Origin of the sequence: Weissella paramesenteroides (assembly GCF_036327715.1) — a bacterium.
Lineage (GTDB): Bacteria > Bacillota > Bacilli > Lactobacillales > Lactobacillaceae > Weissella > Weissella paramesenteroides.
Genome location: NZ_CP130559.1, coordinates 115,344 through 173,014 on the forward strand (window position 1 = coordinate 115,344; position 57,671 = coordinate 173,014).

The 57,671-nt window shown below is 39.6% G+C and carries 42 protein-coding genes, 13 tRNA genes, 4 rRNA genes, 1 pseudogene, 1 riboswitch and 2 other annotated features (2 of these 63 cut by a window edge); of the genes and pseudogenes, 55 read left to right on the plus strand and 5 right to left on the minus strand.

Going from position 1 to position 57,671, the window contains the following annotated elements:
• From QRX23_RS00555 to QRX23_RS00675, 25 genes are all read left to right on the plus strand, one after another.
• A protein-coding gene (locus QRX23_RS00555) for a TerC/Alx family metal homeostasis membrane protein (RefSeq protein ID WP_330155571.1) crosses the window boundary here: on the plus strand, window positions 1-153 show its 3' portion. Its footprint begins 807 nt before the window's first position; 153 of the gene's 960 nt are visible here — the last part of the coding sequence; its start codon lies off the left edge, out of view; it ends in the stop codon at window positions 151-153.
• 158 nt (window positions 154-311) lie between these two features.
• Complete coding sequence (locus tag QRX23_RS00560) at window positions 312-1,892, plus strand: amidase family protein (protein WP_330155572.1); 1,581 nt, start codon at window positions 312-314, stop codon at window positions 1,890-1,892.
• A gap of 150 nt (window positions 1,893-2,042) precedes the next feature.
• Window positions 2,043-2,609 carry an aminoacyl-tRNA hydrolase gene (pth, locus tag QRX23_RS00565; protein WP_002829147.1) on the plus strand — a complete coding sequence of 189 codons (567 nt, stop codon included), beginning with the start codon at window positions 2,043-2,045 and terminating at the stop codon, window positions 2,607-2,609.
• 17 nt (window positions 2,610-2,626) lie between these two features.
• A complete protein-coding gene (mfd, locus tag QRX23_RS00570; protein WP_330155573.1) occupies window positions 2,627-6,127 on the plus strand; it encodes a transcription-repair coupling factor in 3,501 nt (1,166 codons plus the stop codon).
• 4 nt (window positions 6,128-6,131) lie between these two features.
• On the plus strand, window positions 6,132-7,730 hold the full coding sequence (locus QRX23_RS00575) for a polysaccharide biosynthesis protein (RefSeq protein WP_251939515.1): 1,599 nt from the start codon (window positions 6,132-6,134) through the stop codon (window positions 7,728-7,730).
• Window positions 7,721-7,999, plus strand: a complete 279-nt coding sequence (locus QRX23_RS00580) for an RNA-binding S4 domain-containing protein (RefSeq protein WP_330155574.1) — start codon at window positions 7,721-7,723, stop codon at window positions 7,997-7,999. The genes QRX23_RS00575 and QRX23_RS00580 overlap by 10 nt, the downstream gene beginning before the upstream one ends.
• A gap of 137 nt (window positions 8,000-8,136) precedes the next feature.
• Window positions 8,137-8,508, plus strand: a complete 372-nt coding sequence (locus QRX23_RS00585) for an FtsB family cell division protein (RefSeq protein ID WP_330155575.1) — start codon at window positions 8,137-8,139, stop codon at window positions 8,506-8,508.
• 155 nt (window positions 8,509-8,663) lie between these two features.
• Complete coding sequence (tilS, locus tag QRX23_RS00590) at window positions 8,664-9,638, plus strand: tRNA lysidine(34) synthetase TilS (protein ID WP_330155576.1); 975 nt, start codon at window positions 8,664-8,666, stop codon at window positions 9,636-9,638.
• Between the two features lie 106 nt (window positions 9,639-9,744).
• Window positions 9,745-10,341, plus strand: a complete 597-nt coding sequence (hpt, locus tag QRX23_RS00595) for a hypoxanthine phosphoribosyltransferase (protein ID WP_251939523.1) — start codon at window positions 9,745-9,747, stop codon at window positions 10,339-10,341.
• A 78-nt stretch (window positions 10,342-10,419) separates the two neighbouring features.
• Entirely contained in the window at window positions 10,420-12,489 is a 2,070-nt protein-coding gene (gene ftsH, locus QRX23_RS00600; RefSeq protein ID WP_330155577.1) for an ATP-dependent zinc metalloprotease FtsH, read from the plus strand.
• 103 nt (window positions 12,490-12,592) lie between these two features.
• Window positions 12,593-13,486 carry an Hsp33 family molecular chaperone HslO gene (gene hslO, locus QRX23_RS00605; protein WP_330155578.1) on the plus strand — a complete coding sequence of 298 codons (894 nt, stop codon included), beginning with the start codon at window positions 12,593-12,595 and terminating at the stop codon, window positions 13,484-13,486.
• 108 nt (window positions 13,487-13,594) lie between these two features.
• Entirely contained in the window at window positions 13,595-15,079 is a 1,485-nt protein-coding gene (gene lysS / locus QRX23_RS00610; RefSeq protein ID WP_150191571.1) for a lysine--tRNA ligase, read from the plus strand.
• 542 nt (window positions 15,080-15,621) lie between these two features.
• Window positions 15,622-17,196, plus strand: a 16S ribosomal RNA gene (locus tag QRX23_RS00615).
• A gap of 89 nt (window positions 17,197-17,285) precedes the next feature.
• Window positions 17,286-17,359: transfer RNA gene (locus QRX23_RS00620), tRNA-Ile, on the plus strand.
• Between the two features lie 6 nt (window positions 17,360-17,365).
• A tRNA-Ala gene (locus tag QRX23_RS00625) sits at window positions 17,366-17,438 on the plus strand.
• Between the two features lie 201 nt (window positions 17,439-17,639).
• Window positions 17,640-20,555: ribosomal RNA gene (locus QRX23_RS00630) — 23S ribosomal RNA — on the plus strand.
• 77 nt (window positions 20,556-20,632) lie between these two features.
• Window positions 20,633-20,749: ribosomal RNA gene (gene rrf, locus QRX23_RS00635) — 5S ribosomal RNA — on the plus strand.
• The 16S, 23S and 5S rRNA genes sit together here with 4 tRNA genes alongside, the layout of an rRNA operon.
• A 5-nt stretch (window positions 20,750-20,754) precedes the next feature.
• Window positions 20,755-20,827 (plus strand) — tRNA-Asn (locus QRX23_RS00640).
• Window positions 20,828-20,832: 5 nt separating this feature from the next.
• Window positions 20,833-20,905: transfer RNA gene (locus QRX23_RS00645), tRNA-Thr, on the plus strand.
• A 626-nt stretch (window positions 20,906-21,531) separates the two neighbouring features.
• On the plus strand, window positions 21,532-23,055 hold the full coding sequence (locus QRX23_RS00650; RefSeq protein ID WP_251939532.1) for a Ppx/GppA phosphatase family protein: 1,524 nt from the start codon (window positions 21,532-21,534) through the stop codon (window positions 23,053-23,055).
• Window positions 23,055-25,202: an RNA degradosome polyphosphate kinase gene (locus tag QRX23_RS00655; RefSeq protein ID WP_330155579.1), complete on the plus strand. Its 2,148-nt coding sequence runs from the start codon at window positions 23,055-23,057 to the stop codon at window positions 25,200-25,202. Before QRX23_RS00650 ends, QRX23_RS00655 begins: the two co-directional genes overlap by 1 nt.
• 33 nt (window positions 25,203-25,235) lie before the next feature.
• The gene (locus tag QRX23_RS00660) at window positions 25,236-26,180 is read left to right on the plus strand and encodes a Ppx/GppA family phosphatase (protein ID WP_330155580.1); all 945 of its coding nucleotides are present in this window, start codon (window positions 25,236-25,238) and stop codon (window positions 26,178-26,180) included.
• Between the two features lie 158 nt (window positions 26,181-26,338).
• Window positions 26,339-26,455, plus strand: a 5S ribosomal RNA gene (rrf, locus tag QRX23_RS00665).
• A gap of 5 nt (window positions 26,456-26,460) precedes the next feature.
• Window positions 26,461-26,533: transfer RNA gene (locus tag QRX23_RS00670), tRNA-Asn, on the plus strand.
• Between the two features lie 62 nt (window positions 26,534-26,595).
• The gene (locus tag QRX23_RS00675; protein WP_251939539.1) at window positions 26,596-26,931 is read left to right on the plus strand and encodes a hypothetical protein; all 336 of its coding nucleotides are present in this window, start codon (window positions 26,596-26,598) and stop codon (window positions 26,929-26,931) included.
• A 110-nt stretch (window positions 26,932-27,041) separates the two neighbouring features.
• On the opposite strand, the gene QRX23_RS00680 is transcribed toward QRX23_RS00675, so the two are convergent.
• Window positions 27,042-27,395 (minus strand): iron-sulfur cluster biosynthesis family protein, encoded by a 354-nt coding sequence (locus tag QRX23_RS00680; protein WP_002828866.1) that lies wholly within the window; start codon window positions 27,393-27,395, stop codon window positions 27,042-27,044.
• A 74-nt stretch (window positions 27,396-27,469) separates the two neighbouring features.
• On the opposite strand from QRX23_RS00680, the gene QRX23_RS00685 reads away from it, so the two are divergent.
• Together QRX23_RS00685 and QRX23_RS00690 are read left to right on the plus strand one after the other, a co-directional pair.
• The gene (locus tag QRX23_RS00685; protein ID WP_251939542.1) at window positions 27,470-27,721 is read left to right on the plus strand and encodes a GlsB/YeaQ/YmgE family stress response membrane protein; all 252 of its coding nucleotides are present in this window, start codon (window positions 27,470-27,472) and stop codon (window positions 27,719-27,721) included.
• Between the two features lie 15 nt (window positions 27,722-27,736).
• Window positions 27,737-28,399, plus strand: coding sequence for a hypothetical protein (locus QRX23_RS00690; protein WP_330155581.1), 663 nt, complete (start codon window positions 27,737-27,739; stop codon window positions 28,397-28,399).
• Between the two features lie 76 nt (window positions 28,400-28,475).
• Here QRX23_RS00690 and QRX23_RS00695 read toward each other — a convergent pair whose 3' ends face one another.
• A complete protein-coding gene (locus QRX23_RS00695; RefSeq protein WP_330155582.1) occupies window positions 28,476-29,318 on the minus strand; it encodes a MurR/RpiR family transcriptional regulator in 843 nt (280 codons plus the stop codon).
• 152 nt (window positions 29,319-29,470) lie between these two features.
• Between QRX23_RS00695 and gnd the strand changes: the two genes are divergently transcribed.
• The 9 genes from gnd to QRX23_RS00740 all read left to right on the plus strand — a co-directional run bounded on the left by gnd (window position 29,471) and on the right by QRX23_RS00740 (window position 39,828).
• Window positions 29,471-30,379, plus strand: a complete 909-nt coding sequence (gene gnd / locus QRX23_RS00700; RefSeq protein ID WP_140837312.1) for a phosphogluconate dehydrogenase (NAD(+)-dependent, decarboxylating) — start codon at window positions 29,471-29,473, stop codon at window positions 30,377-30,379.
• A 328-nt stretch (window positions 30,380-30,707) separates the two neighbouring features.
• Complete coding sequence (locus QRX23_RS00705; protein WP_330155583.1) at window positions 30,708-31,412, plus strand: FGGY family carbohydrate kinase; 705 nt, start codon at window positions 30,708-30,710, stop codon at window positions 31,410-31,412.
• Between the two features lie 613 nt (window positions 31,413-32,025).
• On the plus strand, window positions 32,026-33,285 hold the full coding sequence (gene tyrS / locus QRX23_RS00710; protein WP_330155584.1) for a tyrosine--tRNA ligase: 1,260 nt from the start codon (window positions 32,026-32,028) through the stop codon (window positions 33,283-33,285).
• A gap of 267 nt (window positions 33,286-33,552) precedes the next feature.
• Window positions 33,553-33,784 (plus strand) — a binding site (T-box leader).
• Window positions 33,785-33,877: 93 nt separating this feature from the next.
• Entirely contained in the window at window positions 33,878-35,572 is a 1,695-nt protein-coding gene (locus QRX23_RS00715; RefSeq protein ID WP_330155585.1) for a peptide ABC transporter substrate-binding protein, read from the plus strand.
• A 39-nt stretch (window positions 35,573-35,611) separates the two neighbouring features.
• Window positions 35,612-36,553, plus strand: a complete 942-nt coding sequence (locus QRX23_RS00720) for an ABC transporter permease (protein WP_408068652.1) — start codon at window positions 35,612-35,614, stop codon at window positions 36,551-36,553.
• A gap of 13 nt (window positions 36,554-36,566) precedes the next feature.
• Window positions 36,567-37,514 carry an ABC transporter permease gene (locus QRX23_RS00725; protein ID WP_330155587.1) on the plus strand — a complete coding sequence of 316 codons (948 nt, stop codon included), beginning with the start codon at window positions 36,567-36,569 and terminating at the stop codon, window positions 37,512-37,514.
• A 17-nt stretch (window positions 37,515-37,531) separates the two neighbouring features.
• Window positions 37,532-37,894: a hypothetical protein gene (locus tag QRX23_RS00730; RefSeq protein WP_330155588.1), complete on the plus strand. Its 363-nt coding sequence runs from the start codon at window positions 37,532-37,534 to the stop codon at window positions 37,892-37,894.
• Between the two features lie 4 nt (window positions 37,895-37,898).
• Complete coding sequence (locus tag QRX23_RS00735; protein WP_330155589.1) at window positions 37,899-38,954, plus strand: ABC transporter ATP-binding protein; 1,056 nt, start codon at window positions 37,899-37,901, stop codon at window positions 38,952-38,954.
• On the plus strand, window positions 38,947-39,828 hold the full coding sequence (locus QRX23_RS00740) for an ATP-binding cassette domain-containing protein (RefSeq protein ID WP_330155590.1): 882 nt from the start codon (window positions 38,947-38,949) through the stop codon (window positions 39,826-39,828). Before QRX23_RS00735 ends, QRX23_RS00740 begins: the two co-directional genes overlap by 8 nt.
• A 129-nt stretch (window positions 39,829-39,957) precedes the next feature.
• Here QRX23_RS00740 and QRX23_RS00745 read toward each other — a convergent pair whose 3' ends face one another.
• Entirely contained in the window at window positions 39,958-40,896 is a 939-nt protein-coding gene (locus QRX23_RS00745) for a VanZ family protein (protein WP_330155591.1), read from the minus strand.
• A 439-nt stretch (window positions 40,897-41,335) separates the two neighbouring features.
• Between QRX23_RS00745 and QRX23_RS00750 the strand changes: the two genes are divergently transcribed.
• The 4 genes from QRX23_RS00750 (at window position 41,336) to QRX23_RS00765 (ending at window position 45,112) form a co-directional block, all read left to right on the plus strand.
• On the plus strand, window positions 41,336-42,424 hold the full coding sequence (locus QRX23_RS00750; protein WP_330155592.1) for a PTS transporter subunit IIC: 1,089 nt from the start codon (window positions 41,336-41,338) through the stop codon (window positions 42,422-42,424).
• A 115-nt stretch (window positions 42,425-42,539) separates the two neighbouring features.
• Window positions 42,540-42,875, plus strand: a complete 336-nt coding sequence (locus tag QRX23_RS00755) for a thioredoxin family protein (RefSeq protein ID WP_040761032.1) — start codon at window positions 42,540-42,542, stop codon at window positions 42,873-42,875.
• Between the two features lie 70 nt (window positions 42,876-42,945).
• Window positions 42,946-43,182: a binding site (T-box leader), on the plus strand.
• Between the two features lie 49 nt (window positions 43,183-43,231).
• Window positions 43,232-43,708 carry a GAF domain-containing protein gene (locus QRX23_RS00760; protein WP_330155593.1) on the plus strand — a complete coding sequence of 159 codons (477 nt, stop codon included), beginning with the start codon at window positions 43,232-43,234 and terminating at the stop codon, window positions 43,706-43,708.
• Window positions 43,709-43,756: 48 nt separating this feature from the next.
• The gene (locus QRX23_RS00765; protein WP_330155594.1) at window positions 43,757-45,112 is read left to right on the plus strand and encodes a dihydrolipoyl dehydrogenase family protein; all 1,356 of its coding nucleotides are present in this window, start codon (window positions 43,757-43,759) and stop codon (window positions 45,110-45,112) included.
• Between the two features lie 75 nt (window positions 45,113-45,187).
• On the opposite strand, the gene QRX23_RS00770 is transcribed toward QRX23_RS00765, so the two are convergent.
• Window positions 45,188-46,363, minus strand: a complete 1,176-nt coding sequence (locus QRX23_RS00770; RefSeq protein WP_330155595.1) for an MFS transporter — start codon at window positions 46,361-46,363, stop codon at window positions 45,188-45,190.
• A gap of 225 nt (window positions 46,364-46,588) precedes the next feature.
• Window positions 46,589-46,687, plus strand: a riboswitch (purine riboswitch).
• A 108-nt stretch (window positions 46,688-46,795) separates the two neighbouring features.
• Here QRX23_RS00770 and QRX23_RS00775 point away from each other — a divergent pair.
• From QRX23_RS00775 to QRX23_RS00795, 5 genes and pseudogenes are all read left to right on the plus strand, one after another.
• Complete coding sequence (locus QRX23_RS00775) at window positions 46,796-48,100, plus strand: nucleobase:cation symporter-2 family protein (protein WP_251939568.1); 1,305 nt, start codon at window positions 46,796-46,798, stop codon at window positions 48,098-48,100.
• Window positions 48,101-48,105: 5 nt separating this feature from the next.
• The gene (locus tag QRX23_RS00780) at window positions 48,106-48,678 is read left to right on the plus strand and encodes a xanthine phosphoribosyltransferase (RefSeq protein WP_150191619.1); all 573 of its coding nucleotides are present in this window, start codon (window positions 48,106-48,108) and stop codon (window positions 48,676-48,678) included.
• A gap of 141 nt (window positions 48,679-48,819) precedes the next feature.
• Window positions 48,820-49,692 (plus strand): annotated as a pseudogene (locus QRX23_RS00785) (NAD(P)-dependent oxidoreductase); the annotation flags it as partial.
• Window positions 49,693-49,824: 132 nt separating this feature from the next.
• Window positions 49,825-51,423, plus strand: a complete 1,599-nt coding sequence (locus tag QRX23_RS00790; protein WP_330155596.1) for a glycosyltransferase — start codon at window positions 49,825-49,827, stop codon at window positions 51,421-51,423.
• Window positions 51,423-52,952 (plus strand): glycosyltransferase, encoded by a 1,530-nt coding sequence (locus QRX23_RS00795; RefSeq protein ID WP_330155597.1) that lies wholly within the window; start codon window positions 51,423-51,425, stop codon window positions 52,950-52,952. Before QRX23_RS00790 ends, QRX23_RS00795 begins: the two co-directional genes overlap by 1 nt.
• 59 nt (window positions 52,953-53,011) lie before the next feature.
• Here QRX23_RS00795 and QRX23_RS00800 read toward each other — a convergent pair.
• A tRNA-Cys gene (locus tag QRX23_RS00800) sits at window positions 53,012-53,082 on the minus strand.
• 281 nt (window positions 53,083-53,363) lie between these two features.
• Here QRX23_RS00800 and QRX23_RS00805 point away from each other — a divergent pair.
• From QRX23_RS00805 to QRX23_RS00850, 10 genes are all read left to right on the plus strand, one after another.
• Window positions 53,364-53,436: transfer RNA gene (locus tag QRX23_RS00805), tRNA-Val, on the plus strand.
• Window positions 53,437-53,438: 2 nt separating this feature from the next.
• A tRNA-Asp gene (locus QRX23_RS00810) sits at window positions 53,439-53,512 on the plus strand.
• A gap of 8 nt (window positions 53,513-53,520) precedes the next feature.
• Window positions 53,521-53,593 (plus strand) — tRNA-Phe (locus QRX23_RS00815).
• 42 nt (window positions 53,594-53,635) lie between these two features.
• Window positions 53,636-53,706: transfer RNA gene (locus tag QRX23_RS00820), tRNA-Trp, on the plus strand.
• Window positions 53,707-53,720: 14 nt separating this feature from the next.
• Window positions 53,721-53,793, plus strand: a tRNA-His gene (locus tag QRX23_RS00825).
• 56 nt (window positions 53,794-53,849) lie between these two features.
• Window positions 53,850-53,933, plus strand: a tRNA-Leu gene (locus tag QRX23_RS00830).
• A 46-nt stretch (window positions 53,934-53,979) separates the two neighbouring features.
• Window positions 53,980-54,063, plus strand: a tRNA-Leu gene (locus QRX23_RS00835).
• A 221-nt stretch (window positions 54,064-54,284) separates the two neighbouring features.
• On the plus strand, window positions 54,285-55,628 hold the full coding sequence (locus QRX23_RS00840) for an Nramp family divalent metal transporter (RefSeq protein ID WP_330155598.1): 1,344 nt from the start codon (window positions 54,285-54,287) through the stop codon (window positions 55,626-55,628).
• Window positions 55,629-55,919: 291 nt separating this feature from the next.
• Window positions 55,920-57,062 carry a trans-sulfuration enzyme family protein gene (locus QRX23_RS00845; protein WP_251939586.1) on the plus strand — a complete coding sequence of 381 codons (1,143 nt, stop codon included), beginning with the start codon at window positions 55,920-55,922 and terminating at the stop codon, window positions 57,060-57,062.
• Between the two features lie 116 nt (window positions 57,063-57,178).
• Window positions 57,179-57,671, plus strand: partial view of a 3-hydroxyacyl-CoA dehydrogenase gene (locus QRX23_RS00850; RefSeq protein ID WP_040761024.1) — the 5' portion only. It continues 392 nt past the right edge of the window; 493 of the gene's 885 nt are visible here — the first part of the coding sequence; the start codon lies at window positions 57,179-57,181; its stop codon lies beyond the right edge, outside the window.

A 57,671-nucleotide genomic window follows, 5' to 3' on the forward strand; every position in this document is an offset into this window, starting at 1 on the left:
TTGATTAATGAAGCAGGCAAGATGATGGACTGGCAGTTTGAGATAACAAATATTGCTTCACTCATTGTGATTATTAGTTTGCTTGCGATTGCCATTATTGCATCAATTGCACGAACCCGTTGGGAAGATGCACATGGGACACAAATGAAATAACTGATGAAAAGCGTATCTTTCTAGGTACGCTTTTTATAATTTCTCATTGATAGAATATATATGACAGGTAGCGTAAAATAATAGTAGATATCGTTGTTAAAAATCCAGTAATCATGTGTCATGTGCATGATAAAAGCTTGAGCTTTGGGGGGCGTAAAGTGAATCGGGAACAGAAGATAAAAATTGGGGCTGCTTTAGCATTACTAGCAGGGGGAATTGGCTACTTTTCGCGGCAATTAATTGTCCACGCAAATGGGAAGACGTTACAGCATAAGCATGCAAAAGACTATGGAATGACATATTTTGAATACCAGCATGCTTCTGCAAGTGATTTAGCACAATTAATTCGTAGTGGTCAGGTAACCAGTCAACAACTAATTAAGCATGCAGTCGCACGAATCAAAGCAGACAATCCACAGTTAAATGCAGTCATTAGTTTACGTGAATCCGCTGCTTTGCGAGAAGCGGATAAGTTGACAGATACTGGTCAGCCTTTCTATGGGGTGCCTATTTTAATAAAGGGATTAGGACAACAACTTAAGGGAGAATTTAATACTAGAGGTCTAAAGAACTTAAAGAAGCAGAAAGCGATAGAAACGAGTGATTTTGTAAAGCAACTACAAGCACTTGGATTCATTATTATTGGTCAAACAAACTATCCAGAATTAGGTTTGATTAATATCACCGTTTCAAAGTTAAATGGTGTGGCACATAATCCTTGGCGATTAAATCGTAATACTGGTGGTTCATCAGGAGGAGCAGTAGCTAGTGTCGCTGCAGATTTTGTACCCATAGCGACAGGAAATGATGCAGGGGGTTCTTTGCGTATTCCAGCATCATTTACCGGTGTGATTGGTTTAAAGCCCACGCAAGGTGCTATTACTGGGGATGATACGATTCCTTCATCGGTTAACTTTGCTAATGCACGATATATTTCTGATTTACAGACTTATTTTATGGGGATGAAGAATATAGAACACCCTGATCTGATAAAAGATGCACCAGCTGACTTGAAACAGATGACAATTGCTTATTCTGTAAAGTCCCCAGTAGGAACTAAAGTTAGTAAAGATGCTATCAGAGCAGTTAAACAAGTAGTTAAGTTCTTACGGAATCAGGGTTATACCGTAGTAAAGAAAGACGCACCGGTTGATGGTGAAAAGTTGATGAAAATGTACTATACAGCATCAACCGCAACGGGCACTGACGCAAATAAAAAAATTGAAGCTGAAACTGGGAAACTAATGAAGTTTCGTGATGTTTCGCCAATGACATGGGCCCTCTATCAGGCGGATAAAAAACAGACAAAAGAGAGTGATCAATTTGTTGCTGATGAGATGGCTGAAGTTGATCGACAGATGACGGCATTCCATAAAGACTATCCAATTTATTTAACACCAACGACTGCGACAGTGGCACCTAAGAATAGTGATCCAGCTTATTTACCAAAATATGTTAAGCGACTAAAGCATATTCAAAAATTAAGCCATGAGGATCAGATTCAATTAATTTACGATGCGTGGCTACATGGTCTATCGAAAACACCATTCACACAATTAGCCAATATATCTGGCGAACCGGCGCTAAGCTTACCAACATATGTTACAAAGCGTGGCTTGCCAATAGGTGTGCAATTGCAGGCGGCTAAAGGACAAGATCAAATGTTGTTACAATTAGGAAAAGTATTCCAAGATAGTGGTCAGTTGCAATCACTTGATGACTATCAGGCTAAAAAATAAAAGACTTAGGACTATTAAATCAGGATAATTTGGTTTAGAATTTATAATCATTAAGAGAATTAATACAAGTAAATAATGCACAAGGGTGGGGGCTAATCGGTCTCGACCCATTTCGTGCGTTAATGACATAAAAAGTGAGGCAGAAGAAAAATGAAAATGATTGTTGGCTTGGGAAATATTGGTAAAGAATATGATCAAACTCGCCACAATGTTGGGTTTATGACAGTGGATGCATTAGCAGATAAGTACCAAGCCACATTTAAACAAGACGGCGCCCATCATGCTTTTGTAGCTGATGTACGCATCAATAATGAAAAAGTCTTGTTAGTTAAACCAACAACTTATATGAATGATTCAGGGCAAGCAGTGCGCCCACTAGTTGATTATTACAAGCTAGACCTAGCAGACTTACTCGTTGTGCAGGATGATATGGATATGGATCTTGGCCGACTACGTTTACGACAGAAAGGTTCTGCTGGCGGTCATAATGGTATTAAAAGCATTGCTAATCAATTAGGCACACAAAAGTTTAATCGTTTGAAATTTGGTATTGGCCATCCAGCACATGTTCATCAAGCAGTTGTCGATTATGTATTAGGACGATTTGGAAAGGACGAACAACCTGACTTACTGGCGGGATTAGATAAAGCAGTCGAAATTTTCGAAGACTTTGCTGCCGGTAAAGACATGCCAATGCTGATGAATCAGTTTAATTAAAGGGATAAAAATATATTATGCAACTAACTGAACTTTTACAACAGGATAAAGCTTTACAGGAGTTAGCTACTGGGTTGACTAAGGGCGGTCGTCATTTGATGACGGGAATTTCTGGCACTGCCCGTACGGTTTATTTAGCAGCGTTACAGCAACGAACTCAGCAACCAATGGTGATTGTGTCAGATAGTCAATTTCATGCCGATCAATTAGCGGAAGATTTACAAGCTTTGTTGGGTAACGAACACGTTGCGGTTTTTCCTGCTGAAGAAAGTTTAGCAGCTGAAATGGCAGTGACATCGTTAGACACTCGTTTGGCGCGTGTTAGTGCTTTGCACCTATTATTAACGGATCCACAAGCTGTTGTAGTAACTGGTATTGCGGGGGCACAACGTTATTTGCCACCTGTTAAAAAGTTTCAGCAAGCACAATTGACGATTGATTTTGATCATGAGTATGAGTTAAAAGACTTAGAAATAAAATTACATCAAATGGGTTATCACCGAAATACCACGGTCGAACAACCTGGTGAATTTGCAATTCGTGGCTCAATTGTTGATGTATACCCATTGGATGCAGACTATCCGGTTAGATTAGATTTTTTTGATACTGAACTGGATTCAATGCGGTCATTTGATGCGGAAAATCAGCGTAGTATTGAAAATATTGATTCATTGACCATTTTGCCAGCAACTGACTTAGTTTTGAGTGACGATGATCGTCAAAAAGCAAAAACACAACTTGAGTTGGCAATGACGAAACAACGCGACCAATTGGCTGGTGCAGAGAAACGGCATTTGACTGAAGCAATAACACCATTACTGACAACACTAGCAGATGGACAAATTTTGCCAGAAATGCGGGCATATTTACATATGCTGTATCCAGATGCTGCCAGTCTTTTTGACTATTTGCCAGTAAATGGCATTGTGGTATTCGATGATTATCCACGTGCCATTGAAAATGCTGCGCAAATGCGATTAGATGACACAAACTGGTGGGCTGAGAAACTTGATAAGCAACAAGTTTTGACAACGGCAGATTTTGGCTGGTCTTTGACTGATCAAGCACGTGATATCCAACAAGCAAGCTTAATTTTCTCGCCACTACAACGAGGAATTGGGCAATTACGGCAAACTAGCTTAACTAATGTGACATTACGTCCAACACAACAATTTTTTGGTCAGATGCCTTTGCTGAAAGGTGAAGTGACACGTTGGCAAAAACAAAATATGACCGTAATCTTTTTGACTAATTCAGATGATCGACAAGTTAAATTGGTTCAAACCTTAAATGACTTTGGTATTAAAGTAAACCAAGTGCCTGTTGACGGGTTAGCAACTGGTCGTACGCAGTCAGCAACACTACCATTAAGTGCGGGATTTGAGTTGCCAATGCAAAAATTAGTGGTGTTAACCGAAAAAGAGTTGTTTCAACAAGTTCGTAAACGGGCACCAAAACGTCAAACACTGTCAAATGCGGAGCGTATTAAGAGCTATAATGAGCTGAAACCTGGCGATTACGTTGTGCATGTCAATCATGGGATTGGTATCTATGAAGGCATGCAAACAATTGAAAATCGGGGTGTTAAGCAAGACTATATTACGATAGCTTATCAAAAGGGAGATAAGTTATTTATTCCAGTAACACAGCTTGATTTGGTACAAAAATACGTCGGTGCGGCTGAAAAAGCTCCCAGAATCAATAAAATGGGGGGCACTGAATGGCAACGCGCAAAGGCAAAAGTTGCCAAGAAGGTTGAGGACATTGCAGATGATCTCTTGGCTTTGTATGCGGAACGTGAAATTAAACAAGGCTACGCTTTTGCACCAGATGATGAGGAAATGCGTCATTTTGAAGAGGCGTTTCCTTACCCTGAAACACCAGACCAAATTCGTTCGGTTAAAGAAATTAAGGCTGACATGGAAAAGCCCCGCCCAATGGATCGATTACTGGTGGGTGATGTTGGTTTTGGTAAAACTGAAGTTGCCATGCGGGCGGCGTTTAAAGCAGCTCATGAGGGTAAACAAGTGGCTATGCTGGTACCGACAACTATTTTGGCACAGCAACATTACGACTCATTCCTTAACCGTTTTGAAGGAACCAATTTAAAGATTGCTTGGATGTCGCGTTTTCAAACAAAGAAACAAATGACAGAAATCAAGACTGGTTTAAAGAATCATACAATCGATATTATTATTGGTACACACAGCTTATTAGCTAAAGATGTGGCGTTCGGTGATTTAGGTTTATTGATCATTGATGAAGAACAACGTTTTGGGGTAAAGCATAAGGAACGGCTAAAAAGCTTGCAAACAAATGTGGATGTATTAACGCTGACGGCGACGCCAATTCCACGTACGCTGAATATGGCAATGGTTGGTGTACGTGATCTATCAGTGATTGAAACGCCGCCAGCTAATCGTTATCCAATTCAAACGTATGTAATGGAACAAAACGGACGTGTCATTGCCAATGCGATTGAGCGTGAAATGGCACGTGGCGGTCAAACTTTCTATCTACATAATCGCGTGGCTGATATTGAAAAAGTTGCGGGGATGATTCAAGGTTTAGTTCCTGAAGCACAGGTTGCCTATATCCATGGCCAAATGACTGAAACACAAATGGAAGGAATTTTAGTTGACTTTATCAATGGCGAATATGATGTTTTAGTTACCACAACAATTATTGAAACTGGGGTAGACATTCCAAATGCTAATACATTGTTTGTTGAAAATGCAGACTATATGGGATTAGCGCAATTGTACCAGTTACGAGGTCGCGTGGGTCGTTCAAATAACGTCGCTTATGCATACTTTACCTATCCAGGTACGCGTTCGCTTAATGAAGAAAGTGAAAAGCGATTAACGGCTATTCGTGATTTTACTGAGCTAGGTTCTGGCTTTAAAATTGCCATGAGAGATTTGTCGATTCGTGGTGCAGGAGACTTGCTGGGTCAATCACAGCATGGATTTATTAATGCTGTTGGGTATGATTTATATACTCAAATGTTACAAGAGGCAGTTGCTGCTAAACAGGGTAAAAAACAAAAACGTTTTGATTCAGAATTAGACTTACAGGTCGAAGCCTACTTGCCAGCTGACTACGTGGCAGATGGTCCACAAAAAATTGACTTATATCAACGTATTCGTAAAGCAACTAAGGCTGAGCAATTTGCTGAAATTACAGATGATTTAGTTGACCGATTTGGTGATATACCAGCAGCTACCAATCGTTTATTAACAGTCTCACAGTTAAAAGCAATTGCTGATCAAGTGGGGGTTGCCCAGATTAAGCGAACAGTTAATCAACCGACGATTATAACCATTCGTTTTGATAAGCAAGCTAAGATAACCCGTGAGCAAGTCCAACAAGCGATGGCTGACACGAAAACTCGTGGTCAGATTAAAGTGAATGATCCTGTACTATTTGCGATGGCTATTCAGCCAAAGCAAACGGATGATGAGTGGCTGCAAAATTTGATAAAGTTTTTGTCAGCATTATTGCCAAAAAAGGACTAGGAATATGAGTAAAAGTAGTCAAAATTTAATGGCCGGTGCTGGTATTCTGACATTGGCAGGTATTATTGCCAAAATTCTTAGTGCGGTTTATCGCATTCCTTTTCAAAATCTAGTTGGTAATACAGGTTTTTATGTATACCAACAAGTTTATCCGATATATGGCATTGGCGTGGTATTAGCTTTAAGCGGGTGGCCATTATTTATTTCAAAAATCATTACGGAACAGACTGATAACGAACGTAAGCAGTTGGTTGCGCGACGCTTGTTTTGGTTGCTCTTTATCATCAGTTTCTTTTTATTCATATTTGTTTATGGTGGTGCTCCTTTGATAGCAACTGGGATGGGAAATGATTTGAAACTGATTCCTGTGATCAGAGCGGTTGCTTGGATGTTTTGGTTCATGCCATTTTTGGCAGTTGGTCGTGGTTTTGCGCAAGGTCAATTGAATATGGTACCGACGGCTATTTCGCAGGTGATTGAACAAATAGTTCGTGTTGGCATTATTATTGGTGTTGCTTGGTGGGGTGTTCATGCAGGGTGGTCTGTTTATAAGATTGGTTCTTGGGCGACTGCAGCAGCTGCATTTGCAGCAATGCTAGCTACTTTATACATTAGTCGTACGATTAAATTAGTCTGGCAAACACCAATTACTAAGCCTGTAAAAAAAGAGCGTGCACTCGGATGGATCCGCATTTTTCAGCGCCTATGGTCGGAGGGTAATCTTTTGGCCATGCTAACCGGTCTGCTAGTTTTGTTACAGTTGGTTGATTCATTTTCGACAAAAGGGCTACTAGAAGTCAACGGCATGAGCTCACAGGCTGCCGAGTATGCGAAAGGTGTATACGATCGCGGGCAACCATTGGTTCAATTGGGGATGGTTCTAGCGACAGCAGTTAGTACCTCTTTACTACCAGTATTGCGTTCTCATGCCGTTCGAAAAGAAGACGGGGCCTTTATACATGACTTTCAAATGATGCTGCGGCTATCATTGATCCTATCAAGTGTCGCTACAGTTGGTTTAATAGCGGTTATGCCAGCAGCTAACCAAGTGCTGTTTAGCACGCGAGAGGGTAGTCAGGCGTTAATGATTTTTGTTCTAACGATTATTCCAGCAACCTTAATTTTGATTATCACGAGTGTTTTACAGAGTTTAGATTATACACGTGGTGTTAGCTGGTTTGTATTGTTGACGATGATTGTTAAGTATATTTTGAATATGATTTTTATTCCACAATGGGGCATTGTGGGTGCATCTCTGGCAACTTTATTAGGCTTAGTACCAATGTTATATTTTGTCTTACATCGTTTACCGAAAAAATTACGACGCCAATGGCACAGCCAAAATTGGTGGTACAAGTTAGTGACAACATTGCTGGTCGTTTTACTAACCGCTGGATTATGGGGTTGGGCAAGTGATAAATTAATTGGATCATCTCGACTAGCTAGTTTATTTTCGCTGATTACTTCAGCGTTAATTGGTATAATTATGTTTATAGTGATGATTTGGCGTTTACGTCTATTGTCAAAAGAAGAGTGGTATGCACTACCAAAAGGGTACAAGCTCTACCACTTCTTAGAACGGAAGGAAAATTCATGCGATTAGATAAATATTTAAAGGTATCACGCTTGATTAAGCGACGCTCAGTAGCAAAAGATATTTCAGACCAGGGGCGTATTGATATTAATGGTAAAACTGCAAAATCATCTAGTGATGTTAAAACCGGTGACGAATTAACAATTCGTTTTGGTAATAAAACATCAGTTATTGCAGTGGAACGCATTGTTGAGACAACAAAAAAGAACGAAGCTGAGCACATGTACAGTATTGTTTCAGAGTCGTATGCACAAGATTTTGATGCTGACGTAAAATAAAATAACGCTCTGTTATTTTTTTATATGAAAATGTTAAGAAATGATAATGAGAGTTAGAAAAATTTAATTCCTGCGGTAAAGTTAAGGTAATTAGACTACAAGTAGATTTAGGTGAACGACCGGAGAGGTGATTAGTGATGCGTAGAACAACTGAACAATCAAATATACGGCCACTAAATGCTGCCGGTAAGCATCATATAGCGATTGAAGCACAACAAGCAAAATATGCGCGCTATATTCATTTACGTCGCCGTTTTCTTTTAGGTGTTTTTATGATCATCGTAGCGGTTGTGGCTATGGTAAATTTTCATAAACAATATGTAAAATATACCACTACCTCAGCCGGGTTAACTGAGACTAGCAAGACATTATCAACTGCAAAGGCATCACATTCAGACTTAAAACAAGAAGTAAAAGATTTGGGTGATAATAGCTATTTGGAAAAATTGGTTCGTGAGAAATACATGTATACAAAAAATGGTGAAACTGTTTTTAATATTCCAGATTAGCAATTAACAAACTAACTAATAAAAGCCAGGACAAAACGTCCTGGCTTTTATTGTCTGAAAATAACCATAGACCCCGGATTCAAACCGCATTTTGTCACACTCTGTCTTTTTAGCATATAATAAAGTTAGTCCAAAAAAGGAGTAAGTGTATAGGAATGCAACCTAGAGTTTTACGAGCTAACTTAATTCGCCATCTTCGTGAACAGCAGTTGTTTGATGCCACCGATCATGTATTGGTCGCTGTATCAGGCGGGCAAGATTCATTACGATTATTAAGATGGCTAACTGCAGGTGATTTGCCGACAGACCTGCAACCACAAGTTAGTGCTATCTACATTAATCATCAACTGCGTTCTGATGCGCAACAGGAAGAAGAATTAGTCAGGAAAGTGTTTGCACATACGCCACACTTACAATCAGCAACCATACGAAAGTTGGATTGGTCAGAAGTACCCACCGTTTCAGTAGAAGAAAAGGCACGCGAAAAACGGTATGGCGTGATGTTTTCGGTTGCTGAGCAAGTCGGTGCAAACAGTATTGTGACCGCGCATCACCGAAATGATCAAGTCGAGACAATTTTATATAAATTAGCGCGCGGCAGTCGGTTAGAGCAGTTAACTGGGATGCCAGAAAAACAAACGCTTACCAATGGGCTGAAGCTTGTACGACCATTTTTAAGTCTTTCTAAGCTAGAATTGAAGGATTTAATTAAGGAACCTGTGCAAGAATGGATTGACGATTATACAAATGATGATCAGCAATATGCACGTAATCGACTGAGAAATGCGGTTATTCCTGACCTACAGTACATAAATAAACAAGCTGTGGCTCACATCATTGATTTTGCTGACCAATTAACAGCTTTACAGGCACTAGCGAATCCACAAATTAAGCAATATGTGGCAGCGTTAGAAGCAGGTGTATTAGATTGGGAATTACCAACGGAACAATTACTACTAGTCCTACAACAATGGTTACAAAAACAAGAAGTGTTTGACGTTAAAGATCGACAGTTGCGACAGACCATTCAACTAATGAGAAATCAAAATGTCGCTACTGGCAGTATTCAGTTAAATGACTATAAACAGCTCATAAGGGATCATCAATGGTTAAGATTGGTGAAAAGTTAAAACTTTTTCAGTTCTTTTAGTTATTGACTAAACATTTGGGGTTAAACATGGTATTCTTAAATCTATGTAACAGTAGGGGAATTAAGATTTAGGAGATTAACAAAACATGAACCAGCCGGACATGAATAATGATATCGAACGGGTATTGTATAGCGAGGCAGATATTGCAAAAGCTGCCAAACGAGTTGGCGAACAATTAGCTGCTGACTATCAAGGACGGACACCAATTATTCTATCAGTACTGAAGGGTGCTGTCTTGTGGACAGTTGATGTGATGCGTCATATGCAATATGCAGAAGTCGAGTTTATCGATGTTTCTAGTTATAATGGTGGCATTTCATCATCAGGTAATGTGGATTTGGTAACAGATTTACAGACTGATATTAATGGACGTGACATTATTATTATGGAAGATATTGTTGATACAGGTCGGTCGCTGAAGTTCATGATTGAGTTATTAAAGAGTCGTGGTGCAAAATCAGTAAAAACGGCTAGTCTATTGGATAAAAAAGATGGACGAGTTGTCGAAGCAACTGTTGATTATGTTGGCTTTGACGTACCAAAGGCCTTTGTGGTAGGGTATGGACTGGATTACAAACAGTTATACCGTAATCTACCATATGTAGGGGTTTTGAAGCGTGAAGTTTATGATCCACAACATGCTGATATTGTTGACACGGTGGATATCACACCAAATCACTAATTTAAACTGAAAAATTAATTAGTAAGATCGTACATAATATAAGATAGTAACTGCTATTGCTATCTATAGGAGGAATTGATGAAAAACCAACGAAACGGAAATTTTGTCCGAAATAGTTTGTTTTACGTAATCGTAGTCCTCGGTATTATGGGGTTGATATATTGGGTAGCCGGGCCCACACAGACCTCAAATACTAAGACTATCTCTACGTCAACATTTATGACGGAGTTACGTGACAAAAAGATTGATAAAGTCACGATTCAACCTGGCGATGGGGTTTACAACGTTAAGGGTGAGTACACAAAAGCACAATCAAGTAAAAGTTCTAGCAATAGTGATGCCTTTACAGCATTATTAGGTGGTGGTCAATCAGGTAAGGCAACTTCCTTTGAGACCAAGTTGGTTGGTAGTGATACTGTTATTGCAAACGTACAAAAGATTGCTGAAAAAGCAGATACCGATATCACCACAAAGCCTCAGCCTACTAATTTCTGGGGAACATTTCTTGTAACTATTTTGCCATTAATCTTGATGGTTGGTTTATTCTACCTAATGATGGGTGGTATGAACCAAGGTGGTCAAGGTGGCCGTGGCAATATGATGGGGATTGGTAAGTCAAAGGCTAAGCCGGCTGATCCATCAGAAAACAAAAAGCGCTTTGCTGATGTCGCAGGTGCTGAAGAAGAGAAGCAAGAATTGGTCGAAGTTGTTGAATTCTTAAAGGATCCAAAGAAGTTCCTTAAGTTAGGTGCTCGTATACCATCAGGTGTACTTCTAGAGGGTCCTCCCGGAACTGGTAAAACTTTACTAGCTAAGGCTGTTGCTGGTGAAGCTGGCGTACCATTCTTTTCAATTTCTGGTTCTGACTTCGTTGAGATGTTCGTTGGTGTTGGAGCAAGTCGTGTTCGTGATTTGTTCGAAAATGCCAAGAAGGCAGCACCATCAATTATCTTTATTGATGAAATTGATGCGGTTGGACGTCAACGTGGTAATGGTATGGGCGGAGGTCACGATGAACGTGAGCAAACGCTGAACCAAATGTTGGTTGAGATGGATGGATTCGAAGGTAATGAAGGTGTTATCGTCATGGCGGCCACAAACCGTTCTGATGTGCTTGATCCAGCATTGCTTCGTCCAGGTCGTTTTGATCGTAAGATTTTGGTTGGTCGTCCTGATATTAAGGGTCGTGAGGCAATCTTGAAGGTTCATGCGAAGAATAAGCCATTAGATTCAAGTGTTGACTTGAAGGAAATTGCTAAGCAAACACCTGGATTCGTTGGAGCTGACTTGGAGAATTTGCTGAACGAAGCTGCTTTGCTAGCTGCTCGTCAGAATAACAATACGATTACGGGTAAGGATTTGGATGAAGCTGAAGATCGTGTCATTGCTGGTCCAGCAAAGAAGGATCGTGTTGTTTCAGCTAAAGAACGTAAGACGGTTGCTTATCACGAGGCTGGACACGCCATTGTTGGTCTTGTACTAAACGAGGCGCGCGTTGTGCATAAGGTAACGATTGTTCCTCGTGGTCGTGCAGGCGGGTATGCAATCATGTTGCCTCGTGAAGATCAAATGTTGATGAGTAAGACGGACGCTATGGATCAGGTTGCTGGTTTGATGGGTGGTCGTGCTGCTGAAGTATTGATATTTAATCAACAGTCTTCAGGAGCCTCAAACGACTTTGAGCAAGCAACAGGCATTGCCCGTGCAATGGTTACACAATATGGTATGTCTGATAAGCTTGGTATGGTCCAGTTAGAGAAGGATGGTGGCCAACAATATGGTCAACCACTATACTCAGATACGACTTCACGTTTGGTTGATGAAGAAGTACGTCGTATCACAACTGAGGGTTACAATACAGCCCGAGATATTATTACTAAGTATAAGGACAAGCATGAAGCCATTGCGCAAGCTTTGCTAGAGTACGAGACGTTGGATGAGAAGCAAATTTTGAGTTTGTTCAACACTGGTAAGATGCCGGATGAAACAGGTTCTAAGGCTGATGAATCAACACCGATGTCATATGAGCAAGCCAAGAAGGCTGCAAATGATAAATTGACTGAAGATGTTGAGTCTGAAAAGGCAGTTGCTTCAGAGTCATTGACACCTGACGATGATTCATCAGACAATGATGATGATCGTGCTTAATGTTTGATAAATAGGTAGTATCAAAGAGCTAAGGAATACATTCCTGGGCTCTTTTTTTGTGTTACACTTGATAACGGAAAAACAATCAGAAAAGGACATCAATATGGCAGATAAATTAATACGTGCGATAACGGATGATGGTAAGTTTCGTGCGATTGCAATTGAAGCAACTGATATGATGAAAACAGTTGCCACATTTCATGACGCTTCACAACTGGGAATTACGATTTTAGGACGTGCATTGCTTGGTTCATTAATGGTGTCAAATGCGATCCTTAAGGGAGATGAACGCTTAGCTATCAGTATTGATGGTCAAGGACCAGCAGGAAAAGTTGTTGTCGAGGCATCAGCTCAGGGTGAGGTTCGTGGTTATGTGACTAATCCAAAGGTGACCTTACCTTTGACACCTAAGGGACAACCTGACGTAGCGAATGCCGTTGGTACAGATGGATTTTTATCAGTAACAAAAGATTTTGGAGCAAATGAGCCATTTACAGGGCAAGTGGCCCTAGTGACTGGTGAAATTGGGGATGACTTAACTTACTATATGGCCAAATCAGAGCAAATCCCTTCGGCCGTAGCGGTGTCTGTATTGGTCGATCCGGATGGCACTGTTGTCACGGCCGGAGGATTTATGGTTTCGACATTACCTGATGCTACGGATGAGGATATTGCTGCATTAGAAGATAAATTGGCTAATTTCCCAGCTATTTCCACACAGATGCTTGAAGGATTTACGCCAAGTGATTTACTCAATAATTTGTTTGGTAAAGAACAAGTGAAAGTGTTGTCAACAACTGAGGTAAATCTTTACCCAGGAATTGCAAAGCATGACTATGCTCGGATGTTGGCAACGTTACCACTTACAGAATTACAAGAAATATTAGCTGAAGATCATGGTGTTGAAATTATCGATCGGTTTACTGGTAAAATTATTAATTTCGACGAAAACGAGTTGCAGGCAATTATTGCTAGTAAGGATGCAAATGGTTTGTAAAATTAGTCCTGAGACTTGCAAAATGGACAGAAGATTGGCAAACTTATAATTATGTATGGTGGAAGCACCAGAGAATCAATAAAGAAAAAATGAGGCAGGAATAGGAATATGGCTGACCAACAAGTGTCGTTAAATGACCAAATGATCAAACGCCGTGAAAAAATGACCGAATTGCGTGATGCAGGTATCGATCCATTTGGTCACCGTTTTGATCGGACACACATGGCATCTGAATTACACGCATTATATGATGATGTTTCAGGTGAAGATTTAGAAGCACAAGCAAATGAAGTAGCAATTGCTGGACGCATGATGACAAAGCGCCGTTCAGGTAAAATTAGTTTTGCTGATATTAAGGATCGTTCAGGACGTATTCAAGTGTTTGTCCAAAAACCAGTAGTTGGTGAAGAAACGTATGAATGGTTTAAAAAATCAGATTTAGGTGATTGGTTGGGCTTCAAAGGAACTATCATGAAGACCCGTGCAGGAGAATTGTCATTAAATGTGACTGCAATTACGCACCTTTCAAAAGCTTTGCGTCCTTTGCCAGATAAGTTCCATGGGTTGACCGATGTTGAAACAAAGTATCGTCAGCGTTATTTAGATTTGATTGCGAATGATGACTCATTTGATCGTTTCCAAAAGCGTTCAAAGATTATTTCTGCTATTCGTGCGTACATGGATGGTGATGGCTTTACAGAAGTAGAAACACCTATGCTTCAAAATGCTGCTGGTGGGGCTGCTGCACGACCATTCATTACACACCACAATGCTTTGAATATCGATTTGTACATGCGTATTGCGCTTGAACTACATTTGAAGCGTTTAATTGTTGGTGGTATGGAGCGTGTTTATGAAATTGGGCGTGTCTTCCGTAACGAAGGTATGGATCCAAAACACAATCCTGAATTTACAGTTATGGAATCTTATGCTGCCTTTTGGGATCTTGGCGATGTCATGACTGAAACTGAAAATATCTTTAAGGCTGCTGCAAAGGTTGTTGCCGATGATATGATTATTACTTATCAAGAACACACGATTGATTTGGCTAAGCCATTCGCACGTAAGCACATGGTGGACTTAATCAAGGAAAAGACCGGTGTTGATTTTTGGCAAGATTACACGGTTGAAGAAGCCCGTGCAATTGCTGACGAAAAGGGTGTTAAGTATGAACAATACTGGGGTGTTGGTCACATTATTAATGAATTCTTTGAGGACTTTGTTGAAGATACATTGATTGAACCAACTTTTGTCTACGGACATCCAGTAGAAGTGTCACCATTAGCTAAGAAGAGTGATGACGATAAGCGTTTTGCGCAACGTTTTGAGTTGTTTATCTCGGGCGGTGAATATGCCAATGCCTTTACTGAGTTAAATGATCCGATTGATCAACGCGAGCGCTTTGAGGCACAAGCAGCTGAACGGGCAGCAGGAAACGATGAAGCCGAAGGTATCGACGAAGACTTTATTGAGTCTTTGGAGTATGGTATGCCGCCTACTGGTGGCTTGGGTATCGGAATCGATCGTTTGGTAATGTTGCTAACAAATGCTGATACGATTCGTGACGTCTTGTTATTCCCAACAATGCGTTAAGATATCAGAACGAAAAAAATATTGTATCTATAAAAAGCTGAAACAGATAGAAAATTCTGTTTCAGCTTTTTTATTGATGTGTGGCTTATCTGATAAGCAGATGAAGAATATTTAGGCACTAAAATTAAATGATATAAAATTCAAATTAAAGCTTGCATTCTCTCAATCATAGTCGTATTATATAAAAGTTGGGTTTTGGAAGTGATGAAAAAATCAATTCAAAAGACATCAAAACTTATCTAAATTATAGTATTGACATTCAAATGAACATACTGTAATATAGTTTAAGTTGTGAAACGCAAGTCTTGTGAAAGATTTGTTATAAAACTTAGTTGTTGACAATTGCTTAGATTATTGATATACTAACTAAGTTGTGAAACGCAACGTAGATCATTGAAAACTGAATATCGTTTCGATGAAACAAATGTGTAGGGTCATCACGTATTTTACTTGATACAAAAACATTTGCGAAGTCAATTCGCTAGTAAATTCGTTTAACTTCTGTTAAACAACAAATAACAAATGAGTTATACTCAAGCTTTTAAAATGAGAGTTTGATCCTGGCTCAGGATGAACGCTGGCGGCGTGCCTAATACATGCAAGTCGAACGCTTTGTCTTTAACTGATATGAAGAGCTTGCTCTGATTTGATTTTATCTGACAAAGAGTGGCGAACGGGTGAGTAACACGTGGGTAACCTACCTCTTAGCAGGGGATAACATTTGGAAACAAGTGCTAATACCGTATAATACCAACAACCGCATGGTTGTTGGTTGAAAGATGGTTCTGCTATCACTAAGAGATGGACCCGCGGTGCATTAGCTAGTTGGTAAGGTAAAGGCTTACCAAGGCGATGATGCATAGCCGAGTTGAGAGACTGATCGGCCACAATGGGACTGAGACACGGCCCATACTCCTACGGGAGGCAGCAGTAGGGAATCTTCCACAATGGGCGCAAGCCTGATGGAGCAACGCCGCGTGTGTGATGAAGGGTTTCGGCTCGTAAAACACTGTTATAAGAGAAGAACGGCACTGAGAGTAACTGTTCAGTGTGTGACGGTATCTTACCAGAAAGGAACGGCTAAATACGTGCCAGCAGCCGCGGTAATACGTATGTTCCAAGCGTTATCCGGATTTATTGGGCGTAAAGCGAGCGCAGACGGTTATTTAAGTCTGAAGTGAAAGCCCTCAGCTCAACTGAGGAATGGCTTTGGAAACTGGATGACTTGAGTGCAGTAGAGGAAAGTGGAACTCCATGTGTAGCGGTGAAATGCGTAGATATATGGAAGAACACCAGTGGCGAAGGCGGCTTTCTGGACTGTAACTGACGTTGAGGCTCGAAAGTGTGGGTAGCAAACAGGATTAGATACCCTGGTAGTCCACACCGTAAACGATGAGTGCTAGATGTTCGAGGGTTTCCGCCCTTGAGTGTCGCAGCTAACGCATTAAGCACTCCGCCTGGGGAGTACGACCGCAAGGTTGAAACTCAAAGGAATTGACGGGGACCCGCACAAGCGGTGGAGCATGTGGTTTAATTCGAAGCAACGCGAAGAACCTTACCAGGTCTTGACATCCCTTGCTAATCCTAGAAATAGGACGTTCCCTTCGGGGACAAGGTGACAGGTGGTGCATGGTTGTCGTCAGCTCGTGTCGTGAGATGTTGGGTTAAGTCCCGCAACGAGCGCAACCCTTATTATTAGTTGCCAGCATTCAGTTGGGCACTCTAGTGAGACTGCCGGTGACAAACCGGAGGAAGGTGGGGATGACGTCAAATCATCATGCCCCTTATGACCTGGGCTACACACGTGCTACAATGGCATATACAACGAGTCGCCAACCCGCGAGGGTGCGCTAATCTCTTAAAGTATGTCTCAGTTCGGATTGTAGGCTGCAACTCGCCTACATGAAGTCGGAATCGCTAGTAATCGCGGATCAGCACGCCGCGGTGAATACGTTCCCGGGTCTTGTACACACCGCCCGTCACACCATGAGAGTTTGTAACACCCAAAGCCGGTGGGGTAACCTTTTAGGAGCCAGCCGTCTAAGGTGGGACAGATGATTAGGGTGAAGTCGTAACAAGGTAGCCGTAGGAGAACCTGCGGCTGGATCACCTCCTTTCTAAGGAAAATCGGAAACCTACACATTCAACGAAACGATATTTAGTTTTGAGTGGTTTACACTCAATGAAGACAGAGAGTCGAATCTCTGGGACTGTAGCTCAGCTGGTTAGAGCGCACCCCTGATAAGGGTGAGGTCGGAGGTTCGAGTCCTCTCAGTCCCATGATATGGGGAATTAGCTCAGCTGGGAGAGCACCTGCTTTGCAAGCAGGGGGTCATCGGTTCGAACCCGATATTCTCCATAACAACCATCTGGTTGTTAATTAGTTCTTTGAAAACTGAATCATAATTGTAAATTTTTAAATTCATTATAATTGATCATATCAATTAAATTGAGCCGAAAAAATACACCGCGTAATTTTTTGAGTTTTTTAAATAAGTTTAAAATCGCTTGTGACCATCGAGTCACAATACTCAAACGAAATCATCAACGACAGTTGATCGGTTAAGTTATTAAGGGCGCATGGTGAATGCCTTGGCACTAGGAGCCGATGAAGGACGGGACTAACACCGATATGCCTCGGGGAGCTGTAAGTAAGCTGTGATCCGGGGATTTCCGAATGGGGGAACCCAACTTGTGATGCAAGTTATCGTTTAATGAATACATAGTTAAACGAAGGTAGACGTTGTGAACTGAAACATCTCATTAGCAACAGGAGAAGAAAGAAAAATCGATTCCGTCAGTAGCGGCGAGCGAACGCGGAGGAGCCCAAACCAGAGTGCTTGCACTCTGGGGTTGTAGGACTACCGTTGTGGAGTTACAAATTTGTTTATTAGCAGAATCAGCTGGGAAGCTGAGCGAAACAGGGTGATAGCCCCGTATGCGAAAGTAAGCAAACTCCCGTGTAGGATCCTGAGTACGGCCGGACACGTGAAATCCGGTCGGAAACTGCGAGGACCATCTCGTAAGGCTAAATACTCCCTAGTGACCGATAGTGAACCAGTACCGTGAGGGAAAGGTGAAAAGCACCCCGGAAGGGGAGTGAAAAAGTTCCTGAAACCATGTGCCTACAACAAGTTAGAGCCCGTTAATGGGTGATAGCGTGCCTTTTGTAGAATGAACCGGCGAGTTACGATAGCATGCAAGGTTAAGGTGGAAAGACCGGAGCCGTAGCGAAAGCGAGTCTGAAATGGGCGTTTTAGTATGTTGTTGTAGACCCGAAACCAGGTGACCTACCCATGTCCAGGGTGAAGGTGCGGTAAAACGCACTGGAGGCCCGAACCCGTACATGTTGAAAAATGTTGGGATGAGGTGTGGGTAGCGGTGAAATTCCAATCGAACTTGGAGATAGCTGGTTCTCTCCGAAATAGCTTTAGGGCTAGCCTCGGAAGATAGCGTGTTGGAGGTAGAGCACTGTTTTGGTGCGGGGCCCATCTCGGGTTACTAAATTAAGATAAACTCCGAATGCCAATCACGTATGTCCGGGAGTCAGACAGTGAGTGATAAGATCCATTGTCGAAAGGGGAACAGCCCAGATCGTCAGTTAAGGTCCCTAAGTGTGTGTTAAGTGGAAAAGGATGTGAAGTTGCATAGACAACTAGGATGTTGGCTCAGAAGCAGCCACCATTTAAAGAGTGCGTAATAGCTCACTAGTCGAGTGATTCTGCGCCGAAAATGTACCGGGGCTAAACACACCACCGAAACTACGGGTGCCACATCAGTGGCGCGATAGGAGAGCGTTCTAAGGGCAATGAAGTCAGACCGTGAGGACTGGTGGAGCGCTTAGAAGTGAGAATGCCGGTATGAGTAGCGAAAGACAGGTGAGAATCCTGTCCACCGTATGACTAAGGTTTCCTGGGGAAGGCTCGTCCTCCCAGGGTTAGTCGGGACCTAAGGCGAGGCCGAAAGGCGTAGTCGATGGCTAACAGGTTGAGATTCCTGTACCAGGTGAACATGTTTGAACGATGGAGGGACGCAGAAGGCTAACAGAACCCAGCGGCTGGAAATGCTGGGCCAAGCAATAAGTCTTAGTGTGAGTCAAATGCTTGCACTTATACGGACAAGTTGTGATGGGGACCGAAATAAAGTAGGGAAGTCTGTGATGTCACGCTGCCGAGAAAAGCTTCTAGTTAGTGTTTACCTGCCCGTACCGCAAACCGACACAGGTAGTCGAGGAGAGCATCCTAAGGTGAGCGAGTGAACTCTCGTTAAGGAACTCGGCAAAATGACCCCGTAACTTCGGGAGAAGGGGTGCTCAGCGCAAGCTGAGCCGCAGTGAATAGGCCCAGGCGACTGTTTATCAAAAACACAGGTTTCTGCAAAATCGTAAGATGACGTATAGGGGCTGACGCCTGCCCGGTGCTGGAAGGTTAAAAGGAGTGCTTAGCTTCGGCGAAGGTACGAATTGAAGCCCCAGTAAACGGCGGCCGTAACTATAACGGTCCTAAGGTAGCGAAATTCCTTGTCGGGTAAGTTCCGACCCGCACGAAAGGCGTAACGATCTGGGCGCTGTCTCAACGAGAGACTCGGTGAAATTTAAAGACCCGTGAAGATGCGGGTTACCCGCGACAGGACGGAAAGACCCCATGGAGCTTTACTGTAGCTTGATATTGAGTGTTTGTGCAGCTTGTACAGCATAGGTAGGAGCCGTAGAAATCGGGACGCTAGTTTCGATGGAGGCAAACGTGGGATACTACCCTCGTTGTATGAACACTCTAACTCACACCACTCAGCGTGGTGGAAGACAGTGTCTGGCAGGCAGTTTGACTGGGGCGGTCGCCTCCTAAAAGGTAACGGAGGCGCCCAAAGGTTCCCTCAGAATGGTTGGAAATCATTCGCAGAGTGTAAAGGCACAAGGGAGCTTGACTGTGAGACTTACCAGTCGAGCAGGTACGAAAGTAGGGCTTAGTGATCCGGTGGTTCCGCATGGAAGGGCCATCGCTCAACGGACAAAAGCTACCCTGGGGATAACAGGCTTATCTCCCCCAAGAGTCCACATCGACGGGGAGGTTTGGCACCTCGATGTCGGCTCATCGCATCCTGGGGCTGTAGTCGGTCCCAAGGGTTGGGCTGTTCGCCCATTAAAGCGGTACGCGAGCTGGGTTCAGAACGTCGTGAGACAGTTCGGTCCCTATCCGTCGCGGGCGTAGGAAATTTGAGAGGAGCTGCCCTTAGTACGAGAGGACCGGGGTGGACGTACCACTGGTGTATCAGTTGTTCCGCCAGGAGCATCGCTGAGTAGCTATGTACGGATGAGATAAACGCTGAAAGCATCTAAGTGTGAAACTCGCCTCGAGATGAGATTTCCCATTCAGCAATGAAGTAAGACCCCTCAGAGATGATGAGGTAGATAGGCTAGAAGTGGACGTGCGGTGACGCATGGAGCGGACTAGTACTAATGGTTCGAGGACTTAACCAAGTAGCAAGTGGTGTAAGGCAAAAAATCGCAATTATGATTCAGTTTTGAGGGAACTAAGTTCACTCAATAAAAAAACGTGTCGTGATGATGGCACTGAGGTCACACCTGTTCCCATACCGAACACAGTAGTTAAGCTCAGTAGCGCCAAAAGTAGTTGGAGGATCGCCTCCTGCGAGGATAGGACATCGCGATGCATCATTCCGAATTAGCTCAGTTGGTAGAGCACACGACTGTTAATCGTGCTGTCGTCGGTTCGAGCCCGACATTCGGAGTAATTGCCGACTTAGCTCAGTTGGTAGAGCAACGGTATCGTAAACCGTAGGTCGAGGGTTCGAATCCCCCAGTCGGCATGCGTGTAACTCCCATAAGCCTTTATAACAAGGTTTATGGGAGTTTTTTTGTATAAAAAATATCAATTGATAACTATATAATTAAACACAACACTTCCATTATGAATTTTCAATGTTAGAATGAAGGTAAGTAAGGAGGTGTTAAGGTAATAATTAAGTTGAATCGATGACGTGTTAAAGATAGGTACTACTAGGTCGAGTTTGTGAGCTCTTTTAAGAGAGGTGATACTTTTGAGTCTGTTATTAAATGTATTTATTATTAGCCTATGTATCATTATTGTGTCCCTTTTTATTGTTGCAATTGTTTTGAGTATCTCAACAACTATTCAAATTTTACGTGAATCAAACTTTCATGGAAATTTACCTTATTAAGAATAATTAATTGATTATCTTTTCGTATCAACAAACATTACCAAATAAAACCATTTAGTGTGGAAAAATTATCTCAACCGATTGAACCCCGAATCAACCAATAATATTTGGTTAATTCGGGGTCTTTAAATATTTAAGCCTATATTTTTTATGTCATTAATCCATTTTGGAAGATTAAATTTTAGAATTTATTGTATACTATCATATAAGAATTATAATTTGGAAAGAAAAATGTTGAATTGGGGAGATTTCACATGACTCAAAAATATTTTGGAGTAATGACAGTCAATGTTACTGGTGTAGAATTGTTGATTGTTAATTTAAAAACACATAAATCTCTTGAAAAAGTAACAAAAGAAATTAATCTAGGTGATGATGTTTATCGTCAACATCCAGTAAGATTTGAATCAGTTAATAAAATTGTGGAAGCATTAACTGGGTTTATTCAGATTTTACATGATTATGGGGTGGAAAATTATCAATTGTGGGGGAGTCAGGCCTTGTCACAGGCTCTTAATGCTGACTTTATGGCGGATCAATTTTTCTTACACACTGGTATTGAAATTCGTTGGTTATCAATGAGCGATGAAGTGTACTATCGTAATCAGAATGTTTCATTAGAGCTTGAAAAAGAAAATCATATTGTTTATCTAGTTGGTATTACTTCAGGAAATACTTCAGTTACACGTTATGATAGTGGCAAATTTGTGACATCCACTAACTTTGCGCTCGGTCCAATAAAAATTGCGGAGGATTTACAAAGTCTTCGCCAATCTGCCCCGAATTCAATTAGTGTTTTAAATGATTATATTGACAGTAAGTTAAAAGACTTCGATATTGGAAGTCTTGTAAATGTAACAATGAAAGAAGATTCACAAATTATTTTACTTGGGACATCACCCATAAAAAATGTGGTGACGCATTATATCAAGAAAGAACTAGAACCGGCTTTTTCAATTTCAGTTTTTAATGACTTGGTTGATGACATTGTTGATGCGTCAGATCAATACTTGACGGATCAGCTACAAGTCAATGAGGATGCAGTACCACTTATATTGCCAGAGTTATTATTAATTCGGCGAATTATTCAATTAACTGGTGCAAAGCAAATAAGCTTTTCAGACTCGGGAATTATTGATGGCATTGTGAATGATGAGGAAGTTGCGTTAGGTTTTTCAAAACATGATTTTACGAAGCAAATGACTACGATGGCAATTAATCTTGCGAATCATTATGATGTTGAACCAGTCCATCGTGAACTTGTCACAAAATTTGCACTTCATTTATTTAATCAATTAAAACCGTTACATACTTTGGGAAAACGTGAACGAGTTTTGTTAGAAATTGCCTCTATCCTACATGATGTAGGGAATTATATTGGGGTTCATTCTCATTATTTACATTCTGAATATATTATTAAAAATTCGGATATTATCGGTTTATCTAGTGAAGAATTGGAAATTATTGCTGCAATCGCAAAATATCATAGTGCGACAACACCAAGTGAAGATTTAAGTCACTTTAGTCAAATATCTGCAGAAAATAGGCGTTTGATTTCAAAGTTAGCAGCGATTCTTAGGTTAGCAGATGCATTGGATGATGATCGGCAGCAAAAAATCCAGAAAATTTCTGTATCAATTAAAAGCCAAAGTGTGGTCATTTCAGCGTACAGTAATGCTAATTTGGCCTATGAAAATTGGATTTTTAATTCAAAAAGTCAATTTTTTCAAGAGACATATGGTCTAAAAGCGGTGCTAAAACAAAGGGGGGTTAAGTAATGGCAAAAATAGATTATGAAGATCCACATTTTTATACAAACCGTGAATTAAGCTGGCTAGATTTTAACGATCGTGTGCTTGAGGAAGCACGAAATAAGAATAATCCATTATTAGAACGACTAAAATTTTTAGGGATTACTCAGAGTAATATGGATGAATTTGTGATGGTTCGTGTGGCATCCTTAGCAAAGTTAATTGAGGTAAAGTGGGATGGACGTGATGCATCAGGTTTATCCGCAGAACAACAATTAAAGGCTGTTAACGATAAAGCACATGAACAATTGATTAAGCAGTATACCACGTTGAATCGAATTTTATTACCAGCAATCAAGCAGGTGGGAATTAATTTATTAAAGGCTGATGATCTTGTTGATGACCAATTTGAATTCATAAAGAGCTACTTTCATGATGAACTATATCCAGTGTTAACGCCTATGGCAGACGATACGTCACGACCTTTTCCATTTATTGGTAATGATACGATCAACTTATCACTACGATTAAGCAAAAAGGGGAGTGATAAATCGCTGTATGCAACCTTGCAAGTGCCTAGTATTTTTCCACGTGTTGTAAAGTTACCTGCGGCAGAAAATGATTTTATCTTGCTAGAAGATATTATTAAGCGATTTGTTGATCAGTTATTTGTTAACTACAAGATTCATGAAGTCTCTACTTTCCGTGTTATTCGTGACATGGATTTAGATGTTGCTGAAGAAGATACGTCTGATCTCTTGAAAGAAGTACAGCAACAATTAACATTACGTGCACATGGAAAAGTGATTCGACTAGAAGTTGAATCTGATATTAGTAAAAAACTACGTAAACGGTTAGTACGTGAACTAGGTACGGATGAAGATTCTGTGTACGAAGTTAATGGGCCTGTTGATTTAAATTTCTTAGGGAAACTTTCTAGTGCAGTTACTGGGAAAGACGAATTGAGATATGCACCATTTCAGGCTTATCAAGATGTTGCACTTAATGCAGAGCATAATATTTTTGAAGCAATAAAAGAACGCGATCGTTTAATGCAACATCCATATGATAAATTTGATTCGGTGGTGGAATTTATCCGCCAAGCATCAATTGATAAGGATGTTTTAGCAATTAAAATGACTTTATATCGTGTTTCAGGTAATTCACCAATTATCAAATACTTAGGACGTGCTGCCCAAAATGGTAAACAGGTCACTGTTTTGGTTGAAGTTAAAGCGCGATTTGATGAAGAGAACAATGTTCATTGGGCTCGTCAACTTGAGCGCATGGGTTGTCACGTCATTTATGGCTTGGTTGGGTTAAAAACGCATTCTAAATTGTCCCTAGTAGTGCGACGTGAAGAAAGTGGCATCAGACGGTACGTTCATTTAGGTACTGGGAATTATAACGATATCACGGCCCATTTCTATACGGATATTGGCTTGCTAACGGCAAATAACAATATTGGAATTGATGTCACGAATATATTTAATATGTTATCGGGATATTCACGTCCACCCTATTTCCATAAGCTACACATTTCGCCAAATGGTATCCGTGAGTTTATTCTTGATAAATTAGATCAAGCGATTAATTATGCAAAGTTTGGACGACCTGTCCATGTTCAGATGAAGATGAATTCTTTGTCTGATCAAGAAATGATTGCTAAAATGTATGAAGCCTCTCATGAGGGGGTGGCAATTGATTTAATTATTCGGGGCATTTGCTGTTTGAAACCAGGTATTAAAGGGATTAGTGAAACGATCCGAGTACATTCAATTGTTGGGCGCTTTTTGGAGCATAGTCGGATTTATATTTTTGATTTTGAAGGCGAAAAGCAAGTATATTTGTCATCAGCTGATTTAATGACGAGAAACTTAAATCGACGAGTCGAACAATTGTTTCCTATTGAACAACCAGATTTAGCTCGTCGTGTATTGTCGATTTATCGTACGCTATGGGACGATAACGTGAAGACAAGAGTTCTTGGTGCAGATGGCACTTATAGTCGAGTGGATCGTCGTGGACGGGCTTCATTAGATGCACAGGATTATTTTGCGATTCAGGCAACACAATGGGCAGAACAACAACAGTCTGATTCGCATAAGCAAAATCCAAATCAGTTTCAACCAATGCTCAGTCCGGAAAATCAGCACGACCCATTAAGTGAGTAGCAATAGTAGGTAGAATAGTAGAAGGGGATTTTAATGGAAAATTTTGTAGTTATTGATTTGGGATCGAATTCAGTTAGAATGACAATTACTCGTATTAATGAAGATGGCACACATGAAACAGTAACTCATATGAAAGAATTTGTGCGTTTATCTGAAGATATGGGTGAAGAAAAAGTCTTGAAACCAGCAGCTATTGAACGAACAATGAAGGCACTACGTTCATTTAATGATGTCTACAAAAAATTAGATGATGTCAATATTCGTGCTGTAGCTACAGCAGCGGTACGACAAGCATCAAATCAAAAGGCCTTTTTAAAACAGGTGAAGTCAGAGATTGGCATTGATTTGGAAGTTATTTCAGGTACGCAAGAGGCTTATTATGACTACATTGGTGTCACAGAGACGTTACCAATCACCAATGCTATTCTGATTGATACTGGTGGTGCAAGTATTGAAATTGTGTTAGTTCAAAACGGTAAAGTAGCAAACCTTATTAGTATTCCAATTGGATCTGTTACTATTTCTTCCGAATATGACCTTGGTAATCATATTTCTGCTTCAGAATTATTTAAAGCAGTCATTTCAATTAATGAAATCTTCCAAAATGTTTGGTGGTTAAAGAATGGTTTGAATTTGCCAATTATCGGTTTGGGTGGAAGTAATCGAACACTTGCAAAGATTAATCGCCGCCGGGATCATTTGTTTAACATGGAGGATGTCCATGGTTATCAAATTAAAGATACACAGGTGAATAAGACCTTTGAGGATATCATCAGTCTTGATTTTGATGGACGAAAAGATGTACCAGGAATTAGTAAAGACCGTGCTGATATTATTGTCGGTGGCTTAATACCGGTTATACTCTTAATGAATTATTTAGATTCTGAAAAAATTACTTTTTCAACCAGTGGTTTAAGAGTTGGTATTTTATATGAGCGTTTGCATGATATTTTACGAGAAAGCGTAGCAAACAAGTAAAGCGCTTTTAATACACTCTGTTAAAACGTGCTTACAAAAGCTGAATCCACAATGTAAAGCGCTTTTGACATACTCTCTTTTATACTAAAGTATTGACAAAGTCAGTATTTCAAGATATGATTATTAACTGTAAGTTATGTGCTTACGGCATCATATCGTGTCGTGATGATGGCACTGAGGTCACACCTGTTCCCATACCGAACACAGCAGTTAAGCTCAGTAGCGCCAAAAGTAGTTGGAGGATCGCCTCCTGCGAGGATAGGACATCGCGATGCATCATTCCGAATTAGCTCAGTTGGTAGAGCACACGACTGTTAATCGTGCTGTCGTCGGTTCGAGCCCGACATTCGGAGTCTCAGGGTCATTCCATAGTGAATGGCTTTTTTTATACAATCATTTTGAGGGGGATGCCAAGATGAAAATAACAATGGAAGAACAAGTTAAACAATTGGTCGATGCTTTACATGAGGCACAACAAGAAGCTGATAAATGGCGTACGGGTGCGGAAATTTATGAAGCACAAGCGACGGAGTTACAGGAAACGATGCAGTTGATGGCTGAAGAAATTGATCAATTGCGTCAGGAAAATGAGCAATTACATCAGGTAGCAAAGCAACAAGGTCAGTCTACGTTACTAACACCAACACAGCAGCCGGAGATTGCTAAACAAGAACTGGCACGACACAAAATTATTGAAGATGCTTTGATAAATAAAATACAGCAGCTAGAGTATGATTTGGCAAATAGATAAAAAGGGAGAGCGGGACAAAAACCGTTTTGAAGGCATTTTAGCAAAAAAAGTTGGAACATTTGCTTTTGTCCCAACTTTTAAATGTATTCTTTAATGCTACTTTATTTATGTTAACCAACTGGTTGCAAGTTACGTAGTGTCACGTTAGGATCTAAAATACCAGATGGCCCTGAAAGCTTATAACGAAGATAATGATCAACGTCTAAATTAAGTGCAGAGTCTAACTGTTCTGTTGTATAATCTTTGATATAGACAGGACCTAAGTCGCTATCAATGGTCATATTAAAATCATCTGATAAATCACTAGCTTGGCAAAGAACCAAGTTGAACGCGACATCAAAGGTGCATGTGGCAGAATTTGAAAATGGACCAACACCATCGTCCAAATCAAGTGCGATGCGGGTATCTGTCGTTACCAAGGGTGAAATACGCTGTAGAGCAGTGTCAGAAAATGTTAAGTACATGATATTGTCCTCCCTGTTTCTGCTTATTGTAACACAGGTTGTGACGATAGTTTAGGATGAGAAAGGAGATAGCGATGTTTCATTTAATTTGGGTACTTATTGTTGGTGCCGTTATTGGTGCTATTGCAGGGGCTGTGACAAAACATGGTGGTTCCATGGGTTGGATTGCCAATATTGTTGCTGGTCTAGTTGGCTCATGGCTTGGTGAGTTAGTATTGGGATCATGGGGGCCAAACGTTGCAGGCATGGCGCTTATCCCATCGATTATTGGGGCGGTCATTGTCGTTATCCTAGTTTCTTGGCTACTTAGTCGAGCAGATAGGTGATAAAAGAGGTATATTGTGGTTAAACAAGGACATTATGCAGGAGTAAGCACTAATAAAAAAAGTCGTCAGTTGAAACAGCGTGCACAACGTCAAGTAAATGCTGAGATCGATCTTTCAGAAGTAGCTGATTTTTTGCAAGGTCGCTATGTATTAACGCAACATGCAACGTCTGCTTTAGTTGATGAAACGATGCAACGCTTTTTAGCGGAATGGGGTCAACAAACAGCTACCAGTACTGTAGATAGTAATCTATGGGACATGGATAAGATAACGATCCAGACACTAGCTCGAATTGCTAGTAAAGTACCTTGGCAATTTTATGCAATTATTGTGGGTCAGTGGTCAAAGTTTTCTCATTTTATTATAAAAGAAGTGCCAGCGTTGCCTACTAAAAATGCGGTTCGTCTGACAAACAAGGATGTGGATATTACCAGTGTTGTTAGTCAACAACTAGCTGTAAATTGGTACCTTAGTCGTTTCGCAGGAACTAGCCAATTGGCGACGGTTACCAATGCAAATATTCAAGACTTATCAAAGTCATTCATCAGTCATGGTGCACTCGATTGGCAGAATGTTGCCGTTGTTTATTCTACAACACCATTTACAGTTGACGCTGACGATACACAATTAAACCAGTGGCTACAATCGCTAGTTGCATTATCACCAGAACAATTATAAATATTATCAAAAAAAGCCTTAACTCAACAAAAGTTAGGGCTTTTTATATATAATATAAGTGTTTTCTAAACAGATATTACTCACGACTATCTTCAATTGTTACGCGTATTTTATCTACAACAGCTTGCGTTTTATCTCCTAATTGCACACCAACCAGCGTGAATAAACTATCCATAATGGTTAATTGGGCAATTAAAGATGACATTGATTCACTACGAATGTTAACTTCCTCTGCTGCACTAGCTAAAGTCAATGAGGCGAGTTTTGCTAATTCAGACTTTGGGTATCCTGTAATCGCAATGATTTTAACGTTGTTTGCTTTTAACTGTCTAGCAAGATTTAATGTGCCGTGATTACGACCTGAATGAGAGATAACGATTGCCACGTCCTGTTCAGTCATGTGAACAGCTTGCATTAATTGCACATCATAGTCGGGATGCTGTTCAATGTGCAAGGGTGTCCTTAAAAATTTATGGTAGCCATTTAAAGCGACAATAGATGAACCACCGATACCAAATAAACCGACGTGTTGTGCATTGATCAACCAGTCAGTTGCTAGTGACCAATCGTCTGCTTTAATAAGGTTTACGGTTGCTTCAAGGGCGTTTTCTGCCCCGCTAAATACTTTTTGAACAATTTCGTTTTGGTCATCAGTTTGGTCAATTTCGCCGAAAAAACTATTTTCGGGAGCGGGTACGCTAGCCAAACTTAATGAAAATTCACGAAATGAACCAAAACCAACCCGTTTAACAAATCGGGAAACGGTTGCTGTCGATAAGCCAACGGCATTAGCCAGCTCTTGAATGGTTAATGAACGAATTTCGTTGGGGTTTTTTAAGATGAATGCAGCGATTTTATTATCTGATCCAGTTAATTGGTCACGCATTGACCGTATTCGAGCAAATCCTGATTGTGCCATAATTTCTCCTTCTTTACCTTATTATGTCACAAAATTGAACAAACTCAAATAGCTTATGAAAAGATTTTACAACAAAAAGCTTGCATTATGAAAAACTTTTGCATTATAATAATGGAGTAGAGAAAAAACAAAAGGAAAAAAGGGGTACAGACATGAAGTTCGCAATGATCGGCCTTGGTAAGATGGGCTTGAACTTGGTAAAAAATGCTGTTGATAATGGTCATGAGGTAGTTGCTTATGATTTGAGTGCAGATTCAGTAAAGGAAGCTGACTCATATTCAGACGCTGTTACTGGTGTTACTGACTTAGACGACATGTTGGCAGCTTTGCCATCACCAAAAGTTGTTTGGGTAATGGTTCCAGCTGGTAAGCCAACTAACTCAACAATCGATACATTGATCGAAAAGCTAGACGCTGGCGACATCATCATCGATGGTGGAAACTCAAACTACAAGGATAACTTGGAGCAAAACAAGCGTACTTCTGCTGCAGGTATCAAGTTCTTTGATGCGGGTACTTCAGGTGGTATGTCAGGTGCTCGTAACGGTGGAAACTTCATGATCGGTGGAGATGACGCTGAAGCATGGAAGACTATCGAACCTTTGTTCGAAGCCATTGCTGAAAAAGATGGTTACCTATACACTGGTGAATTAGGTTCAGGTCACTACTTGAAGATGGTTCACAATGGTATTGAGTATGGTATGATGCAAGCTATTGCTGAAGGTTTCGAAGTTTTGGAAGCTTCACAATACGATTACGACTACGAAGCTGTTGCTAAGTTGTGGAACCACGGTTCAGTTATCCGTTCATGGTTGATGGAATTGGCTGAAGAGCAATTCTCAAAGGATCCTAAGCTAGACAAGATTTCAGGTGTTATGCACTCATCTGGTGAAGGTAAGTGGACGATTGAAGAGTCATTGGACTTGCAAGTACCAGCACCTGTTATTGCTTTGTCATTAATGATGCGTTACCGTTCATTACAAGAAGACACATTTACTGGTAAGGTTGTGTCAGCATTACGTAACGGATTCGGTGGACATGCTATGGACGCTGCAAAGTAATTTTTACTTTGTCCGACCTATAAAATATTTTTGATTGTGAAAGTGGAGACTGAGACATTAAAATGTGTCAGTCTCTTTTTTTGCTAAAAATGCCTTAGTTATGAGTATGTCAATTTTATAGCATAAACAACTTTTATCTCGCTCTTAAACGCGTTCCAAAAGTCTGAAGCCTCAATGTAACGCAATTTACGCCATTCCTGTCCTTCGCTCTGCTACGGCCAAAAATAGCGTAAATCAACGTTACACACCGGCTTCAAAACAACTTTTGTCTCGCTCTCTTTTTTTGTCGTACTAGCGTATAATAATAGTATTACTTAGAGGAGTTATTATGAAATATACACTAACAGTTGATGTATCTTTGTTATCAATTAAAACGACACTTATTGATGAAAATAATGCACAACATCAAGTTGAATTGCCGGTATCAACGACAGATACAGAACGTGCAGCCATCACACCAGATAAAATTTTTAATCAGATGATTAGCGCGATTAGAAAAGCTAATGAAGTATTGTTGGACAGTCCAACATCTAAAATTGAGGAAGTTATCCTTTCAGAAATTTCCATCGATGGTTTAATGCCACTTGATAAGGATTTTGCATCATTAATGCCAGTGATTTATGGGAAAGATACACAAAAATACGTCGATGCGTTAACGATGAATGGGGTTACCGGACAACTGCAACGTAAAATGGGGTTATCCCTATTAGACACGACGCCATTAGTCTTAATTTTATGGTTGAAGAACGAACAACCAGATGTATATGAACAGGCTGCACATTATATGAGCTTACAAAGTTACATCATTTATCGTTTATTTGGTAAAAATATTACTTCGCGAGCATATGCTGCACGAACTGGTCTATATAATTTGGTTACCGATGAATGGGATGCCCAAGCATTGGCATTATCGGGACTAACTGCGGAAAATTTGCCTGCAGTGACCGACTTTTCAGATAAAACATTTACCGTTTCAGATGAATTTGCGACACAAACAGGAATTAGCGTTCTTCCAACATTTCACCTTAAATAAAATATGCTATAATAATTACTGTTATCGGGGATGCAGTTGGCCAAGGGGTGATGTCCTAGGGCCGCCTTTATGGAAGGTGCAATGCCTTGCTGTCCGATAATGGTTTTGTTGAGGTTGTGAAGGAGCCTCAACAAGGCGGAAGGAGTTCTAAGACGGGATTCTTAGAACAAAAGGGGATTGTTAATGGGGTGGTGCCCGTTAACATGATATGGTGAAAACGTATAAGCGGTACGTGGTGGTCCGCTTATGCACAAAGAGGCCTGCGCTCATTTAGTGAGAGAGGCCTCTTTTCTTTTGCTTTTAAAAATGGTCATTCCTAGAAAAATTATGCTATAATCGTTTTATCGTGTATGACATTCAGTAGAAAAATTGGTGGACATTCAGAGAATTAGTGGCTGCTGTGAACTAATCAAACCAATTAACGAATTACAGTCAGTACAGTGCATGAGCGAGGTCCTCACGTTACGAGGATATAAGTGGTCACATAGGTGACAATTTAGGTGGTACCGCGTTTAACAGCGCCCTAAGCAGGATTAAATTCTTGGTTAGGGCGCTTTTTGATTTAATCCATCATTTTTAAAGTACATACATAAACAAATTGGAGGAATAGCAAATGGCAGCAGATATTTTAAATGAATTAGCTTGGCGTGGAGCAATTAATCAAGTTACTGACGAAGATGGGTTACGTCATTTAATCAGTCAGGAGTCAATTGGTCTTTATGTGGGAATTGATCCAACTGGTGATTCAATGCATATTGGACATTTGATTCCCTTTATGATTTTAAAGAGATTTCAACTAGTTGGTCACAAGCCGGTCATTGTTGTTGGTGGTGGAACTGGTTCAATTGGTGATCCTTCAGGAAAGAAATCAGAACGTAAATTATTGTCACAAGAAGATGTGGCAGCTAACGTCGAAAAAATCCGCGCCCAAATGGTTAAACTATTTGGTGAAAATGAATTTACAATCGTTAATAACTACGATTGGTTAGGTAAGATGTCATTGTTGGGGATGCTTCGTGATTACGGTAAACTATTTTCAGTGAATACAATGTTGGCAAAAGATGTTGTGGCCTCACGACTAGAGGCAGGTATTTCGTTCACAGAATTTACTTACCAAATTTTGCAAGCGATTGATTTTTACGAGTTATACAAGCGCGAACATGTACGCCTACAAATTGGTGGTTCTGACCAGTGGGGAAACATTACCAATGGGGTTGACTTGATCCATAAGCTTGTTGACAGCGAGGCACCTGCGTTTGGCTTAACGGTCCCATTATTGTTGAAGGCTGACGGTACCAAGTTTGGTAAAACTGAAGGTGGTGCAGTATGGTTAGATCCTGAAAAGACCACACCGTTTGAGTTTTACCAGTTCTGGCTAAATACAGCCGATGCTGACGTTGAAAAGATGTTAAAGTACTTTACCTTCTTGTCACAAGAAGAAATTAACGACCTCGTAGCCGAATTATCAGAAAACGCTGCTGCCCGTCATGCACAACGTCGTTTGGCTCAGGAAGTAACCACATTTGTACATGGTGAAGAAGCAATGCATACTGCAGAAGTTATGACAAATGTTTTGTTTGGTAATGCTGATGTGGCATCTTTGTCAACAGATGAAGTTGCTGTCTTGGCAGGAAATGTGCCAACGTTTGAAATTGAAAATGATAAAATCGGCTTGTTAGACTTAGTGGTTGCAGCTGGTTTAGAGAAATCAAAGACAGCTGCCCGTCGCTCGGTTAAGGATGGTGCAGTTCGTATTAACGGTGTACAAATCAAAGACGAAGATGCAATTATCGATCCTGCTGATAAGTATGATGGTAAATATGTGATTGTTAAGCGCGGTAAAAAGAAGTGGGCTGTTGCTGTTGTAAAGTAGCCTGCTGATGCTTGTTGGTTTATAGAAAGTTAATGTGTAAAAAATTAATCTTAATTAGTTGAGGTTGTCTGTAATCCCTCTGGAATGGTGTTTTTACCACTTCAGAGGGATTTATTTTTGTGATAAATGTAAATAACATTAAAAATAAATTTGATTTTTCTAATAAAGATTATATAATACCAATTAAGGTATTTTTAATGTCACTATTAATTCAATGGTTGTATATGTTTTGGTTTTAATTATATCCTTTATGTTATGAATTTAAATGAAATTGCAAAAATCGAGAAGAGTAATTGTGATTAAGGTATACAGAGAAGCTTGTTTGGTGAAAAAAGCTAACCTGAGGCATAGTGAAGATGAACTCGTAGTAATAAGTGCGTGCAAGCGACACTTACGGTAGGATCCGTTATTATCCGATGTTAAGACTGATTAGTCTGAGCTTTTGAGGTGATCTTTGGATCATAAATAAAGGTGGTACCACGAAATTTTCGTCCTTACTCATATTGAGTAAGGACTTTTTTATTGTCGTATTCGTCGTTAAAAATACCATGATTATACGTGGCAATACATATGATGAGGAGGGGAAATTAAGATGAGAATTAATCATAATGTGAAAAATTTATTACTAGTTACTGCAATTATATTTCCAACGGTAGAGTTTATAGGTGGTGGTGTGCAGAATGTCAGTGCTGATTCAGATAAAAAAACACTAAACTTGGTTGAAAAATCAGACCCAACAACAGTCGACGTCAATGACGTTCGTAATGCCAATGAATTTGATATCCTAAACGCTACGCAAGAAGGCCTTTTTCGTATTAACTCAAAGAATGGTAAGGATAAACTTGAATTGGCAGGGGCTAAGTCATATGAAATTTCTAAGGATGGACTGACGTATACATTCCATTTACGTAATTCTAAGTGGTCGGATGGTAAATCTGTAGTTGCTCAAAATTATGTTGACTCAGCTTTACGAGAGTTGAATCCTAAAAATGGGTTTGCCTATGCCACGCTTGGTTATGATATTAAAAATGCCGAGGCATACAATACTGGGAAAGCACCAGCTTCATCAGTAGGTGTTTCTGCACCCGACAAGAAAACATTTAAGATTACACTAGCTCATCCAACTGAAAATTTTTTGAAAAAGTATTCTAATGTCGCCTTTTATCCGGTTCGCTTAGATTTGATTAATAAGCAAGGAAATAAAAAATGGAAAACGGATTGGAAAGATCAGGTATCTAATGGTGCATTCAAAATTACGCAGTGGAAGACTGACGATAAGATTGTATTAACTAAAAATAAAAAGTTTTGGAATAACAAGCAGGTTAAGCTTAATAAGGTTAAGTATATTACGACTGAAAAGTCATCAACAGTTTCCTCACTACTACAGTCTGGTCAGTTGGATTCAGTCGTTGCTTCTGGTACCGATGCTCTAAATTATAAAAAAGCAGCAAAGAGTAGCAAGGTGAATGTCAAAAGTCAGCTGGGATCTGGAACCAACTTATTAGTATTTAATCAAAAAACAGGTGGTACACAAGGCTTGTTGAAAAATGCTAAGATTCGTGAAGCAATCAGTCTGGCAATTAATCGTACAAAATATAATAAGGTGTTAAGTGATGGTCAAGAGCAACCAGCAAAAGGGTATATTCCTGGAAGTGTGACTGTCGGTACGACAAATTACCGTAAGTCAGCTGGTAATATTTTGGCACAGCCTGAAAAGGAATATAACTCATCAACTAAATTGAAGAAGCTATTCCAAGAAGGGTTAAAAGAGTTAGGAAAGTCAACTGATTTGAGTAGAGTAAAATTAGTATTTTTGACGACAAACGATAGTAGTGATGACGCTGATTTAATATCTTATTTAAAGCAAGAATTTAAAGATGAATTAGGCGTTACAGTGAAAGCAAGTTCACAATCGGATACTGCTTCATTTGTTTCTAAGCGAGATAAAGGGAATTATGACCTACTCTCAAATGGTTGGTATGGTGATTATAATGATCCGGAAACATTCTTATCACTCTGGTCATCTAATAATGGCTTCCAGCGTTTCTTTGGTGGTTATAAGAGTGATGAATACGATAAGTTGTTTGCGACATTGCAGAATACCAAAGATGCCAAGCAACGTCTTCAAATTTATGAACAATTAGAAAAGATTTTGGTATCTAAAGACTTTGGTGTCGCACCAACTACCGTGCCGAAAACAAAGGTTTTTGTCTCTTCATCTGTGAAGGGATTGCAGACGCCTGTATTTGGTCCAACATACAACTATGTATATGCATATAAGAAATAATTATTATATCGGGAGAGGGGAAATAGAATCTTGTTGAGAATGATTGCAAAGCGCGCAGTAGAATTACTAATTTCTCTTTTTCTGATTGCAACTGCAACGTTTTTTTTACTAGCTGCTATACCGGGTGATGCATTATCAGCGCAAACAGATCGTTTACCAGAAGAAGCACGTGCCCAAGTATACAAAAATTCTGGCCTGGATAAGCCAGTATTAGAACGCTATGTTATAACGGTTAATAATATGCTACATGGTGAATTTGGTGAATCAATCGTGACACCAGGTGAAACTTTATCAGGTGCTTTAAAAGAAAAGTTGCCAGCATCTGCCCGGTTGGGATTACAACAAATGATCATAGGAATTCCTTTAGGACTACTTTTAGGAATCCTAGCCGCGGTATATAAAAATACCTGGATTGATCGCTCAGTAACTGTTATTAGTCTTTTGTTAATATCGGTTCCTAGCCTGGTATTGGGTTTGTTACTACAAAGTTTTTTCGGTGGCAAATTGGGGCTTTTTCCAATCATTGGATGGCCAGAAGGTTCTCAAATGTGGTTGGGCGGTTGGTCGTATACAATATTGCCAACTATCGCTGGGGGCATGAGCTATATCGCGGCATACGCCCGTCTTTTGAAGAACTCTATGCTAGATGTTTTAAGTAGTAATTATATTCAGACCGCTTATGCTAAGGGAATTTCAGGTAGGAAGGTCATTATGCATCATGTGGTTCGCAATGCATTTATTCCTTTGATTACATCATTACCAGTAACGATTGCTTTTGGTATTACTGGTTCGGTTTTTATTGAGAGTATTTTTGTGATTCCTGGTATTGGACAGTTTTTCGTCCAGGCATTAACAAATCGGGATGTTCCCATTATTTTAGGTGAAACAGTCTTCTTAGCCACAATTTATATTGTGTCCTTATTTGTAACGGATGTTTTTTATACGTTAGTTGATCCACGTATAAAATTAGTTGATGAATAGAGGGGATGAGTCAATGAGTCAAGATATTAATGCAACGGCGGAAACAGAATTTCGATTAGTAACTGTTGCACAAAGAAAAGTTCTTTCCCAAGAGGAGTCTGAAAATAATGCAACGACTAGTGTCAGTTTTAGTAGGCAGTTTGCAAAAAAATTTTTTAGTGAACGTATCAGTACGATTTGGCTAATCATTTTGTGTTTGATAGTTTTGATTGCAATTTTTGGAGGAGCAATTTACGGATATGATCCAAATAGAATCAATTCAGAATTACAAAATCAAGCGCCAAGTTTGTCACACTTGTTTGGGACTGATCGTTTAGGGAGAGATATTTTTGTTCGTGCTTCTGCGGGGGTAAGAGTTTCATTGATGGTGGCAATTGTAAGTACTGCACTGTCGATAGTTTTTGGTACTATTTATGGCGTTACCATGGCTTTTATTGGTGGAAAAACGGATGCCATCATGTTACGAATTATTGAAATTTTTAATTCAATTCCAAGCCTTTTGATTACTATGATTTTGATGGCAATTTTAGGTAATGGTGTGATCACTATGTTATTTGCCCTTGCTGTCACTTCGTGGGCAGGAGCAGCTAGACAAACTCGTGGGTTAGTTAAACAGTTGAAAAATTTGGATTATGTAACGGCAGCTAAGATGTTAAATACTCCTTTATGGAAAATTACTTTAAAGCATTTTGTTCCAAATATGATGAGCATTTTAATTTTAGATATCGGACGAAGTATTCCAGATAATATTTTTGCTGAAGCTAGTTTAAGTTTCTTAGGGTTAGGATTACAGCCCCCAAATACTAGTTTAGGTATTTTGATTTCAGTCGGACAAGAGCAGATGTTGCAACATCCTTATCAATTGTATATTCCAATTGTTATTTTGGTTTTGCTTGTATTGGCTTTTAACATTGTTGGTGATGGCATTCGTGATGCTCTTGATCCACGTTATAGTGTTTAGAAAGGAGCTTGTTTAAGTTGCTTGATGAAAACAAAAAAGTGAAAACGATGGGAATTTTTATAGGCTCTCTTATTTTGGGGAGTTTAATTGCAGTATTTATGAGCTTAAAAATTTATCATCACCTTTCATACATTTATTTAATTTGGACAATGAATAGCATCTTTTCTGTAACCTTTGGGCTATTATTGCTGATTTTAGCAATATATTTGCTTACTAACACTAGTGACAAAAAAACAATTTTTAAAAGTGGTCAGCGAATTAAGCGATTGCTACATCGTACTGGATCACCTTTCATGTTTAATCTTCTTAGACTTGTGGGGTTAAATCTTTGTCTGCTAATGGTACTAGAATTTTTAAATCGTTTATTAGCGGAGGGGTGAAATTTTGAATGAAAAAGTAGTTACTGTCAAAAATTTGCAAGTTACGCTGGATGTTGCGGGGCAACCTCTTTACGCAACTCGCGGCATTGATTTTGACTTGTATCAAGGAGAAACACTAGCTATCGTCGGTGAATCAGGTTCTGGTAAATCAATCGCAATGCACGCCTTAATGGGTTTGTTACCTGCGAAGAGTCAAGTCAGCGCAGATTATTTACAGGTATTTGATCGAGATATTTTGAGTTTATCTAAAAAAGAGTTGCAGCAAGTTAGGGGCAGACAAATTGGATTGATATCTCAAGATGCTCTAAGTGCTTTAAACCCGACAATGCGAGTGGGAAAACAAATTTTGGAAGCAGCAATTGCCCATCAACATATCAATAAAAGTGACGCAAAGAAGAAAGTCTATGAGCAGCTATCTGCTGTTGGTATTGCAGAGCCAAAAATTGCCTATCGTAAGTATCCACATGAATTTTCAGGAGGACAACTGCAAAGAATAGTGATTGCAATGGCATTGATTTCACGGCCTGATATATTGATTGCTGATGAACCAACAACTGCATTGGATGTCACGACACAGGCAAATATTTTAAAACTCCTAAGACAACAGCAAAAAGAGCTGAACCTATCCGTTATTTTTATTACACATAATCTGGCCGTTGCAGCAAACTTAGCCGATCGGGTGGCAGTTATGTATGCCGGGAAAATTATAGAGATTGGTAAAACTCGAGAAATCTTTTATAACCCGCAACATCCTTACACTTGGGGGTTGTTGGAAGCAGTACCTGAAGATAAAGTGGGTAACAATCAATTATTTACTTTACCTGGAAATCCACCAGATTTACGTTTTCCTCCAAAGGGGGATGCTTTTGCTGCACGTAATCCGTATGCACTAGCCATTGACTTTAATCAAGAACCTACTTTTTTTAAAGTTAGTTCAACTCACTTTGCTAAAACGTGGTTATTGGATAATCGTTCACCGGCATATGAGCCACCAGTAGAAATTAAAGAACGTTGGCAGCAATTCGAACAAATGACCGAGGGGAGAAAGTTTTATGACTGACGATACAGTATTTGACGTTCAGCATTTGACGGTAACATTTGGTAAAAAGAAAAACGCACGGGATGCTGTTAAAGATATTTCATTTACCCTTAAACAGGGTGAGATTTTAGGGCTTGTTGGTGAATCAGGTAGTGGCAAGACAACAACGACTCGTGTTTTAACACGTTTGTTATCACCAACGAGTGGAGAAGTTAAGTATAAGGGAACGGATGTGAAACGTTTTAATGCAAAACAACGTGAGGAATTTCGACGACAAGTTCAAATGGTTTTTCAAAACCCTTTTGATTCTTTAAATCCTCGACTTCGAGTTGGTGAGATTATTGCTGAAGGAATTGATAATTTTAAACTTGCTAATAATAAAGCTGATCGTGAAAAGCAAGTTATTGATTTGTTGCAGGCAGTTGGTTTGCCGAAAAATGCTATTGATCGCTATCCGCATGAATTTTCAGGTGGTCAACGGCAGAGAATCGGTATTGCCCGTGCCTTAGCGGTTCAGCCTAGTATTTTATGTTTGGATGAACCCGTATCAGCATTGGATGTTTCAGTCCAAGCGCAAATAATTAATTTACTCAAATCATTACGTGTTAAACGTGACCTGACTTTCTTGTTTATTGCCCATGATTTGTCGGTTGTGAATTATATTAGTGACCGAATTTTAGTTATGTTTCAAGGAAGAATAGTTGAAAGTGGTCCGACAAGGGTAGTTTATCAAAATCCGTTACATCCATATACGCAGTCTTTGTTGTCTGCAGTTCCAACAACCAAGCTTGATTCACCAATTACTTATGAACCGTATCAAGGACAACAGCTAGGCGTACAAGGTGATTTTGTTGAAAGAGAACCACAGCATTGGGTTTTGGAGAATGATATTTAGACTATCATAAAGAAGCAATTGTTCGAATAAAAAATTAAGTAAACATAAAGCGGGTGAGACATTATTTTTGTCTCACCCGCTTTTTTTATATTCTAAATTAATCCTTGTGCCACGTGTGGGTTTTCATTATTAAATAATTCGTCCTAGCATGGTCATCCATGTTGGTAGCACAAAGTTAATACAGCTAATCAATGATAAATTACGTAGGATTAATCGCCAATTTTTTTGTTGCGCTGTTTTTACTGTCGTTTGAATAAGTTGCTGTCCAATTGTACTTGATGTTAATGCGGGTATCATTCCCCAAATCAATAAATTTGCGAAAAAGTTAATGGTTGCTAAGTGGTTTGGGAAAAAGCTATGTAGCAAGATGCAAATAAGAATGTTCAGTGTGATATTGAGTGTAAAGGATAGTGTCTGATGAATAAAGGTCACACGATCCCGATTATTGATCACTAAGTGCTCTATTCGCTCACGAGAAGGGATTAATTTATCAAGTAGTGGTACAAAAATCCAACCAATCACACCACCCAGGGTATTTAGAATTAAATCATCGACATCAAATAAGCGATATGGACGAGCGTAGATATGATAAAGTCCAGTTAGCTGGGTTATTTCAAAGAAAGAGGTTAGCAAGATAGTGAGCAGCAATGTGGTTCTAAATGATTTTTTGTAGTAAAAACGTAGGTAAATACCAAATGGCACGGTTAGAAAAATATTGAGAACAACTTGACTAACAGTAGCATCACTTAGACCGGCAATTAAACTACCACCATGCAAAAGTGGATTACTTGAAATAAATGACTTAATTATTTTTAGTGGATCAAGGTTCATGGTTGGGTAATCAATGGCGATTAAGTGTTGAATATACCGTTCAGAAGGCAATGGTAAATTAACAACGAAAAAAGCACTTGTTAGATAGAAAATAAAACTAAATGTCATGATGGTATGCCAAAGTGTCACACGATCATATCTACGATACTGATAAAACATAAACGGTAGATATAATATTAGGCAGATAATTGGGAAAACAATAATGGCATCTAAAATTGGTTGTTCAAACACGCTCATAAGCAGGACCTCCTTGTTCAATTTTTTAAGTAATGATTGGTGAGTTATTTTAGTCGCTAAACTTAAAAAATAAATTAAGAAAGTTGATTATGACAGTATATTCAGCATTATTTAAATGAGCTAAAAGAAAGATTATTAAAATAAGATTAAAATAAAGTGTTGACATTCAAATTTTTAGGTGCATAATAAAGGACATCAAACAAAAACGGAGATAAATCGTATGACAAAGACAATGATGAACAACACAAACAATGCGTTATTACGCGGCTTAATTTTAGACTTGATTATTATCAGCTAAAAGGGTCGTGCAATTTGTGTCGGCCTTAAAAAGGGGCCGACTAGTTTATCACTGAATTGTTATTCGTGAACCGCTAGTTAGGATTTTTCCAACTAGCGGTTTTTTGTATCTTCAATTCCAAAAGAAAAAGGAGCAGGTGTTATGGTGCAAGGACAAGAGCAAGAAAAGAAATTGACAGCCAAGGATTATGTTTTCCTAGTTTCGCAAGGTGTTTCAAATACGGTGTTGGTGTTTTTAGGAATTGGTCTGTTGGTTAATACAGTTGGTACAACCATTCATTGGGATGCATTGGTACAAGTTGGGAATATTGCACAAAAGTTATTAGCACCTGCTTTGGGGATGGCTATTGCGGTGATGATGCGTACGTCAACATTGGTTATTGGGGCAACAATGATTGCTTCTACTGTTGGTGCGAACAGTGTTTACTTTACATCGGGTGTTGCGGCTCATACGATGACAGCTACTGGTTGGGTGGCAACACAAGCTGCTGGTTCACAAATTATGACGTCAGGTCAACCAGTATCAGCTGTTTTGGCAGGTGTCGTTGCAGCGATGTTGGGAAAATGGATGACTGGGAAAACACCATTAGATATGGTTTTGGTACCATTTGCGGTAACAATGGTTGGTTCAATCGCTGGTTTAGCATTGGCATCTGTGACAACACCAGCACTAAATTGGGTGAGTGGTGCGCTAGGACATACCATGCAAGTTAATCCAGTTCTTGGTTCATTGGTTGTTTCATTTGCTTGGTTTGTGTTCTTGATGACTCCGGCTTCATCAGCTGCTTTGGCAATCGCCGTTCAGTTGGATCCTATGTCATCTGGTGCGGCACTGATTGGTACGACCGTCTCCTTTGTTTCATTCACAGCAATGTCATATGACCAAAACACCATCGGTGGTAATATTGCGCAAGGCTTGGTAACACCTAAGGTACAATTTGCTAATTTGCTAAAGCGTCCAATTCTAGCAGTTGGGCCAGCAGCAATTGCGATGGTGACGGCAGTAATCGCAGTTGTTGGCTTTGGATTTAAAGTACCATATGCTTTGGCTGGATTGGGATTGAATTCATTGATTGCACCACTTTGGTTGGCAGCACATAATGTGCAAGGCTTGATTTTGTTGATTGTCTTCGGGGTTGCGATCCCAGCGGTGCTTGCTTGGTTCTATTATCGTTTCCTACGTGTTATTGGGCAAACACGAGTACAAGATCTACGATTGCGTGAGGTTTAGTTATTTAAATTGGTTGCGATTTGGTGGTTAATCGTTCATACTCAAAGAGGCTATCATTGACTAATGAATAGATAGTTGATATTCTTACTATAAATAAGTGAAAGAGGGCATGAACATGGAATTTTATCAACCAGAGTTAAATGATGATGAAACAATTCGCCAAGAAATCGCAAAGCCTGGTAAGCAAGTGATGTTCTTGCAAGCTGATTGGTGTGGTGACTGCAAAGCTATCAAGCCTTTCGTTAAAGATATTAAAAAAAGTGTCACTTCTGCAGGTATTAACTGGTTTGATGCCGATCGTGATGCAAACTTAGCCATTGCGCAAGAACAAGGATTGATGGGTATTCCTGCTTTTGTTCTTTTTGAGGATGGCAAACAAGTTGACCATATTGGTAATGGTGAGCGTTTGAATCCACAACAGGTAATGGATTGGCTAGCACAGTCTGTATAAAATTAAAGAATTCTCATAAAATGATTGACAAGTAGTCAGGTAATTTATATGATATGGTCAATTGAATTTTTAAAATTCTATGATGAGAAGAGTAACGTTATTTGGCCAATATAGAAAGCACTTGGTTGATGGAAAAGTGTTTGGCAAGTGACATGAAGATGAACTCTGAGAATGATGATCAGTGAAAGCTATTATCACGGTAGGAATCGTTATCTTCCCAGTTTTAATCAAACGCAGAGATCTATTTGGTATCAGTTTGGTATCAGATAGATGAAATTGGGTGGTAACACGAGACATCGTCCCTAATAAGAACAAAAGTTCTTATTAGGGACTTTTTTAATTTGGAGGATAAAGATATGACAGAACAAACAACAGCAACACCATTACTTTCGCAGTTATTGACATCGTGGATTACAGGTGAGGAATCTGAAGAATTTCCGCTAGCAAATTTAGCAAATGCTGCAGCGATTTTATATGAAAACTTAGCTACTGTAAATTGGGCGGGATTTTACTTATATGACCATGAACAGGATGAACTTATTTTAGGACCATTCCTAGGAAAACCAGCAGTTGTTCGCATTAAGCCAGGTTCAGGTGTTGTTGGACAAGCGTATGAAAGTCAAGAAACAATCGTCGTTGATGATGTACATCAACATGCAGGGCATATTGCTTGTGATTCAGCATCAAATGCGGAAATTGTTGTACCATTAACACGAGAAAATGGTGAAAAAATCGGTGTGATTGATATTGATTCGATAACGTTTAATCGATTTACTGACCAAGATAAAGCTGACTTGGAACACTTTGCCCAAACATTATTACCCTACATCTAATAAAAATTTGCGATAATAGTATCGAATAATGTTTTATGAAGGGATGGTATGAAACCAGTGAGTGAAACAAAACAGTATGATGTTGCAATTATTGGTGCAGGTCCCGCGGGATTAGCAGCTGCTCATCAGTTACACGATGCGGGTAAACAAGTTGTCGTCATTGAAAAATATCTTTGGGGTGGGACATGTCCGAACTATGGTTGTGATCCCAAGAAAATTTTATTGGGGGCGGTTGAAGCGAAGGAATCAACTGAATTTTTGTCTGGTTCAGGAATTGATGGTCAAGTTAATATTAACTGGCCAGATTTAATGGCTCGTAAGAATCAGTATACAAAGGGAATTTCGACAGGAACTGAGCAATCATTAACGGCAAGTGACATTGATCATATCGCTGGAGAAGCAACATTTATCGATGAACAAACAGCAATAATTAACCAGGGTGGCCAAGAGACTGTGACAGTCTCAGCAACAGATTGGATTATTGCAGTAGGACAACGCCCAGCAAACTTATCATTTCCAGGTTCTGAATTAACAGTCGACTCTGAAGAATTTTTAAGCTTACCAGAATTACCAGATGAAGTTGTCATCATTGGTGGTGGTTTTGTTGCGATTGAGTTTGCTTCTATCGCTGCTGCAGCTGGTGCAAAGGTCAGTTTGGTTGTTCGTGGTGATCGACTGCTTAAATCATTCGATGAAACCATGGTTGATTCTTTAATGGACCAACTAGATGATCGTGGTGTGCAAATGTATTTTGGGACGGAAGTTACTGAAATTGTATCGACTGATAATAGATTAGAAGCAACGTTAAGTTTTGGTAATACATTGTCGGCTGGACTAATTGTTCGAGCAGCTGGTCGTGTTGGTAATCATGATACGTTAGATTTAGATAAGGCACATGTACAATTTTCAGAGAAGGGTGTTTTAGTTGATCAGCACTTACGTACAAGCAATGCGCATATCTACGCAGTAGGGGATGTTGCTAACTCACCAGTTTCTAAAATTACGCCACTTGCTTCATTTGAATCGAAGCATGCGGCCAATGAAATTTTAGGTCAGTCACAGCCTATTACTTATCCGGCAGTGCCAGTTGTTGTGTACGGTACACCAAAATTGGCGCAAACAGGTGTGACAACTGAAACAGCCAATCAGAATGGTTATACCGTGCATGATTTAGATATTTCTAATTGGTATACATCATATCGAACAGGTGAACCTGCAGCACGCGTGAAAACTGTTTTGAATCATGATGGGCAACTTGTTGGTGCATCTGTATTGAGTAGTCATGCTGACGAATTAATTAACTACTTAACTTCATCAATTAATCAAGGTTTAACGAAGGAGACGGTATCCAAGCAATTGTATGCTTATCCATCGGTCGCTTCGGATCTAACTTATTTCTTTTAACAAAAAATAAAGACGGTTACCCAAATCAATTGAGTAGCCGTCTTTTTTGTGATTCTTAGTAAATCCAAAATATGCTTAATAAACAGTTTGCTTTGCCGCGTTGACTTTATTTAACATAATCGTTGAAATTAAGGCAAATGCGGTGAAAATTGCGCCACCAATACCAACATTATTGAGTCCGAAGTTTGAAACAACCAGACCACCAGCTGCGGATCCTAATGAGATACCCAAATTTGAGAAAATGGAATTGATTGAAGAAGCTAACACTAATGAGTGCGGATAGTCATTTTCAGCCACGCCCATAATATGCAATTGTAAGGGTGAATTCACGAGATACATCAAAATACCAACCAACATAATATCAACAGTACCTGACCAGACATTACCAAGAAGCATCGGCATGGTGATGAGGACAATAAATTCAATCAGATAGAGTACCGGCATCAAACGTAGTCCTTTATTATCCGCAATACGACCACTAGCCTGGTTACTGATTAGAGACATAACACCAAAAAGGGTTAGTAAGATAGTAATTAAACCAGGATCAAACGATAATGTTTTTGAAAAAATTGGTCGTAGGTAAGTATAAAAGACATACACACCTGCTAAACTACATGTTTGAATGAAAACACTTAGATAAATTCTCGGATCTTTAAACATAACAAATTGTTGCAGAATATGTCCTTGTTTCTTCTGCATCAAATTATGAGGTAGTGTTTTGATAATCAATAATACGGTAATAATACTTAACAGGGTAATGGTAATAAAAGTAAAACGCCAGCCGAACGTTGTACTGATCCATGTTCCTAAGGGGACACCAAAAACAGATGCAACGCTAAACCCAGAAAAAATCCAACTGACTAACCAGGCTCGTTTTGCCATAGGTGCAATAACGGTCGCGAAGGTCATTGATAATGACACGAGTGCCCCAGAAACGATGGCGACGATAATCCGTGAGATGACGAGTACCGTATAATTGGGAGCTATGATTGTTAGAGCATTCCCAAATGTAAAGACTAGCGCCAAAACAAGCATGGCATGATACAAGTTACTCCGTAAAGTAGACGTAATAATCGGTGTACTTATAGCATAAACTAAGGCGAAAATCGTCACTAGATAGCCCGTTGTGGCGACGCTCACCGAAAATTCCTTTGATAAATCATCAAGGATACCAATAATAATAAATTCACTAAAACCTAAGATAAAAGAGATTAAAATCAGTACAAAACTTTGAATTTTAAATTCTTTCACACGCATCCTCCTTAATTGTTAGACAACAATGAAACCCACAATATACTTCCACTCACGCTAAAATATAAAACATTACCCCACATTGTCAATGGTTTTTACTGATAAAAGATAAGAATTTTAAACAAAGGGTCGATTTCGTGAGGTTTTGATATCCGCAAAAATCAGCTAATGACGAATATTATTGTTTTCAAATGGTAGAATGTCTGTTATATTTAAGTACATAATAATTAAAACGTAATCACTGTCGGTATAATTGTTGGAGAATGGCCAACGAGTTCCTACCCTTCTCCCAAGAGATGGACTACCGATAGTGTTTTGATATTTTGATGCACCCATTCTGCATGCTTTTTGCGTGTTAGGGTGTTTTTTTATTGCCAAATATCTATAGGGATAGTGGTTACGTGTGTTTCTATATTGGAGGAGAGTTTAGTTATGGAGTCGAGCACACGAACATCGACAGGACGTTTTGGTAAATTACGTAATCTTATTTTAGGATTACAACATGTTCTGGCAATGTATTCTGGTGGTATTTTAGTGCCATTGTTAATTGGAGCATCATTACATTTTAATGCCCAACAAATGGCTTATTTAATTTCAGCTGATATTTTTATGACAGCGATTGGAACATTATTCCAAATCAAAGGCACACGGTATACAGGAATTGCGATGCCGGTTGTGATTGGATCAGCTGTACAGACAGTTTCACCATTAATCAATATCGGTAGTACATTAGGCATTGGTGCCATGTATGGTGCCACAATTGCTGCAGGTATTTTTGTCTTTCTAATTAGTGGATTGTTTGCACGTTTGCGTGAATTTTTTCCACCAGTTGTGACAGGCTCATTAATTACAGTTATCGGATTTACTTTAATTCCAGTAGGTTTCCAAAATTGGGGTGGTGGGGATACCGCTGCAAAAAGTTTTGGAAGTTTAACTAATCTATCAATTGGATTAGTAACTATTCTTATTATTTTATTATTTACTATTTTTGCTAAGGGCTTCATAAAGTCCATTGCTATTTTACTAGGTATTATTCTTGGAACAATTTTTGCGGGATTATTAGGACAAGTATCGTTGCAACCAGTTGCTGAGGCATCTTGGTTCCATCTACCAACACCATTTTTCCTAGCAACACCAACTTTCCACTGGTCAGCAATGATTACGATGATGATTGTTGCCTTAACATCAATGATGGAATCAACTGGTGTGTACTTCGCACTAGCTGATTTAACTGGTCGTAAGCTAACGAATGAAGATATGGCCAAAGGATATCGTGCTGAAGGATTAGCCGTTATTTTGTCAGGTTTGTTTAATACTTTCCCATATTCAACATTCTCACAAAATGTTGGTGTTGTACGTTTGTCAGGTGTCAAGACGCGCCAACCAATCTATTATGCAGTATTAATTTTGCTATTGATTGGTTTGCTACCAAAATTTGGTGCCTTAGCAACAATTATTCCATCATCTGTTTTGGGTGGTGCAATGATTATTCTATTTGGTACAATCGGTGTACAGGGGATTACTATTCTGAAACAAGTTGACTTCAATGCTGAACGAAACTTGATGATTGCTGGAATTTCTATTGGGGCAGCCATTGGTGTTACGGTTTATCCACAAATTTTCCAACACTTACCAGAGATAGTAAAATTAGTTATTCAAAATTCAGTTGTTATAACGTCAGTGTTAGCAGTGTTGTTAAACATTTTGCTACCAGGACGTGAGAAAGAGGTTAATTAGCAGACATGAAAATTTTAGAAGATCGCATCAAGCAAGACGGCCGTGTTTTAGGTGAAGACGTATTAAAGGTTGATAATTTCTTGAACCATCAAGTTGATCCTGAGTTAATGCAAGCTTTGGGTGAAGAATTTGCCCGCTTATTTGCTGATGAAAAGGTAGATAAGGTATTAACTGTTGAATCATCAGGTATTGCACCAGCTGTTTTTGCAGCATTAGCACTACATGTACCAATGGTTTTTGCACGTAAGAAGAAGTCAATTACGTTGTCAGCCGAATCATATGTTGCTGATGTTTACTCATTTACAAAGCAAGAAACAAATCACGTGATGATCGATAAGCGTTTCTTACACGAAGGTGAGCGAGTTCTTCTAATAGATGATTTCTTGGCAAACGGACAGGCAGTGACTGGTTTGATGGAAATTGCTGAAGCTGCCCAAGCAGAAGTGGTTGGTGTCGGTATTGTCGTTGAAAAGACATTCCAAAAGGGTCGCGCAATGTTAGATGATCAAGGTGTTCATGTTGAGTCATTAGCACGCATTGCAGCTTTTGAAAATGGTCAAGTTGTATTTGCTGATTAGTATATTTTTAGTTAAAGGGGTTGGAACATTTTTTTGTGCCAATCTCTTTTTTGTAGCATATAAATATTTTTAGTAATAGCCTTTTTATTTTTTAAGTCAGTCAAGGTAAAATAGAAGCAATATAACAAACAGGGGGCGTTTGAGATGAAAATTGGCTTTATCGGTACAGGTGTCATGGGAAGTGGCATTATCAATAATTTATTGCAAGCAAACTATGAGGTCTATGTTTATAATCGTACGAAGGCGCATGCACAAACAGTAATTGATCATGGTGCAATTTGGCAAGATTCACCACGGCAAATTGCTCAAGCTGCAGACGTTGTTATGATAATGGTTGGCTATCCAAAAGATGTTGAAAGTCAATTTTATGGTGAGAACGGTATTTTTGCAGGTGCCCATGCTGGTCAAATCGTTGTCGACATGACAACTTCAACACCTACTTTGGCCACAGAACTTGCTAAAGCGGGTGCTAAGCAACAGGTAACGGTCTTGGATGCACCTGTTTCAGGTGGGGATACTGGTGCGAAAAATGGCACCTTAACGATCATGGTTGGTGGTGAAAAATCAGCCTTTGATGAGTTACAGCCAATTTTCCAAGTTATTTCAAAAGCCAATTCCTTGTTTGGTAGTGCTGGTCGTGGCCAGCATGCAAAAATGGCTAACCAAATTATGGTGGCAGGGACGATGTTAGGAATGGCGGAAACCATGAGTTATGCTAAGGCGGCAGACCTTGATGTTGAACAAGTTTTGCAAACATTAGGTGGTGGTGCTGCGCAAAATTGGTCGTTAGATAACTACGGACCACGTATTTTGGCTGCTGATTATGCACCGGGATTTTATGTGAAGCATTTTATTAAGGATTTACGCATTGCATTAGATGAGGCGCAAAAAATGCAGCTCGATTTACCAATGACAGCATTAGCTGAACAACTTTATTCAAAGTTGGCAGATGAAAATAAGTTAGCCGATGCAGGTACACAAGCCATTGTGCGATTGTGGTCACAGTTTGCGTAAATTGCGTTACATTGAGTCTTCAGACTTTTGGAAAACGTTTATGCTATCAAACTGACATGCTTTTAATTAAGATATTTTTAGCAAAAAAGTTGGAACATTTTCTTTTGTCCCAACTTCTGAAAGGCGAAACAAATGAATTTTTTTATTAATGCAACCATGCCGAAACAAAAGTCAGGTATTGAGCATGCTGAATTGAAACGATTGGATTTATTTAATAAAAACGAGGAACCAGTCATGGTGGTCTTACGTGATTGGGATCCGAATGCGCATATTAATGCTAATAATGCAGGCATTGCTGACGATCAGTTGATTAATATGTTTGATTACTTTCAAGAGGCAACGCAAATTGCAGCGAAAAAAGTACAAGTACAGGATATCGAGTTTGGTGTTTTAAATATCAGAATGACTGATGATGCAGAAAAGTCACGTTATTTAGTGCAATCAAATGAACAATTAGTTGCACGTGTGAACTATAATGTTGACGCTGACCGTCAAGTGAAATCTGTTGAGTGGTTTGATGGTTTTAATAACCTTTATCGTGTCGATCATTATGATTCACGAGGATTTATATCGCTACAACAATGGTATACACCTGACAATAAAATAGGTACTGAAACTTGGCAAACGCCATCCGGTCGTACAGTAATAGAAGCATTTCATAAAAAGACCATGCGTGGTGAAATCATTAAAACAGGATGGCGATTGATTGATCGTAATGACCAAGTTTACCAATTTGATACTTTAGCAGAATTAACGAAGTATTTCTTTGACTGCCTGAATGATGATTATTGGTCATTTGATCAACCGAATGTTTTCATTGCAGACCGTGCACACTTAGGAGACTGGGGGCTATTGCACCTTAAAAAGCCAGCGTATACAGTATTTCATTTGCATAATGCGCATACCGCAGATGCCCAAAATCCAGCAGCACCATTATTGAATAATAATTACGAGTTCTCATTGCATAATATTGATGGGTATGATGCGGTTGTGTCAGCTACATATAAGCAAACAGCTGATGTTCGAGCGCGTTTTCAGCCGAAGACAAAGTTGTTTACCATTCCAGTTGGGATTGTACCCGAACGCCTGTTGGACGCTCCGCGAGTACCAATCGCAGAACGACAATTTGGCAAAATGGTTGTCTTTGCACGGATTGCCTGGGAAAAGCATTTGGACGATTTAGTGCGCGCAATTGGCATTGTACATCGGGAATTCTCACAAGTTACTTTAGACTTATATGGTTACCCTGATCCGAGCGATAATTACAAGGCGCGTCGTGAAGTGGAACAAGTAATTGAAGAATATCATTTGTCAGATGTTGTCTCCTTAAAGGGATACACAACGGATATTGATCAGGTTCAGAATAATGCCATGATGTATGGCTTAACTTCGCGCATGGAAGGTTTTAATTTGGCAATTATGGAGGCAATTTCGCATGGCTTAATTGCGTTTTCATATGATGTTAATTATGGACCAAATGAAATTGTTGAAGATGGCGTTAACGGTTCAGTTGTGCCATATGGTGATTATCAGGCATTGGCTCAAGCAATTTTAAAAGTGCTTCGTGATCCTAAGTTAGCTGATAAATATATGACAGGTGCCTATGACTCAGCAGAACGATATTCAGAAGCATCTGTTTGGGCAGCATGGCAATCATTATTGGCAGATGCTAAAGAAAGTTGGCCAGTGAAGCTTGCAGCAATGCCAGGTTATCAGGGAGGACAACAATAATGTATTACTTTGTTAGTGAAAATATATTTGCCTATAATTCAGGAACTGAACATGCACAAGCGCAGCGTGTGAAGTTTTTTAATCGGATAGCGCAACAAGGTATGTTGGGTAAGGCAACTTATGTTACGCGAGATTATAATCGCTTTTTAAGTCGTGATGCCGGTGCTGTCGGATTGCATGCGACTGAAGTATTAAACATGTATGATTATTTTCAGGGGACAACAGATGTACAACGACAAGAGCAGCCACTACGTTTGTTAGCACAAATTCCACTTGATAAGTACCATATTGTTGGTCATGGGCCAAACTATTCAACCCTTGAAGATGCTGGTCGTGTCGTGGCAAAAATAAATGTGATGCCAGCAACAGTCGGATTAGTTAATGATATTTTGTACTATGATCGAGCTGATAATTTAACTGTGCGGGAAAACTTTGATTGGCGTGGCTTTAAATCATCAGTTGATTACTTTCATCCAGATGGTCAATTAGCAGTGCAAAAATTTTTAAATTTAGCTGGTGAATCAGTTCTTGAAGTCACTCACATGAATATAAATGGTCAATTATTACCAAGCATGTACAAATTGATTGATTATTTAGGTCATGATTATCGGTTTAATACAGAAGAGCAACTATTCTTATTCTTTTTAAATGAAATTACTCGTCAACAGTCTGAGACAACGTTAATTTCAGACCGGCGTGGCCTAGATCATATTATTGCTGGTGTTCAGGGAACAAATCATAAATTTGCCTATTTACATGATATTCATACCAGCGATACAAAGCAGCCAGTTCGAGGTAAATTATATCCGGCATATCTCAATGTATTAGAACGATATGGCCAAGCATTTACAGCTATTTTGGTGCCCACGATTGCGCAACAAAGAGATTTGCAGACTCGTTATCCGCAACTAAATATTAAAGTTGCTCCGGACGTTGTTGTTGACGAAAAAACACTAGCACAACCACGTGTCACGTTGTCTGAGCGTCAGTCACATCAATTGCTCTATGTTGGCCGCTTATCCTCTGAAAAACGTCCAGAACAGGCATTACGAGTTTTAGCACGGGTTGTTAAAACTGTGCCAGATGCAACATTGACATACTATGGATATGCAGCAACACAAGAAATTATGCATGAGTTGCAAGAGTTAGCAACTAAGTTAAATGTTGCTGATCGGGTTACTTTTGGTGGTTATGTATCAGAAGCGGTCTTGCAGAAAGCTTACCAACAAGCCCAAGTTATTTTACAAACATCGGTTGGTGAAGGCTTGGGGATGAACTTGGTTGAGGCGATGAGCTATGGTGTACCAAGTGTTAGTTTTGATGTGCCATATGGTGCGCACGCATTGATTGAAGATGGCGTTAATGGCTACATTGTCCCTGATGGTTCAAACCTGGCGATGGCTCAAAAAGTTACGGAGCTATTGCTTGATGATGATTTATGGACACAAATGTCTGTTGCAGCATATGATAAAGCCCAAGCATTTTCGGATAATAAGATGGCAACTATTTGGCAACAAGTACTCAATTAATAGAAGATAAAACAAAAAGGACAAATTGACGCGACACTGTCAATTTGTCCTTTTTTATAAGGTAGTGGCGGGAATCGAACCCGTGATGACGGTTTTGCAGACCGTTGCCTTACCACTTGGCTACACTACCATCTTGTATGTTATGTATTAATATAATTACCACCACGATTACATATTATAGGGGAAATGACGCAAAGTTGCAATTACCTAATTGATTTGTGTGTTAAGTTATAGAAATTTCGTTGGGAATGAGACATGAGTAGGTGTCACAATCTCTTAAATATATAAGCTTTTTATCTAAAAATATGCCAGATAGTATATTTAATTAAAATCATATGCGGTTTAGGGTTGCAAAGGTTGAAAAATATCGGTATAATAATTTCTGTTGTTGAGTTTATGACAACAGAGAATGGACGTTTAGCTCAGCTGGGAGAGCACCTGCCTTACAAGCAGGGGGTCACAGGTTCGATCCCTGTAACGTCCATTGGTCGCATGGTCTAGTTGGTTATGACGTTCGCCTGTCACGCGAAAGATCACGGGTTCGAATCCCGTTGTGACCGTTTATAATGGCGCGGTAGCTCAGTTGGTAGAGCATACGATTGAAGCTCGTAGTGTCGACGGTTCGATTCCGCCCCGCGCCATTTGATAATACATCGTATTATCAATAATAACCATCTCAAAATAGGGGTATAGTTTAATGGTAGAACAACGGTCTCCAAAACCGTCGGTGGGGGTTCGACTCCCTCTACCCCTGTTTATCTGATGATGGCGGTAGTGGTGAAGTGGTTAACACACCGGTTTGTGGTTCCGGCACGCGTGGGTTCGATCCCCATCTACCGCCCTTGGAGTGAGAATAATTCACTCTTTACATAATTTTATATAATAATAATTAAATATGCCGTTGTGGCGGAATTGGCAGACGCGCTGGACTCAAAATCCAGTTCTCGCAAGGGAGTATGGGTTCGACCCCCATCGACGGCATTCGGTGTAACCGTTTATTATTAATTCACTTATTTAATTATTACATGCCGTTGTGGCGGAATTGGCAGACGCGCTGGACTCAAAATCCAGTTCCCGCAAGGGAGTATGGGTTCGACCCCCATCGACGGCATATTTTAGGTTCCATAAACTTAGTAAAAACTAGGTTTATGGAACTTTTTTCATTACTAACATTTAAGACTGAAAAAAGAACATATTGCAATTCACTTAAGAAAACATTTTGAAAGCGGTTACCTTGAACGAAATGATAGGTAATGGTTTGAATTTTGTTAACTTTATTAGATACTAGGATAGAGGACATTACCAACAAGACATTATGGGAGAAAAGGACTGATGGTAGAGAAAACAACGGCACCAGAATCAGATAATCAAAGCCTTGCTGAAATCAATGGTTCTGTTGAGGTGCCAACAACAGGTGGATTTTTACGTAAATTAATGGCTTGGAGTGGACCAGGAGCACTTGTTGCGGTTGGGTACATGGATCCAGGAAATTGGATTACGTCAATTGTCGGTGGTGCACAATACCACTACTTATTGTTATCAGTTGTTTTGATTTCAAGTTTAATTGCGATGTTGCTACAATACATGGCCGCCAAGTTAGGGATTGTGGCGCAAAAAGATTTGGCGCAAATGACTAGAGATAGTACGAATAAAGCGGTGGGTTGGTTACTTTGGATCATGACTGAGTTGGCCATTATGGCAACTGATATGGCTGAAGTAATTGGTGCAGCTATCGCCATTCATTTATTATTTGGCTTACCATTATTGTGGGGTGTTTTGATCACCGCAGCAGATGTGTTGCTACTGCTATTATTAATGAAGTTAGGTTTCCGTAAAATTGAAGCGATTGTTGCGACATTGATTCTGGTTATTTTAGGAATCTTTTTGTACATGGCGATTTTGGCAAAGCCCGATATGGGTGCCGCAGCAATCAATTTAGTGCCACACAAGGAAGTGTTGCATCATAGTCAATTGATGTTAGCACTAGGAATTGTTGGTGCCACAGTTATGCCACACAACCTTTACCTACATTCATCAATTTCACAAACACGTCAAGTAAAACGTGATAAGAAGAGCATTAAGGAAGCATTGAAATTTACGGCTTGGGATTCAAATATTCAATTGACTGGTGCTTTTATCGTTAACGCCTTGTTGTTGATTGTCGGTGCGGCACTCTTCTTCGGTCATGGCTCTGACTTAGAAGCCTTTGGTGATTTGTTCAATGCCCTTAACAATCGTGAGATTGTCGGCGCGATTGCTAGCCCATTCTTGAGTATGTTGTTCGCCATTGCTTTGCTAGCGTCAGGTCAAAATTCAACAATCACTGGAACTTTGACTGCACAAATTATCATGGAAGGTTATACAACTTTGCGGATGCCAATGTGGTTACAACGTCTAGTGACCCGTGGGTTAGCTTTGGTTCCCATCATCATCTTCACGATCATCTTTGGGGCAACCGAAGGCGCATTGGATCAACTGCTGGTTTATTCACAAGTCTTCTTATCAGTGGCTCTACCATTTTCAATGTTTCCACTGATCTACTTTACATCTTCAGCAAAGTTTATGGGTGAATTTAAGAACAATGCTTGGGCTAAGTGGACAGGTTATACAATCGCAATTGTATTGACTATTTTGAATATCAAATTAATTATTGATACGTTAGCACCATTATTTTAAGTGCTTGACAGTAGTGTCATGATACAGGTACACTGGTGTCAATAAATCTAGTGGAGGGTCATTATGAATCAAACAATGCTTAATTTAACAGTTTGTTTTTGTCGAACAACGCGCTTAATGCGATGTTCGGCCGATTAGTATTGGGCAATTTTTGAGGAATAATCACCTTAAAAAGTTCAATACCCACTTGGCTGGGGTTGAACTATGGGCGCGAAGTCTCTGATGAAAATCAGAATTTCGCGCTCTTTTTTATTAGATAAAATGAGATATTGATAAACAGGGGTAAAAATAATGGAATTTGATACAAAGTTAATTCATGGTGGTATTAGTGAAGATGAGTTCACTGGCGCAACATCGATACCGATTTATATGGCATCTACTTTTCATCAAAAGAAAATTGGTGAGAGTAAATATGAATATTCACGTTCAGGGAATCCTACCCGTGAGGCAGTTGAAAGACTAATTGCTGATTTGGAGGGTGGTACAGCCGGCTTTGCATTTGCTTCAGGGTCTGCTGCAATTAATACAGTATTTTCACTTTTTTCAGCAGGTGATCACTTTATTGTTGGTAACGATGTTTACGGGGGCACATTTCGTTTGATCGATGCGGTATTAAAGCGTTTTGGTATGACATTTACCATCGTTGATACACGTGATTTAGAAGCTGTTAAACAAGCAATAACGCCGCAAACCAAGGCAATTTACCTAGAAACTCCAACCAATCCGTTACTACGTGTGACAGACATTGCAGCAGTTGCTGATATCGCAAAACAGTATCATGTGTTAAGTATCATTGATAATACGTTTGCATCTCCATACGTCCAGCGCCCACTTGAACTGGGTGTTGATATTGTATTGCATAGTGCTTCGAAATATTTAGGTGGTCATAGCGATGTCATTGCTGGTTTGGTAGTAACTAAAGATCCTGATTTGGGACAAAAAATCGGCTATTTGCAAAATGCAATTGGTGGTATTTTAGCACCACAAGAAAGTTGGTTGCTACAACGAGGAATGAAAACATTATCGTTACGCATGCGGGCACATTTAAAGAATGCACAGGCTATTTTTGAGTACTTAAATAGCCAGCCAATGGTAAGCAAAATTTATTATCCAGGCGATCCAGAAAATCCAGATTATGAAGTTGCTAAGAAACAAATGCATGGCTTTGGTGCCATGATTTCTTTCGAATTACAACCGGGATTAGATCCGAAAGCATTTGTTGAACAGCTACGCGTCATTACATTGGCTGAAAGCTTAGGGGCTCTTGAAAGTTTAATTGAAGTACCAGCGATTATGACACATGGCGCAATTCCTCGCGATATTCGTTTGCAAAATGGTATTAAAGATGAATTGATTCGTTTGTCAGTTGGTGTTGAAGACCAAGTGGACTTACTAGCGGACTTGGCTCGTGGTTTTCACTATTTGGCAGATTAAATATGCAATAGAGTGGACACCAAAACCAGGGTAAAAATGGTAAGAGTGATATAATTAGTATATGTTGAATGTTGTCGGATATATCTATTCGTAAGTATGAAATTGGGGGATTTTATATGTCAATTAAGAACGTTACTATCGCTGGTGGCGGTGTCTTAGGAAGTCAAATTGCATTTCAAACAGCATTTACAGGGTTTAATGTCACACTTTATGACATCAATGATGAGGCCATAGACCATGCAAAGCAATTACTTGCAAGCTATGTACCTGAATATGAAGCATTTTATGACGACGGTGATAAAGCCGCATCAGTAATTGATCACATGTCATTTAGTACAAGCTTAGCAGAAGCAGTTGCTGACGCGGACTTAGTTATTGAAGCCATTCCAGAGAGTGTCAAAATTAAGGTGAGCTACTATCAAGAATTGTCATCAGTAGCACCTGAAAAGACAATTTTTGCAACGAATTCATCAACATTCGTGCCATCACAGTTTGCTGAATATGTTGATCGACCTGAAAAATTCTTAGCAATTCATTTTGCTAATCAAATTTGGAAGAATAACAATGCTGAGATTATGGGGCATCCAGGAACTGAGGGGAAGTACTTGG

Excerpts from the sequence above, each read along its gene's own strand:
- QRX23_RS00755 (WP_040761032.1), top strand. The coding sequence starts at position 42,540 with ATGGAATTTTATCAACCAGAGTTAAATGATGATGAAACAATTCGCCAA.
- ftsH (WP_330155577.1), top strand. The coding sequence starts at position 10,420 with ATGAAAAACCAACGAAACGGAAATTTTGTCCGAAATAGTTTGTTTTAC.
- QRX23_RS00715 (WP_330155585.1), top strand. The coding sequence starts at position 33,878 with ATGAGAATTAATCATAATGTGAAAAATTTATTACTAGTTACTGCAATT.
- QRX23_RS00745 (WP_330155591.1), bottom strand. The coding sequence starts at position 40,896 with ATGAGCGTGTTTGAACAACCAATTTTAGATGCCATTATTGTTTTCCCA.
- hpt (WP_251939523.1), top strand. The coding sequence starts at position 9,745 with ATGAACCAGCCGGACATGAATAATGATATCGAACGGGTATTGTATAGC.
- mfd (WP_330155573.1), top strand. The coding sequence starts at position 2,627 with ATGCAACTAACTGAACTTTTACAACAGGATAAAGCTTTACAGGAGTTA.
- QRX23_RS00750 (WP_330155592.1), top strand. The coding sequence starts at position 41,336 with ATGGTGCAAGGACAAGAGCAAGAAAAGAAATTGACAGCCAAGGATTAT.
- pth (WP_002829147.1), top strand. The coding sequence starts at position 2,043 with ATGAAAATGATTGTTGGCTTGGGAAATATTGGTAAAGAATATGATCAA.
- QRX23_RS00725 (WP_330155587.1), top strand. The coding sequence starts at position 36,567 with ATGAGTCAAGATATTAATGCAACGGCGGAAACAGAATTTCGATTAGTA.
- QRX23_RS00795 (WP_330155597.1), top strand. The coding sequence starts at position 51,423 with ATGTATTACTTTGTTAGTGAAAATATATTTGCCTATAATTCAGGAACT.
- tyrS (WP_330155584.1), top strand. The coding sequence starts at position 32,026 with ATGGCAGCAGATATTTTAAATGAATTAGCTTGGCGTGGAGCAATTAAT.
- QRX23_RS00675 (WP_251939539.1), top strand. The coding sequence starts at position 26,596 with ATGAAAATAACAATGGAAGAACAAGTTAAACAATTGGTCGATGCTTTA.
- hslO (WP_330155578.1), top strand. The coding sequence starts at position 12,593 with ATGGCAGATAAATTAATACGTGCGATAACGGATGATGGTAAGTTTCGT.
- QRX23_RS00765 (WP_330155594.1), top strand. The coding sequence starts at position 43,757 with ATGAAACCAGTGAGTGAAACAAAACAGTATGATGTTGCAATTATTGGT.
- QRX23_RS00720 (WP_408068652.1), top strand. The coding sequence starts at position 35,612 with ATGATTGCAAAGCGCGCAGTAGAATTACTAATTTCTCTTTTTCTGATT.
- QRX23_RS00780 (WP_150191619.1), top strand. The coding sequence starts at position 48,106 with ATGAAAATTTTAGAAGATCGCATCAAGCAAGACGGCCGTGTTTTAGGT.
- QRX23_RS00685 (WP_251939542.1), top strand. The coding sequence starts at position 27,470 with ATGTTTCATTTAATTTGGGTACTTATTGTTGGTGCCGTTATTGGTGCT.
- tilS (WP_330155576.1), top strand. The coding sequence starts at position 8,664 with ATGCAACCTAGAGTTTTACGAGCTAACTTAATTCGCCATCTTCGTGAA.
- QRX23_RS00655 (WP_330155579.1), top strand. The coding sequence starts at position 23,055 with ATGGCAAAAATAGATTATGAAGATCCACATTTTTATACAAACCGTGAA.
- QRX23_RS00845 (WP_251939586.1), top strand. The coding sequence starts at position 55,920 with ATGGAATTTGATACAAAGTTAATTCATGGTGGTATTAGTGAAGATGAG.
- QRX23_RS00760 (WP_330155593.1), top strand. The coding sequence starts at position 43,232 with ATGACAGAACAAACAACAGCAACACCATTACTTTCGCAGTTATTGACA.
- QRX23_RS00740 (WP_330155590.1), top strand. The coding sequence starts at position 38,947 with ATGACTGACGATACAGTATTTGACGTTCAGCATTTGACGGTAACATTT.
- QRX23_RS00705 (WP_330155583.1), top strand. The coding sequence starts at position 30,708 with ATGAAATATACACTAACAGTTGATGTATCTTTGTTATCAATTAAAACG.
- QRX23_RS00790 (WP_330155596.1), top strand. The coding sequence starts at position 49,825 with ATGAATTTTTTTATTAATGCAACCATGCCGAAACAAAAGTCAGGTATT.
- QRX23_RS00585 (WP_330155575.1), top strand. The coding sequence starts at position 8,137 with ATGCGTAGAACAACTGAACAATCAAATATACGGCCACTAAATGCTGCC.
- QRX23_RS00575 (WP_251939515.1), top strand. The coding sequence starts at position 6,132 with ATGAGTAAAAGTAGTCAAAATTTAATGGCCGGTGCTGGTATTCTGACA.
- QRX23_RS00840 (WP_330155598.1), top strand. The coding sequence starts at position 54,285 with ATGGTAGAGAAAACAACGGCACCAGAATCAGATAATCAAAGCCTTGCT.
- gnd (WP_140837312.1), top strand. The coding sequence starts at position 29,471 with ATGAAGTTCGCAATGATCGGCCTTGGTAAGATGGGCTTGAACTTGGTA.
- QRX23_RS00660 (WP_330155580.1), top strand. The coding sequence starts at position 25,236 with ATGGAAAATTTTGTAGTTATTGATTTGGGATCGAATTCAGTTAGAATG.
- QRX23_RS00580 (WP_330155574.1), top strand. The coding sequence starts at position 7,721 with ATGCGATTAGATAAATATTTAAAGGTATCACGCTTGATTAAGCGACGC.
- lysS (WP_150191571.1), top strand. The coding sequence starts at position 13,595 with ATGGCTGACCAACAAGTGTCGTTAAATGACCAAATGATCAAACGCCGT.
- QRX23_RS00650 (WP_251939532.1), top strand. The coding sequence starts at position 21,532 with ATGACTCAAAAATATTTTGGAGTAATGACAGTCAATGTTACTGGTGTA.
- QRX23_RS00680 (WP_002828866.1), bottom strand. The coding sequence starts at position 27,395 with ATGTACTTAACATTTTCTGACACTGCTCTACAGCGTATTTCACCCTTG.
- QRX23_RS00695 (WP_330155582.1), bottom strand. The coding sequence starts at position 29,318 with ATGGCACAATCAGGATTTGCTCGAATACGGTCAATGCGTGACCAATTA.
- QRX23_RS00775 (WP_251939568.1), top strand. The coding sequence starts at position 46,796 with ATGGAGTCGAGCACACGAACATCGACAGGACGTTTTGGTAAATTACGT.